This window comes from Paenibacillus sp. SC116, from assembly GCF_024733555.1.
Taxonomy (GTDB): domain Bacteria; phylum Bacillota; class Bacilli; order Paenibacillales; family Paenibacillaceae; genus Paenibacillus_B.
In genome coordinates this window covers 173,015-230,685 of sequence record NZ_JANIOF010000002.1, presented here as the reverse complement: position 1 = coordinate 230,685, position 57,671 = coordinate 173,015, and the positions used below count along the sequence as shown (strand labels likewise).

The following is a 57,671-nucleotide window of genomic DNA, read 5'->3' as shown; positions in this document are numbered from 1 at the left end:
CCATTCCTTGAGGCAGACGCGCCACAACTCGCTCAAGTCCAGCGGCTGCGATCGCTTGCTTCACATCTTCCTCCGAAGCGTCCGGTGTATAGAAGCGAACATTGTCAGCCAAGGAGCTATTGTATAAATACGGCTGCTGCGGAATATACGTCAGCTGTTGTCGCCAGCCTTCTTCCATCAAGCCTTCAATGGGCTCTCCATTAAGCTGTACATCACCAGATGATGGGGCAAGGAACCCTCCAAGTATATCGATAAGCGTCGATTTGCCCGCTCCACTTGTACCAATAACACCGATCTTTTTCATCCCTTGCACCGTCAGATGAATATCATCGAGCGATGCCGGACCTTCCGCTTCGTGCTTTAAGCCCACATCTTTCAGCGTTAACGTACTTTCCTCCGTCCACGTCCACTTTGCTTGCTCAGCCGCGTGTACAGAGGAAGCAAGTTTCACTGCTTCTGCTTCGCCCTTTTCAATAACGGCACGGATGGCTTTGCCTGCTTCTTTGCCCTTTAATGTCGCATGATAATCTGCACCTACCATACGAATCGGCAAGAAATATTCCGGTGCCAAAATCAATATTAATAGCGATGGGTACAACACCATATCGCCTTCAATAAGGCGCAACCCTAGATTTACCGCCACCATTGCGACTGATAGCGTCGTAAAGAAATCTAGTGCAAACGAGGACAAGAACGCCATGCGCAGCGTCTTAATCGTCGCTGAGCGATAAGAATCACTCACACGTTCAATCGTGTCGCTGTGCGCTTTACTCTGACCAAGCACTTTCAATGTTTCCAAACCGCGCAGCGAATCCACAAAATGATTAGACAGCAGTCGATAGGACTTCCACTGACGCCCCATATGCGTCTTCGTCGCAAGTCCAAGCAGAATCATAAATATAATCAAAATCGGCATCGTCACCGCCAAAATAATGGCGGCCACAGGGTCCAGCCAACATACATAACCCAGGACGATAATCGGTGTAATCGCAGTCCCTATCATACGTGGGATAATAAGTTCCACGTACGTACGGAACTGAGCGATTCCGTCCAGTACGAGCGTTACGACGTTGCCCGTCCCTTCGGATTGGACAAGACGCGGCCCGAACTGAAACAGCTTGCTAACCAGCTGCTTACGCAGCTCACGCCCTGCCGTCTCCGCATATCGATAAGCGATCTTCTGCATAAGAAACGCTGTCAATTGCCGGATAAAGAAAGCGAGCAGGAACTTGGCGATAGAGTCGACTTGTTCCTGCAGCGCTTGGCCTGCAAATAGGGAGGAGATCGTCTCTGCCAGCCCTATTGCAATATATAGGATGGACACACTGTGAATGAAGGTCAGCAGCACAATCACTGCTACAACCATCTTGCTACCTTTAAATCCAAGTGTGTGTTTATCCATTAGTATTCTAGATGCTCCTTCTCTGTAACGCGTTTATGAAAGACGAAATAGCTCCATGCTTGATAAGCCAAAATGAATGGCAGCAGCGTGGCCGCCACAATGGTCATAATGCGAAGTGAATAGTCACCAGATGCCGCAGCATAAACGCTCATATTGTACGCACTATCAATAGAACTGATTAAAACGTTCGGGAACATCGATACAAACACGGAGGAAACCGCTAGCGCAATAATTGCCCCTGTCATCCCGAATGCCCATCCATCACGCTTCTTGCTCATAAAGTAGCCAGCCAGTATATAAGCAACAACGCCTAAAACAGCGAGAACAGCCATAACCACAGCGCGTGATTCAAATGCAGTCGTCATCGTGTACGTCATAATCCCGAACACGACTAGCAGAGCCGCTAGTGGAAGCAGCAGCATTTTACCCATAGCACGCGCTCGCTCTTGCAAGCTTCCTACTGTCCGAAGCGTCGTAAACATTAAACCGTGTACGTAACATAGCATTGTAACAACAATACCGCCTAGCACCGTATACACGTTCACAACTTGGAAAATAGTTGCGTTCATCTCCATGTGCTGATCGATAGGTAGTCCTTGTAAGAAGCTTGCAAATACAACGCCGAACAAGAACGGCGGCAGGCTGCTGCCAAGGAAGATAACGATATCCCAATTCTTCTTCCAACGCTCTGTATCACCCTTGCCTCTGAATTCAAAGGCTACGCCGCGACCGATCAATGCCAGCAGCAAGAAAACAAACGGGATATAAAATCCACTGAACATAGTCGCATACCAATGCGGGAATGCCGCGAACATCGCTCCCCCAGCTGTCAGCAACCATACTTCATTTGCATCCCAGAACGGACCGATCGAGTTAATAAGGATACGGCGCTCCGTATCTGTACGGGCTAGGAACTTTGTTGCCATTCCTACGCCAAAATCAAATCCTTCTAAGAAGAAGAACCCGACAAACAACACCCCGACTAGAACAAACCATAGTTCACTATACGCCATGGTGCACCTCCCTATCGAACGGGTCATTCGTTTTAACTTCGACTTTATCGATAATAGATGGGCCTTTTTTAATCACTTTCAAGAACAGACGAACGAGTATATAAGCGAGAACACCATAGATAGCGGTAAACGCGATGAGCGAGAACAACACTTCATTCGCTGTAACATTAGGAGAAACACTATCCTCCGTTTTCATAAAGCCAAATACCGTCCACGGCTGTCGACCAATCTCTGTCATAATCCAACCCGCCGTATTCCCAATGAAAGGCATGGAAATAGCAGCTACCATAAAGCGATTAAACCATTTGTTCTTATGAGATAGCTTGTTGCGAGCAGACAAGTACAAGCCATACATGGCAAGTACGATCATAATACAGCCCGCCAATACCATGATGCGGAAGCTCCAGAAGGTCGTGCGCACAGGCGGAATATAATCCCCTGGGCCATACTTCTGCTCGTACTCGGCTTGCAGCTCATTCATCCCTTTTACATCGCCAGAGAACTTGCTGTAAGTTAAGTAACTAAGTAAATATGGAATTTTAATTTCCGTTCCATTCTCTTTCTTCTCTGGATCAATCGTAGCAAATAACGTCCATGGCGCAGGGTCTTCACTGCGATCCCATAACGCTTCACTCGCAGCCATCTTCATCGGCTGTGTATGCATCAAATACTGTGCTTGCTTATGCCCGTATACCGCGACCAAAATCGAGGAAATAAGAGCTACAATAATAGCTACATGGAACGATTTTTTGAAAAACTCTCCGTCCTGCTGCTTCAATATTTTATAAGCACTTATACCGGCTACTAAGAACGCACCTGTTCCAAACGCTGCGAGAATCGTATGCGGGTATTCTACCCACAATTGACCATTGGAGAGCAATGCGCCAAAGTCATTCATCTCAGCTCGCCCATTGACGATCTCAAACCCTACCGGTTGTTGCATGAACGAATTCGCTACCAATATCCAGAAGCCAGACATCATTGTACCGATCGAAACAATCCAAATACAGGCCAAATGCAGCTTCTTCGATAAACGATCCCAACCAAATATCCAAAGACCAATAAAGGTAGATTCCAAGAAAAACGCAAGCAGTGCTTCTACCGCTAACGCAGGACCGAACACATCACCGACAAATCGTGAATAATCCGACCAGTTCATACCGAACTGGAATTCTTGAATAATACCGGTAACAACGCCGACAGCAAAGTTAATCAGGAACAGCTTGCCCCAGAACTTCGTCATCCGCTTGTACTTCTCGTCTCCTTTGACGACATACATCGTCTCCATAATCGCAACGAGTAGTGCTAGACCAATTGACACCGGAACGAAGAAGTAATGAAAAATCGTCGTCGATGCAAACTGGATTCGCGATAACATAACCACATCCATGGCTATTGACTCCACCTTTCTATTCGAAATATCGATTTCAACTTAAACTTTTTTTGCTGTTTACCCCACTACAGTACATAGTTAAAAGATTAGCTTTCTATCTACCTCTACAAGAGAGGAACGTGACTTATTTCACATTTTGTCAGAAAAATAAAAGCATCAATGTGATATTTATCACAAAAACAAACGAATAGTTTGATCAAAATGTAAACATTGCTTACCTGTCACAATTTCGCTACAACACAACGTCTTAATTTTTGTGAAAACATTCACTTTAGAAAACCAACTTGTACGAATACTGTCACAAACCGCTCTAACTCCTTTTTATCTTGCCATCACAAAAACCGGTATTTCTTAACTCCCTGGACATCACTTACAGGAGAAATTGATGCAAAAATAAAAGCAGGCATGCTGCCTCACTCTCATGAAACAGCACTACCCCTATAATTGGACTCTGGTCATGATACTCTATGTTTCCAACACGAGATACAATCAATCCTTTTTCGTCTAACGTGTTCAGACGTACACGGCAACTTAATTTTGATTTACTTTGTGACCTTCCCATGGAAATCCGCCACCTGATGTATCAGCAGCCTCTGCGCTAACTGGAAATACAGATAATCCCGAACATACAACACAACCTAGTAGTACAAGTATGAATCCTCGTTTTCTCACAGTATAGTCCTCCACTCATTTATACAGAGCATATCCGCTCATAAAATTGTTCTATCTCTATAATGGTAGAAACATCTTTAAACTGATTGTCACGCCTCAGCAGCTTGAACAACGAACGCATACATTGCCGCTCACTTTGAACATCATTAATCTGTGCATAGGTCAAAGCACTTTGCATATAGCTGTTAGCCGCATCTTCCAACTGATTGGTTTTTACAAAATAGTCTCCTTTGAGTCTATAAAAAAAAGCGAGTTCATTAAATTCAAGCGGTGTCTTATACGTAATGGAACGTATTGCGTCTTCCATAGATAGAAGCTGCCCCGCGGCTGCTACTTCATCAATGCTCATATACAAGGAAATATACTCATTTACAACGTTAATCTTAAATTCTTCACTGCATGCATGCAGGCACTGATCGAATTGAGTAATTGCCAACTCCACATTTCCACGCTTAGCATGAAGCATTGCATCCAGCAATTTATCGTTATCCTCCACCTGCGAATGCTCATAGGCTTGATACTGCTCTTGATACTGCTCCGACAATTCATAGTCACTCAAATAAAAATAAGAAAATCTAAGAATGCCAATAGCATGCATATAAAATCTGTTCTCTCTATCGTCCTCTTGAATAAGGAGCTTGCAAAAATCCACACTATCCTGATATAAGCGCAGTGTATAGGCATGCACAGCCAATTTATAATACACTTCTGTCCGCTCTCGCTTCGATAGAAGATCAATATAGTTCAAAATATACTTACCAGATTGATACGTTTCCTGCAGGTTGCTGAAATCATTTCTTTCAATACAATATTGTTGGTATAGTCCTTTAGAGATGTAAACCATTATGCCATGACTTCGTGAGTATTTGATGATGAGTTTGTACAAGAGAAGCTTTAACGAGGTGTCCTGTAAAGAAGCGGTAGTTGTAAATAGTTGCTCAACCAAATCATAACTGTCTTCTTGTTCCGTTTCGAGAAACTTGGTTGCAATTTTACGAATGATCGTGTTAGATTGTGAACTTGCTATAGACTCTTCCAGCAGGCTCCACAATACAACAGCCCGCCGCTCTACTTCCATATAGCATTCCACATACTCGTCGAATGGGATGTTCAGTAGAGATGCAATCAAGGCTACGGTCTTGAAATCCGGCCTTTTCACTTCTCTATTCTCAATCTTTGATATGGTCCCTTTATTAATATTTGCTCTTCTGGCAAGCTCCGAAAGGGTTAGGTTAGACTTTAGCCTATATTGTTGAATCAAGTCAGCTAATGACAGTACGGCCATACTGGATCACTCTACCTCCCTTTAGCAAATTGCGCACATTGAGTAATCAATTATGCCTATGCCACGATTCTATAAGAAAGTAGGCAAACGATAAACGTTATACCATACCTAATACATCCTTTTTTTGCTAATTTTTAGAGTACCATGTTTTTGCAATTCCCGCAACTATAGCAGGCATTGTCGAAATTCCGCTATGTTTTCCTCCAAAAATAAAAAGACCAACTGTACGGAAATAACAATTCCGCCAATTGGTCGAGAGTTCAGACGTTGCAGCACATCTCCAGTCAAGCCCTAAGTAAGCGACTTCTGGAATACAGTACTATCGCAATACAATTGCCACTGTGAATACAAGAATACGAGCTGCATTTAATTGAATAAAGTTCTTCACCACTAAGCCAAATGTCCGCTCCTTCGAGCAATCCTGCATAAATACAGCAATGCGTTTGCGAAGCGGAATGATCGTCAGAAGGATTGGCAAGATAAGAAGTGGATGAATGCCAATTGCAATCAATACGATTAGATCAACATAGGACAAATAATAAGCATTGCGGAACAAGGCAAGCGCAGACTTCTTTCCTATATAGACAGGCAAGGTATAGCGTTTATTTACGATATCCTCGTCTTTATCGCATATGTTATTGGCAAGCATGATGTTTCCGATTGTTAAAATTGCTGGAATCGAGACAAGAAATACAAGCAGAATCTCCTTCACATTTACGTCTAGATAGACATGTCCATTTTCCCAGATGATGCCCGCCAATTGATCTGGCTCCACGTGTACATAAGCAGACATGAAGATGATAACGAAGCCCATGAACAGTCCTGAAAATAGCTCACCTAAAGGCATTCGAGAAATCGGAATCGGACCGAGTGAATACCAGAAGCCAACGAGGAAAGAAAGTCCTCCTAGCAGTAGAACTAACAAGTTTGTCTTTAGAAACAAAGTAAAGCCTGCCACCATAGCTATCGATAACAATAGGAAAATAAGCAAAAGGACACTTCGCTCGCTAAGCTTGTATTGAACGATTGCATTATGCACTTCATAACCGTAGCCGTTTCGTTTCACTGCTTTTTTATAGTCACCATAATTATTAATGGCTGTTGTCGCCATATCAAAGGCAAGCAGTGAAGCTAGCATAAGTAAAAAGTGGCCCACATCGAACTGGTCAAATCGGTACAAGGCATACAAGCTCCCAATAGCAAAAGGAATCATGCTCGCTGCCTTGGTCCTTATCTCAACAACTTGTAAAAAACTTTGAAGCGTCACATTACTACCCCTTTTTTATAGTCTTCATACGGATAAATACACCGATTGTATAAGAAAAGAAGAGGTATCGACTAGGATATTTATCACAAGTCGTAAAAATACTGTAACGTACAAAGAGACACTCGCTCCTATTTAGGGTCGAGTGTCTTTGTTTATATTCGTTCTATAGCATTTGCACCTTATTTGAACACTTTAAGACGGCTATCTAGCGGCTGAAATGCTTTCTCGCCTGCTGTAACTGTTGGCTTACCAAATGGCATTTGTCCTGTCAGCTTCCATGTGGATGGAATGTTCCATTCTTCTGCAATCCCAGCGTCTATAAGTGGGTTGTAATGCTGCAACGTTGCTCCGAAGCCTTCTGCATCTAACAGCGTCCATACAACCAACTGAAGCATACCGTTAGATTGCTGTGACCAGATTGGGAAGTTGTCACTATACAGAGCAAACTGTTCTTGCAACCCTTTAACAACCGTCTCATCCTCGAAGAAGAGCACCGTACCATAGCCGCTGCGGAAAGCGTCCATTTTTTCTTTTGTCGGTGTAAAGTTCTCAGCTGGAACGACTTTACGTAGAGCATCCTCTGTCAAGTTCCACAGCTTATCATGCTGCTCTCCAAGTAATACAACAACACGTGCGCTTTGAGAATTAAATGCGGAAGGTGTATGTTGTACCGCTTCAGCAACCAACTCTTCAATACGTGCATCCGATACAACATGGTCTTTGCTAATTCCATAAATACTGCGTCTTTCCTTCAATGCTTTCAATAGATCTTTGCTCATGTTAACATTCTCCTCTGCTTTTTAGTTTCTCTTCAAACAAAAATATCTTTTTTATATATACTCACTTTTATATAGCTTTATTTCACTTTCTTTATTATAACTCTATAATAAATAATGTAAATTACGCTCTTTGAAGATATATAGTATCTTTAAAGATACTTACTCATAGGAGGATAGGCATGGAGAAGAAAAATCCTGATCTATGCAAAGTCGAAAACACGCTTCATATTTTGATTGGAAAATGGAAACCCCTCATTATTATGCACTTGATGTTTGGTGGTACGAAGCGCTTCAGTGATCTCCAACGTACTCTTACAGGTATTACTACGAAAACATTGACTACGCAACTGAGAGAACTGGAAGAACAAGAAATTATCCAGCGCGTCGTATACCCAGTAGTCCCTCCACGCGTGGAATACTCGATTACGGAATATGGGATGACACTACAGCCTGTTCTTCATCTGATGCATGAATGGGGAAATTCCCATCTCGAACGACAGCTAGGCAAAGAACAATCTACATATGAGAACCAATAAATGCAAAACAGCCTTAGCTCGGTTACATCACGAATTAAGGCTGTTTTTTCTACTCTCCACAGGCATACGCCTATAACTGGATCCTATTATTGAGGGTTTGTCGTCCAAATACCTGCCGTTTTTATGAATACACGCGCAGGAAGCTTCAATGTAGCAAGTGCAAGCTCAGCCACATCTTCAGGCTGCATCATGCGATCTTCGTCACCAATTTTAAGTCCAGCATTTGTAGCTAGCTCTGTATTTACTGTGCTTGGTGTAAGAGCTGTCACGCGAATATTGAACTTGCGTACTTCTTGCATAAGCGCTTCTGTCATACCCATAACCGCGAACTTGGACGCATTGTAGGCAGAACCTGTAGCGAATCCACGCTCACCAGCCGTAGAAGCAACATTGATAATGTTACCGCTGTTTTGGCTGATCATATGAGGAAGTACCGCACGTGTTACATAGTACGTACCCATCAAGTTAACTTGGATAATACGCTCCCATTCTTTTGGATCCATATCAACAAGCGTACCGAACGTCGCGATACCTGCGTTGTTAATGAGAATATCCACTTGGCCTAGCTCACCTACGAGCGCAGCAACCGCCTGATCAACCGATTCTTGGTTCGCAACGTCAGCTGTTGCGATGTTTACACGGATACCATACTGTTCTTGAAGTTCAGCTTGAAGCTTCTCCAAGTCCGCGCTTGTACGCGCGATAAGTCCAAGGTTCGTGCCTTCCTTTGCAAGGGCGTGAGCAATTGCTTTCCCGATTCCTTTGCCTGCGCCTGTAATCAAAGCTACTTTATTTTTAAATTCCATGATTATTCTCTCCTTCTGACTCTGATGCTTATGCCCGATGATGCTGTGTTGTTCTATTAAGTACTTTTTACGAATGCTTCTATTTGAAGTGCGACCACAGTGCTATGCTTGACTGGAAACGATCATTTCATACTTATTCAATGAAGCTCCGAGCATGTACTGCTTCGATTCTCCACCGCCACGATGAGATTCACGGAAAGACTCACTCGATGTCCAGTTGCGGAAAGACTCTTCATTTTCCCACACGGTACAAATTTTGAGCTCTTCTTCCCCTTCCTTACCTTCGCCAAGCCATACTTCCAACCGAATAAAGCCAGGCATCTGCTGTACACTTCGCGCTGCAGCAAAGCGCTCTGCCACCTGCTTCCCATGTCCCGCCATGATTCGAATAGTATTCGTTACGACAAACATCGCTTCTCCTCCTATACAACCTAATACTTGCATGAACAAGTGCACGTTAGCTTACTTCATTTATTATAGTAGAAACATGCCCACAGTACCAAACGCTTCATAAAGATGGATACCACTGTAGAATGAATCCCTCCTATTGAAAATAAATAAAGGTCTGCTCGTATGCAAGTGAATCTCCTCTGCAGGATTCTCACCACATACGTACAGACCTCATTGTTAGTTGTTAAATCGCTTTATTGATTAATGATGTGCTGTTGCTTCATTGTTAGGGTCAACTTTCTCCTTCGACAAGAACCAGCCAGCTACAGCAATAGTAATCATCACACCCCAGAAGATAAGTTTCCATACTGGGTCTTTCGGGAATGTCTTCGCCAACACGCCGATATCAGGGTGCGAAAGCGTAGATACGGTCAACTTCACGCCTACCCAACCTACGATAAGGAAGGCAGCTGTTTCCAAGCCAGGGCGTTTCAGAAGCAATGTCGTGAAATAAGATGCCGCGAAACGCATGATGACGAGTCCGATAATACCACCTGCCAAAATAACGAGGAAGTGTCCGCCATCCATGCCGCCGATAGGAGGCAAGCTCGTCGTTGGCAATGTAATCGCAAGCGCTACTGCTGCCAAGATTGCATCAACCGCAAACGCAAGATCTGCCAGCTCTACTTTTAAAACGGTAACCCAGAAGTTCTCTTGCTTTTCCTTTACTTCCTTCTGATGACTGTCTTTCTTGAGCACGTACCTCTTCACCATGAAGCTTATCGATATAAAGAGAAGATACGCTGCACCTATCGCTTGCACCTGCCACACATTTGCCAAGTAGGAAATGACGAACAAGGAACCGAAGCGGAATACAAATGCTCCAGCCAAGCCGTAGAAGAGCGCCTTCTTTCTCTCTTTCTCAGGCAAGTGTTTAACCATAATTGAAATAACGAGTGCATTATCCGCTGCTAAAATACCTTCGAGCGCGATGAGCACGAGCAATACCCAGCCGTACTGTAACAACAAACCAACATCCATTGTAACTCCTCCTTTGTCAATCATACATGTATTAGATGTAACCAATGTGGAGGCATATAAAAACCTCCACCCCGTTCAAACGGCGGTGAAGGCAGCACACGTACGTATTCCAAGAGGAAACGCCTTCACCGATTGGCAAAGGTCTCGCAACAACGCCGAACGTTGTGAATAAAGCCGGAGACCCTAAGGTCACGTAATGACGACTTTATTACGGAGCTACTCCCCTTTACTATTACGAGTATTATATCATGTGTTTAAAAAATGGAAAACACTAAAAACGGCTGTATATCTATGAAAACATGATAAATCAATTGATTCCTAGATAAAATATAATGAATACTCTGTTTTTCTTTAAATTAAATCCATATACTTCAAATTACTTCAACTAACTGTGCTCACTTTAGGATTGTTACCTGTATCAAGCCATGCTACGATGGGTATAATCTTTTCCTAATGTCACCCAATGCGAGGACTGTTTATGATGACTACTATAAATAGTAACAATACTAAGCCTTTAGATAGATGGAATGAACTCGGCAGTGAATTCTCCAATATGTTGCTGCTTGATCGTACACATGAAATCGAAGAGCCTGATGCGCTCTACTCCTTTGCACTGGACGAGCTGCTATGCCGTCATACTGGGCAGGGTGGGCCGCCTATCTGCCATCTGTGGCGGCATCCGGCTGCCTTTATTATGGGCTTGCGCGACAGCCGTCTGCCGAAGGCAGCTGAGGCGGAGCGCTGGCTGCAAGCGCAAGGCATGTCTACGGCCGTACGCCATTCTGGCGGAGCAGCGGTTCCGCTCGATCTTGGCGTCGTGAATATATCGCTTATTCTGCCGAAGGCGGAACTGAGCGACCGGCATTTTCACGACGACTTTGAGCGGATGTACAAGCTAATCCAGCTTGCGCTGCAAGCACAGGGCGAGCGAGTCACTAAAGGCGAGATCGTAGGAGCTTTCTGCCCGGGCGATTACGACTTGAGTATCGACGGGCTGAAATTTTGCGGCATTGCGCAGCGGCGACAGACGAAGGCTTTTATCGTCCAAGCCTTCGTGATCGCCGCCGGCTCGGGGCAGTCGCGCGCCCAATTCGTGCGCGACTTCTACGACCGAGCCGCCTTCGGCGGTGCTGCGCCGTCCGACCACCCACTGGTGGTAGCGGACAGCACCGCGAGTTTGGCCGAGCTCACTGGACTCGGCCCGGATGCCGCGCAAGCGTTCACGGACGCGGTGAAACGCGTCATCCGTGAACGGCAATTGCCGCAGGCTATTGCCGATGCGGCATCCACGTTCCATCTCCCCGAACCTACGCAAGTTCGGGAGATGGCACTAACGCTGCGCAGCCGCTACGCGATACAATCGTAGCGGTTGCGGCTGCAGCCTGTTCAAGCAGCAACATGATGCTCGAACAATAAACCTCCTAAGAGGGTTAATTTCAAAAGGTCATTTTCCAATAAACGAAGTGATCTAACATGCAAGAAACAGAGTGATCAAGATCAGCAAAAAAAACATAAAAACAATATGTAAAAATGATCGGCTTTTATGTTGAAGATCGTCCAAGATCAAAGTAAACTAATGTCACGGCTCCAATTCATGATTTGAGCATGATGTTGAGGAAGACCGACCCTATTTTTGGTTTCGACCGGTACGAGCTTTTACAACATTATCGAAACATCAAATCTCGAGGAGGAACAAGCATAGAAAACAATCAAGTCATCGATATTCTGCTGCAAATCAAATCTGAGGTAAAAAGTCTGCATTCGACTGTAGAAGGTATCAAAACAGATATTGCTGGCATAAAAGAAAGCGTCAATCGAATCGAACATCAACAGCAAGAGGATGTACTTACGATCCTGAAAGTCATTGACTCCAAGGTGACTGAAATTAACGAGCGGCAGAATGAAACCGACCAAGTTATAGATGTGTTAAGCGCTAGAACAACTAGGCTCCAAGCCAAAACCGAGCATTTGTCCAGCCTTGATAATTAAGATACACACAACCTTGGAAGACACAGTATCATAATTTCACACACTCAACTACGACGAACTAATCAACTCACTGCTACGCCATTCAACCATTAGTACGTATGAAAATATAAAAATAGCCATTCGTCACGATATCCCGTACAAACTACGTGATACTCGCAAATCGGATGGCAATTTCCTTTGTCTAAATTTAAGAAGAATCTGCTAGACAGCTAAGAAGAGCTGCTTTCCGTACTCGACTGCCCCGTTTCCTTACCAAAGTGAGATACACGACGCAAGGGACTAAAGCGGCCGTACGTACCAGCACGCCACAGCCATTCCAAGGGACCCATGTTGTAGCGGCGTAGCCACCAGCGGCTAACTATCATTTGCAGCGACACCACAACAAGAGCGAATATCGCACCCATCCATAAAGGAGCCTCCCCTGCATCTTTCCAAATGAAGTGCAGCACTCCCATCGTAATGATAGTTTGCAGCAAGTAATTGGTGAACGCCATCCGGCCCAAGGCAGATAACCCTTGGAAAGGTTTCGCCCCATAACGAGCCACAAGCCGTAACATTGCACACACATAAACAACAGCTAAAGCTTTTCCTGTTAGCTGCGTATATAGCGTTACATCTGATGGTTGATAAGCAGTTGGATTAGCAATAAAAGCTTGCACCATAGGAATAAACAACAGTCCTGTTAGGATGAGCGCACTCCACTGTACACGTTGTATATTCTTTCTCTGTTCCACACTAGGCTGGAGCCAGCCATTTCGTGCAGCAAAAATCCCTATTAATGCGCAGCTTACGATATCAAGTAACATCAATAAACTATTTGGCAAGCCCAGTGTAAGGAAGAAATCAATTCGCTCACTCATATTGGGCACATGCGGCAGGAGTATGCTCACATCTATAGATGGATCACTAGGCATGAACGCGGTCAACACTAGTAAACCGTTGAACATGCTCAACATAACCAAGCTCCATACGATGAGTGTCTTTGACGATCGATTATAGAATAGGAGAAGCAGCAAACCTGCCATGGCATACGTGTTTAGGATATCTCCAATCCAAAACAGCACAACGTGAGCTACTCCCACTACGAATAGAAGAAATAGGCGTCTGCTCATTAGTTTCTTCGCAGATAAACCCCGTTTTTCCGCACTTTTCATAAAGAGATGGAAACCCGCTCCGAATAAAAAGGCAAAGATCGTATAAAATTTCGTTTGAATAAATAAGTCATACAACCATCTTACAATGGCGTCTGAGCCAAAGGCAGTATCATAAAATAACACACCGCTGCCAACCATCTCAGGAAAGTTAACGATAAAAATACCGATAATCGCAAATCCGCGAATAATATCCATCGTATCGATCCGCTGACTCTGCTGTATTTGTACGGACAAAATTTTTCCTCCTCGCTCGTTATGCGTACCTTACTGCTACTATATTTCATCAAAAAGACAAAAACAAAGCTATCTATTATTAAATTTCACTTAAGCTATTGCGAACAAGAAGAAAAAGATGGAATATGGAAGATGTAAGGTGACCAACTTAATAGGAAGGGTGATTATATGAGAAAAGGTTCGTTGTTCGGTCCACTCATGCTGTCCATCGCTTTACTAGGAAGTGCATTATGGCCTCATGGCCCAATCACAGCTGCTCCTAGTATTCCACAGGCTACCTTGAATGCCACTTCACCTGAGCAACATGCTGTACCGGATCATCTTCAGCAGGACAAACTTCAACTGCACCACGCTCAACAAGCATCATCTGCACACACGATTCCATCCACACTGACGACGGATTCTCCACTTGCCGCTGCTGAGCCAACTCCTTCTGCGATACACAATAATCCCAACAATGCGATTCCTGTTGTTACTTCCGTTGTCTATCAAGATACGATTGCTGAGGCGAACGGACAACGCTGGTATACCTTCCAAACTACCAATCCTGGAAAACTAACCGTCTATTTGCAAACGGTACAAAATGCAGCTGTCGACTACAACCTGCACTTATTCCGCTTAGATACAACTACTTACAATTTAGTTGAACAAGAAATCTCCTCTTATGGTCCAAATACGAACGAGTTATTAAGCCGTATTGCTCCAGCTGGCATCTATTATGTAGCTGTCAATGCGCAAGCAGGCTTCGATGCAGTCAATCCTTATTTGTTTACGATTCAAGAGTCTCCTGTCTATGACAGCGCTGAACCTGATGATAACGTCTGGAAGGCCAAACCGCTTACAAATGGTATCAACGTAAATCAGACGATTGATAACTTATTTGACGAGGACTGGATCAAACTTACTGTCACTGCCCAAAAGTCATTCCGCCTCAAGTTTAACAACACGGCCCCGAATACGAATTACCAAGCACAAATATTCAATCAGAACCTTCAATCCATAGGAACGGTTAATCAAAATACAAACCAAGAGCTCATTGCCAATTTCGCTGCTGGAACTTACTATGTTCGCGTCCAATCCTTATCTGGCTTTGACGCCACAAAGTCATACAATTTAGCTATCACCGAATTCAAAGCACCTACGAGCGTAAATATTTCTTACGTTAGCACGATTTCCGACATCAATGCTGGCCAACGTATTAACTATGGATATGGGCTAATGTGGAGATTTAAAAATACGATTACGATTTCAGGCACCGCTTACGATGCTTCTGGCGCACCTGCCTTTAATGCCCCTATCACAGTTGCCTTCAAGACCGTCATCAATAATAAAGTCTATCAAGCAAGCACGACCACTGGCCCCTCTGGTGGCTTTACGGTTACGATTAACGGCGTACAGCCAGCCGCTGGACAATTCAGCTCACATGTGACGGTATCTACACACTACTTTGATGTTATCCCACTTGGCATTTACTATAACGGGAATGAATTAAACTCAAATGATACTTCTCTCTACCACTGGGCTTATTCCATTTGGACGGGCTGATTCCATTGGCTCCATCTTATTTACTACCGAATACTAAATAATACGAAATAAGGTCTTGGCTATTCCTTACGAACAAGGGATAATCAAGACCTTTCTTTTCTCAAAATGACGTCTATCCCCATCATTCTATGCATACGATGACTTGTACACTTTGTACCACTTATTCGTAAGAGATGGGAAGTGATCGTTGTGAATACATTTTTAACCTATATCTTTCTCGGCATTTCACTATCAGCCCCGATTGGCCCCGTAAATGCTGCCCAGCTTGAGCGAGGCGCAAAATACGGCTTCTTGCACGCTTGGCTTGTCGGCCTAGGTGCTATGGTAGCGGATTTGATATTCATGCTGCTTATTTATTTTGGTGTTGCCCATTTCCTCACTACACCGTTTATGCAAACTTTTCTGTGGTCCTTTGGCTTCTTCGTCCTTATGTATACCGGTATTGAGACACTCATTAAGTTAAAACAACAGCAGCATGCGCTGCAATACCGCAGCGTAGAGCCAGCCTCCAAGTCGTTTCTATCCGGATTTCTAATGGCGATCTCCAGCCCGCTCAGCATTTTGTTCTGGCTCGGCATTTATGGTGCTGTACTAGCTAAAACGGTTGAATCACAAGGTGTTGGACACATTTTATGGTATAGCTTCGGCATTTTCATCGGTATTCTTTTATGGGATTTCATTATGGCTAGTTTCGCCAGCACGTTATATCGATATGGGAACACACTTGTATTACAAATCATTTCCCTACTGTCCGGACTATCACTCATCGGCTTTGGACTTTATTTCGGTGTAGAAGCAATTATGTCCCTATTCGGATAAACATCAAACGCAACTCCTTTTTGTTAACTATTCCTCGGGACAGTCACCCAGTTCCTCTCCACTCCATAAGATGTAGCAAAAAAGTGGAGGTGGAGCGATGTCTGTTCCAACACTACTCACAAAGAGCTGGATCGAGGCTCATCTATTGGAACTGCCCCAATGGCAGCAGCATGCCTATCGCAACTTCGTGGATATGGTCGCTGACAAGGAGAACACATATCCGTGTGTACCTGCGAGACTAGGGTTTCTAGCAGACAGCTTGCGACTCGGCTTCATTGATGATGCAAGAACCGAGCATGCGTCTGCCCAATTGGCCGCTTTATTGCAGCAGTACGGAGAATGCTCACGCGAAACAGGTCCATACGCCTCCTTAGTCGTTCTGTTCGATACCCCTGAAGATTGGGTCGGGCGTTCCACGATTGAACAATATGAAGAACTATTCTGGTCGTTGTTAAGCCGTGTCAGCAGTCATGATCCAAAAGATTGGCCCGAACATATTGCAAAAGACCCTGCTCAACCAAGTTGGGAGTTTTGTTTTGATGGAGAGCCCTATTTCGCATTCTGCGCCACACCCGCTCATGTTTTGCGCCGCAGCCGCTGGTCCTCCCACCTCATTCTCGCCTTTCAACCCCGCTGGGTGTTTGAGAGCATTAACGCCTCTACGCCACTTGGTAATAGCTTAAAAAAAGCCATACGCAAGCGATTGGCTGATTATGATGAGATCCCTACTCACTCTTCGTTGCAATGGTACGGACAAGAGGGCAATTTGGAGTGGAAGCAATACTTTTTACGAGACCAAGATGAGCTGCCTTCCAAATGCCCATTTTCCTATATGAAGAACGTATTTAAAAAAATCCGCTCTTAAACGTGCAAGAACGGATTGAACCATTTGAATGACATAGTGCTCTACGATGAGTTCGCATCTCATCTCTAGAGCATTATGTTGTTAATGTGCTTCATCCCTTTTCCATCGCTGCTGCATAATAATCGTAACCCCTCCAATAACCGCAACGAATAACAGACTGACGAATAGCCCCGGCCTACTCGACTTGTCCCACACCGTGCCAACGACTGCTAGTCCAATGAGCAACAGAGCAATAATGGCCTGCGTTTTTCCCCACCAAGTAAGGGTGATAAGCTTCAAATAAGAAAGAACTACGCTTGCCCATGTGTACATTAAAACAAGACCACCTGCCGTCGTAATATGCTCGAAAATGCGCTTGGGAATGAAGTAAGCCAGTACAATGGAAACGATGGTACCCGCACAAGTTACACATAACGCGGAAAGTGGGAAATCACGTTTCCCTTCTTGATCGGACAACCTTCGTGGAGCATCACCGTCTTCTGCCAAAGTTACTAACACAATGGTTACCGCATAAAGCGATGCGGCAACGGACGAGAAGCCTGCAATAATAAGCACTCCATTAAAAACATTTACGATAATGGGCATTCCACCGTGTCTCAAGGCGCTAATAAACGGACTCTCCGATGCAGGAAGCTGCTCCAAAGGTACCCACAATAAGACAAAAGCAATCGCTGCCAGATAAAGCACAATAGTCGTAGTTAACATCACGCCTCCTGCTTTTGACGCCTCCTTCGGGTGCTCTAACTCAGCTGCCATTAAGCCCATTACCTCGATGCCTGCAAAAGCATAGAAAGCATAAATAAATGCCTTCCACATACCCATCACGCCGGATGAAAAAAAGCGTTGTGTGAGCTGTTCATAAGAAATAGCAGAGCTTGCTCCTTTGAACAAGCCAAATACGACGGCTGCTCCAATCATAATGAACATAATGAGCGCCGCTAGCTTGATAATAGCTAAGACGCTTTGGGTTGCCTCCAACACTTTTATCCCAAAGAAAATGACGATCATTCCCAGCACTGCATAGCCAGCAGCAAACATCCATAGTGGTATGCTGGGGAACCACAGCTGTGAAAATAGTCCAAGAGCCATCAAAGAGCTGCCCAAAATGAGCATTTCTGAACACCAATACAGCCAGCCGCTGCCAAAGCCAGCCCAGCGCCCGAATGCAAGCTTGGCATAAGTACGGAAAGAGCCTTTGGCAGGCTCCATAGCAGTTAACTTTGCTAGTGCCTGAAAAACAAAGTAAGTGCCAATTGAGGCAAGAAGCAGCAATAACAAGATGGCATAACCGCTTTTTTGAATCGCTATGCTCGTACCTAAAAAGAAGCCAGTTCCTAATGTACAACCGATACCGAACAGGGACAGTCGCCACCAAGGCATTTTAGCGCTCGATGATTGGTGTTGAGACTTATCAGATTGAGAATGCTGCCTATGTTGTGAATGATTAGATGCTTGCGATGGAGATGAGCGTTGTCGTTGATTGTTATGATGCTTTTTATTTGCCATTCTGCTTATCCCTTCCATAACCGATAGATCTTACTATGGTCTTGAGGAAGGAGCTTTATGTAAGTGGGAGAATGAGAAAAAGCCAGATACAGCCTTCGCACTTGCATGCGATTGGCTCATCCAGCTTAATAACGCGCTCTTGCTTGATATTTCGTTATAATTTGATTGACGACCTCAGAGAAGACTAAGCCAATGGCGATCGAACCTGACAGCATAAAAGCTTTAATCGTCAATTCAATGGCTAGCGTATAGTTGTTTTCCACCATTTTTCGCATCGCATCGTAGGCCATCCCTCCAGGCACGAGCGGAATGATACCAGCTACGCTGTAAACAATGATGGGCACCTTGTACATTCTAGCAAACAGCTGACTAACGACAGCAACTAAGAACGACGCCGCTAATGTAGCTGGAATCACATCAATGCCCATGAAGAGACTCAGTGTAATATATACGCACCAGCCAGCCATACCGACAAAGCCACATTGCAGCAGCGTTTTTCGGGGTACGTTGAAAATGATGCCAAAGCCAGCTGAAGAGATAAAGCTTGTAATTAAATGCTCGATGAGCATGGGAATCCTACCCCATTTCTTTCGTTAATAAATCGACATGACAAAAGCAATGCCCGCTCCAATCGCGAAAGCAGTCAGGAACGCTTCTGCCCCCTTAGACAAACCTGACACAAGATGGCCCGCCATCAAATCCCGTACGGCGTTCGTAATGACTAGACCAGGCACTAGCGGCATCACGGCACTAATGATAATCTTATCCAACTCATTCCCCAGCCCCGTCTGATAACAGAAATAAGACGTTAAGCCGATGATCGTCGCAGCCATAAATTCAGCGAAGAACTTGATTGGAATAAGTCTGTGTACATAAATAAAAGACACAAACCCGATCCCTCCTGCGATTAGCGCTGGCAAGAAGTCAGGCCATGTTCCGCGGAACATGATGGCGAAGCAACCGCTCGAAATCGCCGCAGCGACAATTTGGAGCCACACAGGATAAGCCAAATTGGTATTATCCACTCGTTTTAACTTCTTGTATGCCTCTTCTGGCGATAATTCGCCTCTCGTGATCGCTCTTGAGATATCGTTAACCAAAGTTACCTTCTGCAAGTCTGTTGAGCGGGTCGCGATTCGGAATAACCGTGTCGTAGATACGGCTCCATCAATTGCAAAAATGATGCCCGTTGGCGTTACATAGCTGTGGGAGTTCTCATACCCATAAGCTGCTGCAATCCGCATCATTGTATCTTCTACGCGATACGTTTCCGCACCGCTCGCCAGCATGATTTTCCCAGCTAATAAGCATATTTGGGTAATTTCTATATTTCCATTCGCTTGATCGTGCATCAATGATTCTCTCCTACGAAGTAGCAATTATCAGGATTATATCCTTTTCCGATCGTTTTTGAAAGAATTGTCTGCTTCATTTTCATGAAAAAAGAGTGCCTTCCTGTCTAAGATGACAGTTAAGCACTCCATTTATCCTCTACCATTGCACTTATTATTCGATTAGCGGCTCGCTTTTACAGCTGGTTCAATCTGATTAGCATTCATGACAGCCTTGTACGAGATCGACTCTAAATAGTTATATTGACTCTCAACGTATTTTTTATCGCGCTTCACAATCTGGTCGTTCTTAATGTAGTACGGATCGAACGCCATGCTCACCTGACCGTTATCTAGTGTTAGATGCAGCAGCCCAGTATCCGCGTTGCGTCCCTTAACATAGTCGGGGAATAGGAAATTCCCGATGGAATAGGCAATCGGCTTGCCTTTGTAAAATTCAAAGCCTTGCAATACGTGCACATGGCTTCCGACGATAGCATCTGCTCCTGCATCAATAATCTCTTTGGCATACGTGCGCTGCCACGGGGCAGGACGATTCTCCTTCTCTACACCCCAGTGCATGTACACGAGCAAGTAGTCGCAGTCTTTGCGCTCACGCTTGATGATTGGCAGAACGCTTGATTTATTATAGGCTTCTGCAATACCTGGTTCATCGCCATTAGCAAACCAATACGTTTGAGGGATGAAGCGTGAAAAGGCTAGAAATTTCACTTTCTTGCCATTCAACTCTACGGTATGAGCTTTGTATGCCTCTTCCTCCGTTCTCCCACCGCCTACGTATGCAAGATCTGCTTTCTCTAAATGATTGAGTGTATCAAGGAACCCTTTATCCATAAAATCTAGGGTATGGTTGTTGGCAATAGAAACGAGATCAAAACCCGCATTTTTCAATCCTTTTAACGCGATAGGGTCGGACTTGAAATTATATAGCTGGTTCGTATCTTTCACATGATGCTTTGTAATGGCTGTCTCTAAGTTAACGAAGGCATAATCCGCCTTTTCAATTTCTGACTTCACATGAACATAGGGATAATCAGTACCCTTATTACGAATAGTCTCTTTCACCGACCAATCCATCATCGCATCACCAGCGAACACAAGTTGAATTGGTTCATGAGGGGAGACCGATTGTTGTTTATCGTTATCCCGTTCGCTTGCTGCATTCCCTACTGCTTGGTTATCATTCGGTGCCGGCGGGGCCTGGCTTGGCTGCTTAGCTGTATCACTCATTACATGTTTCTTCTGTTCCTGTACTTGCTCCGAACTATTATTTTGTGCAATTGGAGGGGATTGATTTAGATGTAGGTGCAAACCTTCTTGCTGAATCCATACTACTACGCCGCCAATTGCAATAAGCAACAGTGTCCATGTCATCCAAAATAGAGGGTGAAAATGATATTTATGCTTTTTCTTTCTAGACATACGCATGCCGTAGAACTCCTTCACTTCGTTGATCCTTTAGCTATGTAAGCCTAAATTTATGATCCATCATATACTAGCAAACAGGGGAAAAGGTCTCAATTTCTTTAAGATTGGCCTGTTTACAGAAATATACAATCATTATTTATGCAAAAGGCAACTTATTTATTCCAAATAAAGCTTCTCCAACCGATGGTATGACTATGTAATAAGCCGCTGCATACGAGAATAGGGTTCCCCAACAGCGGCTGCTCATCACTTTTTCAATTTGAAAACGATTGAGACGATTAGTCTATTCTTACAGCGCGCTGAGGCTCTTCTCCTTCATACAGGATGAAAGCACGCGCCTCATCATCAGCTATCTCTACAAATTCTACTTCAATTGGTGTCTGGTGAATAAAATAACGTGTCTCTGTTGCAGGGTGAAGAGCCATAATTTGACCATCGATAGTCAGGAGCAAGCGATCATCTTCTGTATCAACTTCTGCTTGCACTATATTATCTTGATTCTCAAATTGATAGCAGCCCGTGTACGTATCATAGATGTCAGAAGATATTTGAATAGCTTTTCTAGGAGGTATAAAGGCAGGTATCTCATATGGCTCGTTAAATAAAATATGCTCACAAGCTGTTTCGATAGCCTGAAGATACGTATAGTCATGAATCACATTATTAAGAATAATGAAGGTCTTCTCTTGATCTATATATCGTTTATAATTCGTTGCATAACCAGGCCACCCACCACTATGGCTAACTAACATTCCTCGGTTATCCTCATTTGATACAAGCCATCCATACCCATACGGGAACGTTTCCCCGTTATTCAGCAGCGTAGGTGTAAAAGCCTCCTTCAATGATTCCTTAGTAATCCATTCGCCTGTGTATAAGGCTTGATCCAATTTTAACAAATCACCTAACGTAGAATTGACAGTACCATCACCTTGGATGCCATCCAAATAGACAACCATATCTGTCTCAGGAAGTGTATCTGGGAGCACGAAACGCTCCTCTTTTACGTCCCACACATATCCATATGCGTAGTTATCAATCGTTTGGTTGGAATATCTACGGTTATAGATACGGGTATTGCTCATACCCAGAGGCTCGAACAAATGCTCTATCATAAAGTCTGGGAAGCTCTTGCCGCTCACTCGCTCTATTATAATAGCGAGCAGCACATATCCCGTATTGCTATATTCCCATTTATCGTTCGGGGCAAAACGAACATCCGGTTGGTGCTCGATGAGCAGTTCCAACATATCTTGATTATTCGCGATATCATCTTTATCCCAGTGCTGCACAAACAAAGTCATATAGTCAGGCAGCCCCGAAGTGTGCTGCAGCAGGTGCTTAACCGTAATCTGTTTATAAGGTAGCTCAGGAATCCACTTCTCTACCAAATCATCAACATGCAGCTTTCCCTCTTGAGCTAACCGTATAATGCCTAAGGCAGTAATCGGCTTTGAAACGGAAGCCAGTTCAAAAATAGAGTCCTTGTTTAGCGGCTGTTCTTGTTCCAAATTGGCATACCCAAACGAACCCTCATAAATAACTTGCCCTTGTTCTGCAACTAGAACTGCTCCATTGAACTGTCCACTCTCCGCAAGCGTATTAAATAGTGTCTCTAGCTGTCGTTGTTTATCCGCAACTAAATTACTCATAACTAACTCCTCCTATCCCATAATAGATTGTGTATGTGTATGATAGTTTCGTGGTGCTAGTGTCTGTTCTGCATCAGTCTTGGCCAGCCAACTCTTGCTCAACAATACTCTTCAGCTTTAGCGTAATATGCTTGAGCTGCATCACCTCTTCCATCGTTAACTTTGTATAATAGCGCTCAATGATGTCTAGTTCGACCTGCTGCATTTGCGCGAAGTAATCCTCGCCCTTTTCACCCAAACTCACTAATATTTCTCGCCTATTATTCGGGTTGATTTCCCTCTTCACATACTTGGCTTTATCCAGCTTACTAATAATTTGACTGACAGCGCTTGAAGATACCTTCATTTGTTCCGCAATTTCTTTAACCGTTGCTTGCTTCTGTTTGTACACGACCTCTAAAATCAAGCTCTGCTTCACTGATAACTCGTACTCCATAATCTGCTGATAGTAGGGCAGCAGCATCGTATTGATTTCATAATCTGCCTCATTAATTTCTTTTACAATAGGAACAAGTGCATCATTTTGTTTATCCATCTTAATTGTTAAGTTCTCCTTATTGTTAAGTTATCTAAACAATAATATAGCATCATTTTCCACAATCTTCAACTTACACACTCACTTTCTACAAAATTGATGCTGATGCCCATCTCCTTTCTTATCATCACCTATTCCAAGTTGTATAGAAAAAGAATAAAGAGTCCACATCTTTGCCTACAAAAATAAAAACGACCGTTCCCAGTACAGAAAGTACTAGAGAACAGCCGTTATTTAACGATAACCTATTCCTATTTCCACTTGCTAACTTTCTTATTTCCAATCTGTTAGTTGGGCAGCAGCAATACGGGACGAAGGGCGTCCTTCTTGCTTTTCTTTACCGATCGTAATCAACATGATCGGCACGTAACGCTCATCAACTTCGAACTCCTTCATGAAAGTAGGAGCGTGGAAGCCGCCGATTGCATTCGTTCTCCAACCGCGCTCTTGTGCTGCATACATAAATGTCATCGCTGCCAAGGAGCCGTTAATCAAGGCTGCATTATGCGCAACTTGTTTATCTCCATAAGCTCGGTTAATCTGCCCGTGCAAAGATGTTGCAACCTCTTCTGCCAAGAAGCCAGCTTTGACTGCAGGCAAGAATACATCATCAAAGTGACGGAAGGCTTCTGTATCACCCAAGATCGCTACCGTTGCAGATGCATCTACTACTTGCTGTTGATTGTAGGCAATCGGAAGAAGCTTTTGCTTCGCTTCTGCACTCTCAATCACAACAAATCTCCAATGCTGCAAGTTCCAAGCAGAAGGCGCCTTCGCCGTCAGATCCAAAATCTCTGTTAGTTCTTCACGGGAAATCTCTGCATTCGTATCATATACTTTTACGGAGCGGCGCTCATTTGCCACTTCTGAAAATGATTTCGTCATTAACGTTATGTCTCCTCGTCAGAAAGTAATTTACTTATGTTTTGTTAGTAAATATAGTGTATAGGAAAATTGATTTTGCTGTCAATAACTAGCTTTTATCACTGCTTATAAGGAGATTGCCCATTACCCTCGCCCGCCTGCCTGCATAAAATGGCTCAGAATCTAAACGAAGTGAGGGACGTACATGGCTAATTTCTACGCAGCTTACAAAGCTAAAATCAAACACGCCGCTCAATTGCTCCAAAAGAAAGGAATTGTCGGTGTAGGTGTCGGATATAAAAATCCTAAGCAACCAAAGCAAGGAGCCTGTGTCGTCATCTACGCAGAAACCGCTTCTGCTGTAAGTACAAGCTCTGTTCCAAAATCCGTATCCACAACGGTACAAGGTAAAGTCGTTCAAGTCCCTGTACGTACCATTGTGTCTGGGAAAATTAAAGTCTTTCGTGATGCCAAAGCCAAAGTCGCCCCTTATACCAATCGCATTCGCCCAGTTCCAGGAGGCTACAGTGTAGGGTATCCCTCGCTGCCCGGTTCTCCAGGTGTTTCTGGAACGGGTGGCTTGATTGCCATTAACTATCCTGCTCGAACCCAATATTACGTATGCAGCAACAACCACGTCCTCAACCGCAACAATTCAACGGATTATACCGAGACAATTCAACCTGGAGCCGCAGACGGTGGACAGGGAACTACTGATGAAATCGGGAGATTAGATAGATTTATACCTTTGCAGAAAACAGGGGACAACTTTCTCGATGCAGCCACATGTATCCCATTAGACAACAGTCTATTAGACCCCACATATGCGACAGTCGGCGTAGTGCCAGGCCATCTATTCACGTACCGTGTCGGTGAAGTATTCAAAAAAGTAGGGCGTACAACAGGTGCCGTTACAGGTACAGTAGAGTCCGTGCATACCGATTTCACTGTTAACTATGGCGATTACGCTGGGCTTGGTACCATTCAGTTCCGTGACCAATCTGTCATTTTAGGTACGACCCCTACCTCATTGCCCGGTGATTCTGGCTCTATCTGGCTGCGCAGCAGCGATAATTACGCAGCCGCTGTAAACTACGCAGGCTTCGAAGACGGACTGCGATCCATATCCTATCCATTCAGCTGGTTTTCTCAGTTATTCGATATACGGGTTGCTCAACCTAACCTAGGAGCAGGAGATATTAAGGGGGCCCGAAAGAAGAGCTATTCTTACACACGTCCATTAACGACGAAGCAGATCAAGGCTATGAAGTTAGCTCAAGGCCGAAAAGCAACCCAAATCATCCACCCTTAACTTTTTCAAGGCTTATATTTAAGCTGCACAAAAAATAAAGAACCCTGTTACAGGGTTCTTTATTCTGCTACCTTACCTATAGTTCAGTTCACTTTTAGCAAATACACGTCTTTCGCTTCTGTCCTACACGATTCATGGACTCCACTTTATCAATATAAGCCGTTGCTAGCGGAACTTTACACGCTGTGTTGCCTACATCTACATGCACTTTGCCGATATGGGCTGCTGCGGCCTTCGCCTCATCGTGAAGAGCTTCCACATAGGTGCCCACACTAATAACGAAGCCATTCATGGTATAACGTACACGATTGCGCTCCTGATGGATCGTACGCTCCACTTCACCTAACAAACTTCGTATTTCCTCGATATCCAAATCTTCATCTGGCGCGATTGATAAAAAGTTGGAGTACGTGCTCCACCCACAGGTAGCTGTCGTTTCCACATCGGATCGTATCCATTCACGGGCTAGCTCTAGCGCATAATTGCTCTCTGCCGCCACACTTGCCACCGTATATTCCGCAGGAGCATGCCATGTGGCCTGACTCACCCAACGCTGCAGCTGATCTTTTGTCATTAACTTGGGACGAACAGACAACCCCGCCAAATACATGGCATCATAGTTCCCTGTCTCGTATAGCGCCAGAGCCAGCTCTTGATCTTTCTTAACATACTTGACCAGCTTCTTCATATCACCGACTTTAACCCCGAACAACGGCTCCTCAGCTCCATGGCGCAAAAACGTCATCTTCGTTTGCTCTGTACCGAGCTCTTCCAGCTTACTCATAATCTCTTCTATGCTCAAAGGAATGATCCCACCTTTACACGTTTCAAATCCAGACTATCTATAGACATAACATACCATGAACCAACTTGTTCACCAACTAAAGGACATGTAAGGAGAAAGATAACCATTCAGTTTGAAAAAGATTTCCTATGATACAACAAAGGCCATCCCTCTTCAACACAAATGATGTGCTGCAAGAGAATGGCCCTGCCTAGTTGCTCTATTCTATTTGACTTGGTTTCAATACTTCCAGCTTGCCATAGCGCTCTGCCTCATCTGTCGAATCAGACTCTACATAATGTTTAAGCATAGAAAGCTTATTATCCCAGAATCGTTCATAATAGGATAACCAACGCTTCAATTCTTGCAACGGCTCAGACTCTAGACGGTAGCGTGTCTCCCGGCCTACCTTGCGATCTTTGACAAGCCCCGCTTCTGCCAATATACGCAAATGCTTAGACACTGCTGTTCGACTCATTGGAAAATGGCCGCTAATAACGGTAACGGGCATCTCCTGTTCGCTTAACAGACTTAGCAATTGGCGACGGGTAGGATCTGCAATCGCTTGAAACACATCGTACTTCGGTTGAGGAGCAGCCATCTTAACCCTCGATCGTCTTGCGCAGCTTTTCCATAATGCCTACCCAGCCTTGACTCATACGTTCACGCACTTCAGTATGGCTTTGACCGAACTCCGTAACTTTATCCACATCCCAGCCTCCATGAATAAGCGTAAACTCGGTCACGTCCCCTTGCTCTTCTAACAAGAACGTAAGCGTCCAATCTTTGCCCCACGTAAACGATAGCTTATTGGGTGGATCAATCTCTGTCACCTCACAAGGTGACTTGCCGAATGGCCCTGCCTCCAAGTGGAATTTGTGTCCAACAACAGGCTCGAAGTTACTCGGCATAAACCATACTGCGATCCCTTCTGCTGTGGAAACCGCATCCCACACTTTTTGAATTGGCGCATTCAATTGTACGGTTTTACGAACTTCTGCAAATGTAGATACGTCGTTATGATTCAATGTAATTCCTCCTCGATGTAGCAAGCTATATGTGCAATATATTGCTCGTTTGCATACTCAATATCCAACATGACGTTATTTAGGTAACTTAGATATATCACAATTACGAAACCATTTGGTTTCACTTTCAACGCTATTATAGGTCCCCATTTGGTTTCGCGTCAAGGCCTGACCCCTTCTCTTCGTCTTCCTTATCTCCACGTTCTATAACAAATACAAAGGAACTTATAAATTTCGGGACATTTTTGTAATGAAAAGGAAACGTTGAGGAAATAGTAATGCTTGTTGGAAATTAAGATTAAGGAAAGATGGTGGAGATGGTATGCAGCAGTGGCAGTGGAATGTAGGCTCCCACGAATATACAAAGAAATCCGGGTGGACGATTACGAAATGTGTCGCCACTCTAATGTTGGCTGTTGCGTTGATAGTCAGTATGCCGAATACGACTTCAGCACTCGGCAAAGGGTCAAAAGGACCCGATGTTTACGTCATTCAAGGCATGCTGAAAGTGTTGGGCAGCTACTATGGCAACATAAATGGCTATTTCGATGAAGCTACCGTACGAGCAGTCAAACATTTTCAAAAGAAGCATGGCTTGCCGGTAACTGGCTATGTAGATAACCGGACACTAGAAGCCATTCTATATGCTTATGATAGTGTGAAAATTCCAAGGCACCATCGCGGGCGAGGCCATAGCGGTGGTCAAGGCCACGGCGGCGGTCAAGGTCAAGGCGGCGGTCAAGGTCAAGGCGGCGGTCAAGGTCAAGGCGGCGGTCAAGGTCAAGGCGGCGGTCAAGGTCAGGGCGGCGGTCAAGGTCAAGGCGGTGGCCAAGGTCAAGGCGGCGGCCAAGGTCAAGGCGGCGGTCAAGGTCAAGGCGGCGGTCAAGGTCAAGGCGGCGGCCAAGGTCAAGGCGGTGGTCAAGGTCAAGGCGGCGGTCAAGGTCAAGGCGGCGGCCAAGGTCAAGGCGGTGGTCAAGGCCAAGGTCAAGGTCAAGGTCAAGGTCAAGGCGGTGGTCAAGGTCAAGGTCAAGGTCAAGGTCAAGGTCAAGGCCAAGAGCCATCTGAGAGTGAGAGCCCAACTCCTCCTCCTAGCAAAGACAACGGTACTGCTCCTGAAGGTAAAAAGGGAAAAGGCAGCTCCCCTTCTGTCGACTAATACATTTGTTAATGTAAAGTAAACATACGAAAACAGCACTCATCTAATCACTTACAGCATAAACGCAGCGTTTATCCTGATGATTGGAGGGTGCTGTTTTATTTAATTGATATCTATGAACAATCTCATGTGTTCAACATCTCTATAATAGTCGCCTTCTGTTGAGCATACTCCTTGTCCGATAAAACGGGCTGGAACCCGCTCTGTGAAAGCTCTGGCAGCAAATGATGCCATGACTTGCATCCCTTATAAGTCTCATCAACGGGAATCGATATCGGCTGCTCAAGTCGGTACGTACGGATAAATAAAATATGTAATGGCAGCTTTCGCTTCCATCGCAAGCGTACATCCGCAAAGGAGTCCGTCCATATATGATACGCCGATAGTGCTCTCAGCTTTTCCTCATCCATAAGTTCGATATCATCCGTCACTTCAGCGAAGTATTCAATTGTTACGGTCGATTGATTCGCAGACCACCCTTTTAAGGTAGCTTGCAGCAAGTGCTGATATTCTGGCTTCACTAACTCTGCCTTCTGGTGTTCATAGGTCGGATACAAATAGAATCTGTTATTTTCCAACTTAAATTCTCGTGTTTCCTCATACAGCCCACCCTTGCGAACCGTAATAATCTGCTCTCCTGTACCTAGCGCCTTTACTGCGACAGCCCATTCTTTTAATGATAATGTGGACGTTGGCTGCTCGATCCGATGGGACATAATGGCCCGCTCCTCTCCATACTCTCAGTCTCTTATACGATGGAACGTGAATCAATCCGATGTGCTATCAGTTTATCAGCCAAATGTTCCGTCCCGCAATCATTCCTAATTCAAATACCCATTATTCGCATTTGTATAGATGAATTAGAAATGCTTATTTTCTGATCATATACTAGATAGATGTTAAAATGTGGTTTTCAGTATATCGGAAGGCGAGGTTAGAACCATGATTGTTGAGTTAGGCAAAAGTGACTACCATCTTATACAGCCATTATTGAAGAAAGATACAGAGCTAGATAGCCTGCTTATCCAAGCCGTTATCAACGGTACGAACCGCGGACATATTTATGTAGATGACCCTGCTCAGCCGCGAACAGCGCTCGTATATGTGGTCGGCGTCATAGACTTTTTCATAGGAGATCCCCATAATGATGCATTTACAAGCCACCTGAATACATTCATCGATAACGTCTACAAACAGGTCAACCTGGATACATGCGGTGGAACTTGGATGATATCAGCTGTATTTGATGAAAAGTGGGAACATGTATTGGAACAAGCATATTCGCAGCGAAATTACGATACGGACAATGATCTTTATTTCCAGCTAAATGTAGACAAGTTCCGTGCTTTGAATGAGCATACTCCATCCCTATCTAATGAATACGCGTTAACTCCGCTCACGAAAGAAATCATTGAACAAGAGCAAAATGAAGAGCTCTTTGAAGACTTCCATGACTTTTGGAATTCTGTAGATGACTTCATCGCTCAAGGCTCTGGTATCGCCATCCTAAAGGACGGACAAGCTGTAAGCACTTGCTACACCTGCTTTGTAAACGGGTCTCAACATGAGATAAATGTCATTACAACCGAAGAGGAAGAGAATCAAGGATTCGCTACCATGGTCAGCAGAGCGTACATACAACACTGTCTGAATAACGGAATAATTCCTCGCTGGAGTACCAACGAAACAAACAAGTCGTCCTGCAAAGTTGCGGAGAAATGTGGATTCGAATATGTCTACAAGTTGAAAACATACGAGTTTGAATTTTGAAAATGATTGCCTTTAATCCCAATCGAAACGCCAAAATCCTTCCTAACGTACGGCTAGGAAGGATTTTATTTGTTTTATTTGCACACCTAATGACATCGAGCTATTGAAAAAGAATACCTATTTAGAAAAAGTCGTACCTACGCTTCCGCAACACCTAACGCAGCTCGCGCCATATTCATAACTTCTTTATCGCCGGATGTTAAAGCGAACAAACCGAGCAGTACGGGATAGGTCGTTAATTGTTCCACAATATGATCCTTCATTCTCGGCCATACACGCCCCCCCGCTTCCTCGTATCGAGTCAGAAACTCCGCTAAGCGTTCTTCACCAAATACAGCACAGTAGAGAACAAAGTCTGTCCCAGGATTGGTCACCTCTGCTTCTGTCCAATCGAGCAAACCTGTTACCCGCTGCTGCTCATCAATAATAATGTGCGGTGGATGCAGATCGCCATGAACAAGCACCGAATGTGTCGGCCAATACGAATCGTCTGCTATCCACTTTTGCCAGCGTTCCCATAGTTCCTCGGAAACACCTATCTCCTTCTTGACCTTCTCCATATTATGGGCTAGCGTCTCACGCGCTTCTGCAGGGCTTTTCACACGCAATCCAGCCTCTCTGGCAGCATCATGATCAATACTGTGCAGGGCAACTAGAGCTTGGGCCAACGAGTCGACAAACTGGGGCGGAGGGTTCTCATGATCCATATTAAACTCGTAGTTCCGAACCTCCACATTGATACCTGCCGCGGGAATCCCATTTAATAAAGGATACGCAATGAGTTCCGGAGTATATACTCGCCAATCAGGCACAGCAACAGGCAGCTGTTGCTGGAGCAGCTTCAATACGCGATGCTCATTGTCTGCTCGCTCGAGCACATCCGATCTTCTCGGCTTACGGAGCACCCATTTGACACCATCTGTATCTACAGCAAACGCCACGAGAAAATCCATTCCTGATTCATTAATCTCCACTTCTTCTGATTGCAAACGAATGCCATGCTTCTCAGCCAATGCCACCATTTCTTCAACTCTGTTATCTTGATTCTCGTTTTTTCCTTTATCGGACATCTTTTAGTTCCTCCCTTATTATGCGGTTCATATAAAATAACAAAAAAACACAGGCCAGCTGCTGCCTGTGTCATCTGTAATCGGTAGGAAGAATGATTCTCCTCAACATGGTATGCGGTGCATCATAAGAAACATGCAGAAAAACAAACTATCGGAGAATTACACGACCCCAATAGCTGCACGCTCATCTGTTTCTTACGATATCAACATTTTCATAAAGGTATACAAAAAAGAGGGCGCAAAAGGCCCTCTCGTTAGCTTATAGCTATCTGGGGTTACCTTTGAAAAATGGCAGACCTATCCCGATTACTCTGTACACATGACAGAGCCTTTGAGCAACATTTCATTAGCGCAAAGTTCTTAATCGGAAATAATTTGCCACACGTAACCCCTCCGTTCCATTAAAGTAAGTTCAGTTTATCATAAATAACAATTCCATTTCAATCCATAAGTTAGCATACAACATGTACGGCTAATCTCGTTAATCTCATTTATACTGTCCAATCGAAATGTTGATTCTATAGTGACCATAGACCAAAATCTCATCTAGCAGCTGTGACAACGTATGATGATCAGGCACCTGAACCTTCAAAATAAAGCAAGGATCTCCACTCACGCGGTGAGCTTCCTTAATGACGTCCCGCTGCTGAATAAACTCTTGAAAGCTCGTATGCCTGTAATCCTTCATCATCACAATGATAAACACACAGTAGGCACTGCCCATCAATTTTTCATTTACTCGAATCGTAAATCCTTCTATAACGCCCATTTCCTCTAAACGCTGAATTCGATTCGCCACGGCCACTCCTGACATGTGAACGACTTCCCCAATTTGCTTCCACTGCATTCTTGAATTTGTCTGCAAGCACCGGATGATCTCCATATCAATGTGATCCAACATGCGTACGCATCCTTTCACCAACAAAGTAATAAGAGCAAAATGCTTTCACCAATGCATGTAAAGACCACAGATGTGTGCGCTAGAATGAGCAATAGAGGATCCTCACCCTTTAATAATGAACGATATAAGGAGGTTTTTCCATTGTTAAAAAAGGTGTTCGGCATGTTGATACTTACGCTAGCTATAACGGTGCTTGCAGGCTTTAGTCATGAAACCGCGGGCTTATGTGGTCAGGCCAACAAGGGAACTCTTACAGCTTTACACGGAACACAAACTGCATCTGTCACCAGTGCTTCAGCAATGAAATCCACTCCTGTAGAAGATGATGACAACGACGGAAATGATGAAGATAAAACTAAGAAAAAGCCATATTGGCTGGATGCTTCCGTGGAAGATGATGATGATCAGTATACTTTGCGCATTCGTACCAACTTAAAACTTTCGATCAAAAACTATAATGGTCCACCTGTAGAAGGAGAAGGGCATATTCACTTCTACTTGAACGGCAATTTAATCGGACCCATCGTAGATAAGAAACCATTTCTACTGTCCAATCTTGTGGAAGGGAAAAATACAATCAAGCTCGTGTTGGCTCAAAATAACCATTGGGAAACCTATGGCGTTGTGGAAGAACTGACTTTAGAAAAGGAATCTGATTAATCTAACTTTCAAGAAAACAGGACAAAGGGGCTGTCTCCGTCATCGACCATGACTTAGAAACAGCCCCTTCCCTTCACTATTAACTTGTTCTATTGCGTGCACGAATTCTGATTACCACTGCTTCCTATATAGCGCTTGCTATGTTAGGCCTCAATCCTATCAACTATAGCTCCCTAGCAGCTTGAACGAGTTGTTCTTTCGTTATGTCAGGAGAATCACTCATTATTTTGTACACGAATGTTTTATTCCCATGCACTTCCATCCACATCACTTCTTGATAAGTAAGACTTGCACTAAACAGACTGCTATCGTCTCTTGTATAGTGAGCTTGGTTCCCTTTAACATCTAACTTTTCATAAACAGAGGAAGACGGAATAATGCCTTCGATGCGAATCTTCTCAGAAGTAGCCTCAACTGCAACATATACCGACTCATGCTTTGAGTAACGATATATGGAAGTAAAAATATTTATTGGCCCCTCAGATGTCAGGGTTTCTTTGCGCCAGACAACCTTTTTACCCGTATCTTCGCTTTCTTGTTTAAGTTCATCCATCATTTCTGTAAATGAATCAAAGAAAAATGAACCAAACGGCGTTCCATTCATCCATCCTTCAAATGAAAAATCGCCAAGGACATTGCTAGGAAAGGAATCTGCTATCAGCGTATGAGCTTCCAATCCTCCAAATCTCCGTTCACTGCTGGATCAGAAACAGGAAATAGTGGTTTACCTCGTAATACCTCTTCCCCTTCCAAATCCGCAAAGTACAGAATAGCACTCTCGCCTGTCTGTAATTGCTGTTTTACTTCAGCAAGTGAACGGCTAATAGATGTAAGCTGCTCTTTGTTTAAAGTTAATTTATCAGATGCAGCACTCATCTTAACCGAAATGTTCCCTTTGCTTTCTTGAAACAGAAAGCTCACCCCTGCATAAGTAAACCCTAGTAAAACAGCAGCTAGTACGGAAACGACAGCTAGTTTGGACAAGTTCCATTTTCTTACCATAGGATCTCCCCCCCTCTTTTGCACATTATGACTTCGATACAGCGCCATCATACGGGAATCTATAGAGGAAGGACATGAAACGGTTTGTTTATATTGGCCAAACTCTCTTTTCAACTTCTCTTCAATAGACATATTCATTTGCCCCCTTCCCCGATTCCCCATCTTGAAACTGATGACGCAATCGTTTCAAGGCACGTTGGTGTCTCGATTTTACGCTACCTATCGGAATCTGAAGCAGCTGTGCAATCTCTTCTAACGCATGATCCCGTGTCATCTCATACACGATCTGAAATGCTTCTTCATCGCCCTGACTCATCCGGATAAGCCAAGGCTGTATATCTACATCCTTCATAGGGCCAGCCTCCATTCAGGTCTTACATACGATATTGGCTCTATGAACGCAGAAGGTTCCCATTGTTTTATTATTTTTTGTCATTGATGATAATGGGAGAACAATTAGGAAGTACAAAAAACTGAAATTCCTATAGCCACACTAAAATAACCGAACCTGGAACAAGCACATACAATAGTTTAGTTGCAAAGCCATTCTTGGGGTAAGGGATTGCTGATACCATGAATATAGCAGTCAGAAGGAAAAATAAGCAGAGGATTATGAGTTTAATGTCCAAATTCAACTTACTTATATGCAACAAGGCAAATGTAATCAAGAACCAGCTGGCGCATACCGTCGTAGGTATACCTTTAAAATAAACGTTCTGATCGACTTGCTGCATGCCTGATATATTGAAATACGCAAGACGCCATATACCTGCCATCAAAAAAAGCAATAAAAAGGGCAGCATCCATAAAGTTGTAAAACCATAGAATAACCCTACATATAACGGTGGGTACAAACAAAAGTTAATGACATCCGCCAAACTATCCAATTGCTGGCCGAATGTTGACGATTGTTCAAAACGACGCGCCACAACTCCATCTAGACGATCGAGCAAGATCGTAATGGCGTAACTTGTAAATGCCCCAGTCAACTTATCGTTGAACAAGAGTACAATGCTAATAAATCCGGTCATAACAGATAGTGTTGTTAGTAGATTAGGAACATTCCAAAATTGCATAGCAGGGAAATACGTGCGTATTTTCATAAAGTTCTCCTTCCGTGAAACTAATGATTGGTATGTAAATGGAAAGCGACTATAATAAATCCATGATACGCCACAATTCTTCTGATGGAGTTGATAGAATGACTAAGCAACCCCCTCAACGAGATCAGCAACCTTGGATGGTCCTGCATTTATCAGGAGAAAAAGGAGATATCGCTGCCACTGGAGGCAAGGCAGCACGCTTAATCGAACTGCATCAACGTCATTATCCTGTGCCTCATGGATTCGTAGTTACAGTAGCTGCCTTTCAACGATATTGCGAATATAATCAAATAGACGCTAATTACGATGGAGATGACAGAAGGCTGCAAGTAGATAAGATCTTAAACGGCAGCTATCCTCCTGAACTCAAGCATGAGATCAAACAAGCCCTTTTATTTTATTCCTTCACCACCTATGCGATTCGCTCCTCCTCCATCATAGAAGATGGAACGACCAATTCCTTGGCAGGACAATATCATACCTATTTAAATGTAACAGTCAATGAGGTATTTACACGCATTAAAGCCTGTTGGACGAGTATGTACAGCACCGCAGCAGCAGCTTATAACGAACGGAGTCTAACGGTTAATGCCTTTCAGATGGGTGTCATTGTTCAAGAACAGAAAAATCCCCAGTACGCAGGAGTACTTTTCACCATGAACCCCGTGAGTAAAGATACCGACCATCTCATTATTGAATGGGTAGAAGGCTTGGGGGATAAGCTCGTATCCGGTGAAGTAACGCCAAGTCGAATCGTTGTATCCCGCCTGACTCGACAAGTGACTTTTCACGTTGGCTCTGCTCTACCGCCCGATTTCATCCTTCGGCTCGTTCAACTCTCACTCGATATCGAGCAAGACTATCAATTCCCAATCGACTTGGAATGGTGTATCGAACAAGATGAAGTCATTATACTGCAAGTTCGCCCGATTACAGCCTTGCAAGGGAAACAGAACATAATTTGGACAAACGTCAATATGGTGGAGAACTTCCCTACTGTAGTAACTCCTTTCACATGGTCAATCGTTGATTCATTCTATCAGCATTACACTAGGCAGATGATGAAGTTGTTCGGTTGGAAGGTCGAAGAATTGGAGTCACTCCGAACCGTCGTTGATTGCACAACAGGCATTCATGCAGGGCGAATCTATTACAACCTGAGCAATTGGTATGAAAGTGCTTATTTGCTGCCTATTGGCCCAATGCTGAAAACACTTCTTGATAATTTTATTGGCCAGCAAGTCCCTTTTCCGTTCACACCAAGAACCGACATACCCTCCAAGTTCAACAAACAAAATAAAATCAGGCGCTACCTTTCCTTTTCCTACCGTTTCACGAAGTTGTGGATGTCAGCCTCATCCCGAGTGGAACAATATGAGACTGCCTTCTACGAAAGAAGGTCCAAGTGGCGCGCTGACGGATATCAACAGATGTCGCTTCATCAATTACTCCAAGTACTAGATGATGTAATGAATGGACTGGTAAAACACTACTATGATCGGCCTGCAATCGTCGACTTACTGGCGGCAGTGTTCCCTGGAGGATTGAAACTTCTCGTCAAGCGCTGGCTAAAGCATACCGCGATCAATACGGATTTAGCTGTTGTCCATCTTATGCAAACAGAAGATATACGCAGCTTGGAGCCTTCACACCTTATCGAAGAACAAGCTATTCTCATTCGTTCACATGCTTCATGGCAGCGTCTATTGGAAGAGAACAAATGGGAAGAGCTTGAACTACAACTTCATGGCGAGGCACGGAAGAAGTTCGAACTATTTATGGAGCAGTTCGGGGGAAGATGCTATCACGATTGCACGATCGTCTCTCCTACTTTTGAGGAGAGACATGATTTGTATTGGGAATTAGTAAGGAAATATCAAACAGCTTCTCAGCAGCGCGCTTCCTCATCATCGAATCAATCGCTAACACAGGAAACTTACTCTTCTGTTATGGATTGGACAGCACATATCCAGCAATCCTTAACACGTTCGCAGCGATTCGCCTTCCGCTTCCTGCTGCATCATACCCATCAATCGATTCGCTTACGAGAAAGAAGCCGTATTATCCGCAGTTTGTTGTTCGGCGAAATTCGCCAGATCGCACAACAGCTGGGGCAACGTCTCGTTGAGAAAAAACATTTGACACAAGCTGATCAAATCTTCTACTTGCAATGGAACGAGATTCAAGATCTCGCTTATGGAAAATATCAGTTCCCTGAGACAATCCCAAAGCTAATTGCCTTACGTCAAGATGCACATCGAAATAACGAGGATACAGAGCCTCCAAGCCTTTTTGTACGTGAGCAAGGTATTTACTATCAAGACCAGCCTATACGGAGCACCTATCAGGATGAACAGTATACACGACTTGTAGGTATTGCCGTATCAGGAGGAACCGTTACTGGACGAGCACGAATCATCTTCGATCCCGTAAATGATTCAGGCTTGGAGCCCGGTGATATTCTCGTTACGAGGAGTACCGATCCAGGTTGGACACCCTTATTCAAAATCGCAGCCGGCTTAGTTGTCGAGAAGGGCGGCATGTTATCCCACTGTGCAATTGTGGCACGGGAATTCGGCATTCCTGCTATTGCCGCTGTAGAGCGAGCAACTTCACGCATTGCCGATGGAGATATTCTTATCCTCCATGGTGATACTGGTGAAATTGAGCGGGTTGAGCTAGCTGATAGTGAACGTGAAATAATATGATGCATCTATGGCGCTTTATCCAAGAGCGGTACCCACTATTCATAACGATCCCTCTCTGCATCATCATCACGGTAAGCCTAATACCGACTACCGATACTGGTAAGTACCACAACCACTTGTTACTAACTTTGCTTGCGGTACTTACGACATGGCTCGGACTATTATTGCTGCGCGCAGCGGACGATTTACATTCCATCCAGGCTGATCGAGATAAGAGTCCTCAGCGCGGCTTAGTGACAGGCTATATTCAATCCGCCGCACTACGTCGCAACTGTATATTTATACTAGTGCTCCTCCTCTTTCTGCATGCCCAGAACTGGATTGGAGTTGTGATAATATGTTTGCTCGTGGGTTACTATTGGTTGTGGTTCAAGTTAAGTTCACGCTCCCCAATCATGCTTCGTCCTTTTGGTTCCAATCTCATTTTTGCGATCATACCTTTTTATATAGGGGCTGTACATGAGGTGCCATGGCAGATTGAGTCTTTATACTTTGCAGGCTTCCTTTACTTTGCTGTCATTGCCCATGAATATGCCCATAATGTACAGCCTTCTAACGGTAATGAGCATGAGAGAGGAAGGACATCCCCACCACTTAACTATACACAGTTCATGGGTGCAAAAGGTACAGCTCTTCTAGCCGGTTTGCTATTTGCGAGTTCATTCATATGCGGAGCTATAATGGCGATTATTTTGAATGAGATGTCTTTCTTAATTGCGCTTATCACTCATATGCTTGTGAACACCTATTTAATTGGCATGCTAATCTATCACCCCACCTCGAGGCTTGCCCGAAAGTTCTACGTACTCGGCTTCACCTTCTTTATCATCCCTTTAGCTGTCCGTATCATAGTAAAGGCGCTAAATAAAGTGAACATCCATTGGTAAATAAGCCATAACAGTAGGGTTCTTTTCTTAAAGAGAAACAGCCATTATAAGCAGAAAGGTTCGAATGCCTATGCTATTATCATTGCAAATACTGTTATTTATGATGCCAGTCATTTTGGGTGGCGTCACGAATATGATCTTTGTTAAATTGCCTTTTGTTCGTGAGCATCGACGTCCAATGGATGGTGGGAGATATTGGAGAGATGGAAAGCGGATTTTCGGCGACAATAAGACATGGCATGGATTTATGGGCATGATCCTATTTACGGCATGCTGGTTCGTAGCGATGGGATGGCTCGTTGACAAATGGGCTTGGTTGAAATCCAACTCCCTCCTGCCATGGGATACATATATAATGCCTTATACAGAATGGATGTATGGCATGCTATGGGGATTCAGTTACGTTCTGTTCGAACTGCCAAATAGCTTTATTAAGCGCCGCTTGGATATTCCACCAGGTCAAAATCGAAAAGGTTGGCTCGGTATTTGCTTCACGTTCATTGACCAGGCTGACTCGGTTATCGGTTGCATGTTAGCCACATATTTCTTCTATCAGCCTACAGCGCTTGAAGCAGCGTTATTCCTCCTAATCGGGACTACTGCTCATTACATTATCAACATACTCCTCTATTTCATCGGATTGAAACAACAAGCGGGATAGTTTGCTATATAGGCAGCTTGTCCCGCTTGTCACTTTGTTTATATTCTTAATTAGACAGTTGCAGCTCGATAAGACTTGGATTGTCCTTTATCTTATCTACAATATATTGAGACAGGCTTTGATAAATCGTCTCCATATACGAAAAATGCAGCAGATTATGAGCCAACAAGTAGAGGTTATAGCGAACCGCCACTAGTTCCAACGCATTCAGTAATGTAATCTGTTCAAAATTTTTCCTGTCCAGTGACACCCCGCTCTCCTGCTCCAAATAAACGCGATATTGTTCGATATAGGCATCCCATTGTTGGGTCGATGCATTCGCTGCAACTGTGTACGACAAGAACTCCACACAGTCATGCTGAGGATTCTGGTAACGTACAAGTTCCCAATCATACACAACCAAATGCTTAGCACCAGCGCTAGGACGTAATCCTAAATTACGCGGATTAAAGTCATTGTGTGTAATCGTCTGGTGGTATTGCTTCATCTGTTCATTATGAAAAGGAAGTTGGAGAATAAATTGACGCAGCAAATGATAGAAATGTGAAGAGATCATTGTAGGAAAGCGTGCATAATTGTAGTCCGTCAAAGCAAGCAGCAGCTCAGTTGCATCCTCATAGCTAGATTCCTCTAGCCGATCAAACTGAAGAGCAGCAGGCAGCTTATCTGCTTTATTTAAAAATAGCGCATGCATCTTTGCTGCATCCGCAAGCACATAATCAATATGTTCTTCATCCCAGACAGCAAGCGATTCAATCGTCCCGAGATGACTGCAAGGTGATAAGTCTTCCATAAGGATAGCGTAGACTTCCTTGTCTTCATCACAAGTTACACCATACACATGTGGACAATACCGTAATAATGTCATCGGCGCATGTTGATAAAATGCTATTTCCCTAACGTGGGATCCCTCAAATCCGAAAATATGCATTTGTGACTCAAATAAACCAGATAATCGGTCATCTCCCGACAACTTTGCGATTCCGATACCTAAATCCATAACTTCTCGATCATTGGATTTCACTTTCAGGACAACAGGAAGGGAAGTAGTAGATGCATGCCTTAGGTTATCTTCTTTCGAGGTATGAGTTTGCAAATGCAGCAGATAACGATGAAGGCCTTGAAACGAACTGTTATTTGCCTTAAGCATGTTGGTAATGACGCTTGATTCCGTGTTTAACGGTGTAAGTTCAAAAGACGCTACTTTACCGTATGCCTCTCCAAGAAGTGCTTGAAAAAATCGAGGCTTAATATCATTTCGACGGATACCTACCCCCTCTGCCTTTCTTCCTAAACGCTCATGCGCCTTGACAAATTCGTTGGAGATGATGGCGGACGAAGTGGATAGATCCAACGCAAGGCAGGCAGATGCAATAATTTCAGCGAGCTTGTACACTTTACCACGTCCGTAACAGCCCATCATCTCTAGGCATTCACGCTGAGTGGGTAAGCCTGTCCCTCCTCCCACTGTACCAATAACTAATGAAGGAAGTTGCACATGGAATGAAATACCTCCTCCTTCTGGGCGCGCCTTGAAAATACCACAGCTTGCTTCATGAATGGAGGCCATATCTTGTCCTGTAGCACTAAATACACCCGCAATTACGTTTGCGAAGTTAACATTATGCCCGATCATTCCTGTTTGCAAGGCACCAACTTCTGCTGCATACCAGCATTTCATATACTGATCGACGGAAATTCTCATCGTCTGCTTAAGTATAGCTTCTGGTATATGAATCGAGGCATTTACCTGAATTCCTCTTCCTCCGATAAAACTTCGGTATGCTACCTTCTTGTCCCCCGCCTGATTGCCTTCAATCATATAGCGGACATATTTTAGATCTGCAAGATACTTTACCTTCGACGCAATCCATTCGCAAGCGACGTAGGTACAGGAAGTAGTCATATTTTGTCCAGCGGCATCTCCTGTTTCGTAACCGAACTGCACATGTACGAAATCTGCGAATGGATGGGCATGTAGACTGATTAGCTTGGAAACAGAGGTTACTCGTTCTGCCTCAGCCTTAATCGACGCTTTATGTTTATCTATCCATTGAGCAAGTTGAATCGCACCAGACATATCCTCGCAGAAAAATACAGGAGCTCGAACCATCGTCTGCTTAAGGACATGGACCTCAATCCCTCCGGCAGCGTTACAAGCCTTAGCCCCTCTGGATATGGAGCTAATAAGTGCTCCTTCAGTCGTCGCAATCGGGATCGGTATATGCCCATTTGCGTAGGTCCCCCGAATTCGCAATGGACCTGCTATTCCTAAAGGAACCTGAATGGAACCTATATAATTTTCAATATTACCTGCAAGAGTAGATGGCTGTTCGTGAAAGAGGGATCGGGTTACATGCGTGAGCGTATTACCTGTAAATTGTTCAAGCCATTTTTGGCGCGCTGCTGTTGCATCCTTAGTGTAGTGTTTGCGCCCAATAAAGGAAGGAAATGGAGTGAATTCCGACGATGAAAAACGACGTAGAGGTGAGTTACCTAAGATGACTGCGTATATATGCTGATGTAGGAAGTCGATAGACTCAGCACCCTGTAACTTTACAGTTATGGTTAGGGATCGCTCATCTACATGAAGCGATACGTCAGTGACTGTGAGCTTATAGACCGCCTTATCCATTTCATATTCATACAGACCAATGCGAGACAATTCATCACCCGGTTGTATGTACAAGTCATGTTGATAGGTTATTAATCGAAAGCCATCGTTCCAGTAATGAGACATATGCCCTTCATAATACTGTCTTTTATACTCAAAATATAACCGCGGCATTCGCTGGTCATGAAAGCAGCCCACTTGCTGCCTATCATCAAAATGATTCATCAAACTCCCCCCTTTTTGGTGCCTGTACTCATTGACATTAACATTCAATGCGAATCAAAAAGAACGATCGCGAGATTCCATTCACAGGATTAAAAAGCGGCTGAGCTTTATGCAAAAGTCTCAGCCGCTTTGTTCAATGTCCGCTAAAAAGGATTCATGACATGGAAGAATACATTCGGCGATGCCATCCGATAATAGAAGCTGCACCAGCCGGCACCTTTATTGTTAAAACGATTCGTTGTGCTGTATACAAGGCGTTCTTGTTCTAGCTCTTCAATCTGTCCAATGCGCCCTTCTACATAATCAATCAGACGCATGGAAGCTGTATCTAGACGACTGATAACGCCTCCGTAGCGAATATCGATAACTTCCCAACCGAACGGCTTGAACATACGCAACCATTGACTGCGGTGCGCAGCGCGCAAATCCTTCACACCTGCCGCGATTGCTGGCAGCACCTCCACCGCAATACGCTGCAGCGTTTCTTTATCACCCGCATCATACGCACGCTTCAGCTCGATGCCGATTTCACTTTTCAGCTTCAACACGCCGCACAGCTTCTCTGGCACATCGAAGATGTAATCCAACTCCGCTTCAGGCACGCGGCTGCTGCGAATGTCTTGCTCCACTTTCGCATAATGAGCCGACATTTCCAATCCTTCAATCTGCTTGTCGAACAAACCGAGCAGCACATCCTGATACAATAAGAACTTACATGGATTGCTCTGCTTCTCATTGTTAGGCTCCGCACCAGGCGTCTCGTCCAAGTCCTTCATCAGCATATAAGCGTCCAGCTCGATACCTGTACAGAACTTTACGCGTTCAGCCAGCTTCTTCTGATCTAGCTCGCCATCTGCATAGGCATGCTCCGCATAGAACTGCAAACCAAGCAAAGCGATATATGGATTGCTTTCCATACCATCATCGCCCCATAGCGTTGCGTATACTTCGCCAACACCTGCTCGTTTGCAAGCCTTCAGTGCACTGTCCGTAGCGTTTAACGACAAACCATAATTAACGCCAAACGTATTGAATACCCATACTCCGCCAGCAAATACAAGATTACAGTTCAATGGGCGATGCTTCGCAATAAGCTTATCGTAATGCTCTTCTTCCATATGGTTATAATCCCAGTACACCATATCGACGTCTTCCGGAATGCGCTTAGCCATTTCTTCAGAAAATTGACTCTCTGTATCGAAATGCTCTGTACCGTCAGCAGAAGTGAATTTCAAGAACATATCGCTCCACATCATCGGCTTTAAGCTCCGACGACGTACGATTTCCAACACCTTATCCAGGTGAGACATCATAATTTCAAAACGCTCTACATATCCGTTCTTGTCTAAATATTTACCTCGACCAAGCTCTTCTGCCTCATCCATACCAATGTGAATTTTACGACTGCGGAATGGAGCACTAACAGCTTCAATCATGTCCTCCATCAGCTGATTCGTCTTCTCTGTGCCAACTAACAAAGCACCCTTCGTATCTTTATAATCCTTTACTGGCTCCCACTTGAGGAACTCCTCTAGATGAGCAAGTGTCTGGATGCTTGGGAAAGCCTCAATACCGAATTGATCCGCGTAATCATCGATCTCGCGAAGCTCAGCCTCTGAATATCGACCACGCATATATCCAAAGTAAGGCTCATCTTTGATCTCATACGTATCTTCCATATAGAGCATGACCGAATTCATGCCCATGAGTGCCATTTTGCGCAATAAATACTTAAAGCTATCCAGCGTCAATACCGCATTGCGAGATAGATCGAACATCGGTCCAACGGTTTCAATAGACTGCTTCTCTTCAATATGAAAGGATTGCCCGTTGCTGCCGTGCTGCACGAGAAGCCCGAGCCCTCTATAAAATTGATGTTTATGCTCATAGCGAATATAGGCTTGTCCTTGCTCTAAGCCTACTTCCAACTTGCCCGTTGAACGCTCCACGCGGACATGTACACCATCTTCTGCCTCATTAAACAAATTTTCCTGTGACAACGCGCGAATCCCCGCTAGTAATTCCGTTAAATCTCCCTCAAATCGCAATTTCATCGGTACATCCTCCTAACCAAGTATTCATAGTATGATTTCTTATTTCTATTTGGCACTCCCACCCTTAAAGGAGCAAGCTGACTAAAGCCAGTGGGATTCTTAGCTAGTTTCCGTCCTCAATCCATTTCTGCTTTGGACAACTACTAAGATTAGGGTGTGCCATCGCCCCTCCGAAGACGGTGCATATAGCATCTTAGGCTGATTGACTGTTACCGCCAACCACAGGTGCATATCGAATATTCATTGCACCCACTAAATCACGATGTTTCTCGAATCCACACGGGCACACATATCTTCTATCTTTCACTTTGTTCCTTACGGAACATTGCGGACATGTTTGAGAGGTATAGGCAGGGTTCACGTACTCTACTTTGACTCCAGCTACGTTCGCCTTGTATTCAATGAAAGTAGACAAGCGGTGGAAAGACCATGTATGTAGACTCTTTTCGTTTTTACGACTTGTTCTTGTCGTCTGTCGAATGTTTGTTAACTGTTCCAAACGAATGACAGAAATCTTATTTTCAATTGCAAAGTTCACGATTTGACGACTCACCTTATGATCCTTATCCTTCATCCACCGTTGCTCTTTATCATCTAGTCTACGAATCGCATTTACTTTCTTTTGTTTGCCTAATTTTTTGCGAACACTACGAAACTTTCTCTTCCTATACTTGTTTTCTCGTCCATTTCCAAAGAAGCGAACCTTACCATCATCCGTGATAGCCACAGCTGGAACTTTCAATCCTAGATCAACACCTAAAATCTTCGTGCCTTTTTTTTCAGTCGTTGGAATCGTCACAGATATTTGGGCAACCCACTTACCAGACTTTTCGGTGATGCGTAGTGTACCAAGTTTATGCTTAAGCAAAGAGAAGTTGCGTCCACTCTTATCTACCAGCAATGCACGTATTTTCATGCGTGTAGACTTCCCCTCGACCATGAGTGGAATGGAGATGTGAGTGAAATCAAACGAATAATTCTGATTATTCCATACACAAACGGGCTTCTTTAAAATAGGAATAATCGTATATTTACTTTTTTTCACTTTTGTAGTGAATACACTTTTTGCATCTTTAATTGCTTGATTTTTTACTGCACTGGGAATATTGGCATCAATATCCTTTGTACTTTTTTTCGTAATTTGCTTCGCTTCAACCATTTCATATACAAGTGTATTCATGACTTTGATATACTCAAGGCTGCTTTGTTTTAATAATTGTGCTTGTTCTCGTATTGGAAGCAATTTGACCTTAACTGTTATTGTTTGCGACATACGGTTCCCTCCTTGTCCTTTGCTGTTCGACGTACCGTTTGATTGTTTCACTTGATACATCACCAGCCGTACTTACAAAATAGGATCGCGTCCACAAACTGCAACAAAGAAACACTTTTCGGATACTTGAAGCTCCACAAACCTTCGGTTTTATTGGCACTCCGTATCCCTTTCTCCCTCACTTTCATCCCACATCTAAAAAAAGTAGGCTTTCTCGTTCGTAAAAGGCCGTAATGATAAGTGCATTGGAAAAATATAGTTTGATCTCATTGTAGTACAAACGAATAACTTTGAGGAGGTAGTCTCAGCAACGATTCGTTACAGTATTAATCGTAAATTCACGAAACAATAGTATCTTAAAGAGCTTCATATAGAGAATTATGATGCTTGATTTAGAAGGGACGTTTATCAAAAGATGAATCGAAAAAAATACATGGAATAAAGTTCTTTGACATGAAACTATATCCTTTTATGTGCGTATGTAAATATGTACCTTATTTAATAACGCTATTTAAGATATCGTTAGCTCACAAATCTTTACTTACTATGTAAGACTCACGCAGCAAGGACTGCAAGGGGAACCTTGATATACGAAATGGATCGTGCAAGACATACATAGTTTTGGCCGCTAGTATTCATTGAACAACGTTAGCGCTAAATCATACTTATCCTCTCGTATTCGGATATTCATCAAGGCTGTGAGAATGATTCTACCCCATTGGAATAACTATCATTTATTTTAGAGGAGATGTTCACATGTTTGGATCAAACGGATTTGGATTTGGCAACAAAAGCGCTCGCGTAGGCGATCAAATCGATGCTGAAGTAAAAGGCCTTAAAAACATGGTAAACAGCGTAAACATGGTAGCTCAACAATTCGATTTCGTTGAATCTCAGCTTCAACAGTTCGCTCAAATTATCGGTAATTCTGATCCAATGGCAGCTATGCAGTTCCAAAACCTTCAAGCACAAATAAACAACATTCAAGGTCAAATCGTAGCTAGCCTCGGTCAAATCAACCAAGGTCTTACGAACATCGATGCACTTACAGATAAAATTCAAAACTAATTAACTTCATTATTGTATAAGTAAAGGGCGTCCCCGAGGTATTCCGTTACCTTGAAGGGGACGCCCTTCTCTCTGCTAGAACAACCCTAATGAGTCAGTTACGGTGACTGGAGTTCTAGACTTATCTCAAACAAAGAGCGCATCCACAGCATTGGACACGCTCTTTGGTATACCTTGATCGAGACTTACTTACGAAATGCACCGTCTACTCAAGGCTATTAATTCGCTTCAGCCTTCTTCATCTGCTTGCTGCGCAGCTGGCCGCATGCCGCATCGATATCACTGCCGTGCTCTACACGCACACTCGCATTAATCTGATGCTTCTTCAATACATCATAGAAATCCGATACCGAGTCGCGTGTCGTACGTTGGTATTGGCTGTGCTCGTCGACCGGATTATATGGAATCAAGTTCACTTTTAAGAACTGACGCTTATCCTGAATCAGCTGAGCCAACTCCAGCGCATGCTCTTTGCGGTCGTTCACATCTCTTAACAGAATATATTCCAACGTTACTTTCTGGTTCGTCTTCGCAAAGTAATAGTCCAACGCTTCCATCAACTGCTCAATCGGAATCGCACGGTTAATCTTCATAATTTGCGTACGCAGCTCATTGTTAGGCGCGTGCAAAGACAAGGCCAGGTTTACTCGCAAGTCCGCATCCGCGAATTCCTTAATCTTCTTAGCCAGTCCGCTCGTCGATACGGTAATCCGTCGTGATCCAATCGCCAAACCTTTACGATCCGTAACGACCTTCAGGAAATCAAGTAAGTTCTCATAATTATCGAACGGCTCACCGATTCCCATGACAACGATGTGGCTGACAAGCTCACCATTGCCGACTGCATCAAGATGATGCTGAACTTTCATAATTTGCTCCGCAATTTCACCGCTTGATAGATCACGGCTCTTCGCAATTAATCCACTCGCACAGAAGCTGCACCCGATATTACAGCCAACTTGCGTCGTTACACAAACGGATAGACCGAATTTGTGTCGCATCAATACGGTCTCAATAAGATTGCCGTCTTGCAGCTTAAACAGGAATTTAATCGTACCGTCCGAAGATTCCTGTTTCACATGCTCCGTTAACGTTTGAATGACAAAATGCTCAGATAGCAGTTGTAAACAATCTTTGTTCACATCGTCCATTTGAGCGAAATCCGTAACCCGCTTGCGATACAGCCAATCCCACACTTTTGCTGCGCGAGATTTCTTATGTCCATATTCGGAAAGCCATGCTGTCAATTGATCTAGTGTTAATCCATAAATGGATTGCTTATTCATTCGTTGTCCTCTTTTCAAAACACTGAATTTCTAAGTTCTATTTTACGCAGCCTCTTGAACGTTCCAGCAAGCCGCGCCTATGTTCACAATCTGTTTCTTATTGTCCCAAATTTTATAGGTGAAAACAAGTGAATTTGATGAAGTGACTCCACTCACGATGTAACACAACATGAATTGGAATCGAAGGAGGAATTTGTTTGTGACTGTCGAATAATATCGTTTATTATCACCCTATCTTGCCCATGTTTGAACGATTTTCCTCCAACTACTCGCATCCATGAACTACTCACATATATTCACTTTTTCCTTTATCAAGTCAGTAAGTTATCCATTCTAGTTACCCACCAAAAAATGAATAGGCAAAAGGAGTGTTTCGATTGAATCGTAAACGTTGGTTTATTTCCGTAACCCTAGCATGCGTATTGTCTACTGCTTCGCTGTTCTCTACAGCTTTTGCAAGTAATGACCATGATCAGCATTCATCCCCAACATCAGGGGAACACAACCACAAACATAATGAAACCAAGGCACAACATAAAAGCAGCTTTCAGCTCGCAGCCACTTACGCTATGCCGAGTAAAGCAGCAGAAATCATCTCCTCCACCCCAGACGGCAACACACTTCTCGTAACCGAAGCAAACTTAGGCTCTATCAGTGTCGTATCTATTAAAGATCTGAAGAACATCCAAACGGTTAAGCAAATCAGTTTAAAGTCCATCTCCGCTGAAGCAGAAGTAACAAGTGTAGTTGTTACGCCAAATGGAAAATATGCACTAGCAGCAGTACGTACAGGAGACAACGTGAACAACGCCAATAAAGGCGTCATCGCTGTTGTCGATATCGCAGCTGGCACGATTGCCAAAACATACGAAGTCGGAATCGGCCCTGACGCCATCGCCCTCTCCAAGGATGGCCGTACGGCAGTTGTCGCTATTGAAGATGAAGAACTCGATCCTGTTCTCGATGAAATTGATTTCAGTAAAGTGAAACGCCCTGGATCTGTAGCCATTTTGTCCTTCCCGAAGGCAGATGTGCTGAACGGAACGGTAACCGATGTTGCGATTGATTTGACCAATGTAGGCCCTAATGTCACTTATCCAAATGATCCGCAGCCTGAATACGCGGCTATCAGTCCTGACGGTAAGACCGCAGCTGTAACCTTGCAAGAGAACAATGCCATTGCTCTCATTGACCTGAAAGACAAGAAAGTAAGCAAAGTATTTGGCCTTGGCACAACGAAGCACAAAGCAGACTTGAAAACGGATGGCGTCGTTTCCATTACCGAGGACCTCACTGCTCGTCCTGAGCCAGACGGAATCGTATGGAGCGCTGACGGCAAATACTTGTACACTGCGAATGAAGGCGACCTTGGCTCCAATGAGTTCAAGGATGGTGTATACTCCGGCGGACGCAATATTATGGCATGGGATCGCAACGGTAATGTCGTTTATGACAGCATGGATTTGATCGATCGTGCCAATGCCGAAGCTGGTGTATACCCAGACGACCGCAGTACGAAGCGCGGCAGTGAGGTGGAGAACTTAACAATCGGCAAATTCAACGGCAAGCAGATCCTTGCTGTCTGTTCCGAGCGCGGCAACACAATCTTGTTCTTTAATGTAACGAATCCGCTGAAGCCAAAATACATGGGCTTGGTTCCATCCGGCGGCAAAGCTCCAGAAGGCATCCATAAATTGAATAAACGCGATCTGTTCGTGAGTGCCGATGAAAAGACAGGTACGCTGAGCTTTTATGAGTATATAGACTAATTGCATTTGTGGAAAGCAGTTTAAAAAAGGCGAGGAAGCCAACCCCGTAGGGAAACTTCTTCGCCTTTTTCGTTACTTTGATATTCCGTTATTTCGATATATCTACAAACCCTTCGCCGAACACGTCGCGCACATCATGAATCGTAATAAATGCGTCCTTATCTTGCGAACGTACAATTTTTTTCAATGCGCTCACTTCTTGCTTGCTAATCACAACGTACAGGATTTCCTTCGGCGTATTCGTATAGTGACCTCTTCCATAGAAGACGGTAACGCCCCGATCCATCGACAAATTGACCTGCTCTGCAATTTCCTTATGTGCATCGGATATAATCATGCAAGCCTTCTGTGTATTAAGACCTTCGATAATAAAGTCCATCACCTTCGTGCCTACATAAAGCATTACAATCGTAAACATTAAGGCTTCCGCACCAATAATGAAGTAGGAGGAGAACGCCACAATGAGATCAAAGAACAACAAGCCATAGCTAATGTTCCAGTCTAGATATTTGTTCGTGATACGCGCAAGGATCGTCGTACCCGCCGTTGTCCCGCCTACGCGAATAATTAAGCCAAGCCCGACCCCGGTAAACACGCCACCAAAGATCGCATTGATAATCAACTCGTTGGACGCAATCGTCCAATCTTCTGTAAGGTACAAAAAGAGGGAGTTAAATAAGACCGCAATAATCGTATATATCGTTGTCATCTTGTCGAGGAACCTGTAACCGACAATTAACAAGAATGCATTAATGACCAAGTTCACAAGTCCCGGAGACCACTGGAACAAATAATAAAGGATAATTGTAATCCCTGTAACTCCGCCTTCACCGAACTCATTCGGAATAACAAAGACGTTGATAGCTACTGCAAAAATAAACGCACCAAGCATAATCATAAAAATGTCTATAAATCGTTTCTTCATCTTTTATTCCTTTCTGGATGACTCCCCATAGGATGCTGTTGATATCTAGTTGTCGTCATAAAATAAAAACCATCCTCTGCAAAGAGAATGCCTGTTGTAAAATAATTCAAGTAAAAGCATCTATGTATGCCAATTGGTGGACCATAATCATGACCGTCCGCTGTGTATGTATAACGTGCTGCATTGACTCCATAACTATACGTCAGGCCAGCTTAATTAAGTATAAGGACAGCTGTCATATCGGTCAGCACTAACAAGATACCATATACTAGCATTTCCGTCTATTGGTCAATTAATTTGAAAATCATCGCAAATAAAAAGCCAAATGACAAATGATATCGTAAAGACATTTATGTATTGACAGCATTTTAGTTTAGTTACTATACTAAATGTATAGAAAATAATAAATTTGCATAATTTGACCCTAACTTAAACGGAATTCACAGTTCCTAACGATTAATTATGCATCTGCAATTTTTACAACCAATTTTGAGTTTTGTCACCTATTAATAGAAAAAGGAATCACTATTTTCGAAAAATATTTTCAAAAAAATGAAACGTTTCGCTGTGTAGATATTTTTTTGATCATTTAGTTTAGTTACTAAACAAATGAGGAGTACCATAATTCCCACGAAACTATAGCTCGAACAACTAGACCGAGGACATCCATCAACCAAATAAGGAGAGATCGTGATGAAAGATCGTATTATTGTAATTGGCGGATATGGGCATGTAGGACAAGTAATCTGCAAGCAGCTAGCTGATTATTTTCCTAACAAAGTTTATGCGGCTGGCAGAAGCTTGGAGCGCGCGGAACAATTTTGCCACTTAACGAATGGGAAAGTGAAACCTCTCCACATGGACATCAGCTCAAAGGTAACCCCCTCTCTGTTACATAACGTAAAGCTGGTTGTCATGTGCTTAGATCAGACGGATACTACATTCGTGCGGACTTGCCTGCAGCGTGGCATTCATTATGTAGACGTATCAGCCACCCCTTCCTTCCTTACACAAGTTGAACAAATGCACCAGGTGGCTGCGTCACACGGATCAACTGCTATCTTAAGTGTTGGGCTCGCTCCAGGGATGACCAATCTGCTTGCTAGTCATGCCAAAGGGCTAATGGATCAGACCGATACGGTAGACATCTCCATTATGCTCGGTTTGGGGGACAGGCATGGAAAGGCTGCGATCGAATGGACAATCGATAATTTGAGTACACAGTATGAAGTGAGGCAAAATGGCCAGCTTAAGAGGGTTTCAAGCTTTATAGATGGCAAGGAAATTGGTTTCGGAACCGCGCTAGGGCGTAAACAAGCCTATCGATTTAATTTTTCCGATCAACATGCCATCCCGCATACTCTTGGCGTTCCTACCGTCTCTACACGTCTCTGTTTTGACTCGAATGGGATAACACGAATGCTTGCTTGGTTAAGAGCCTCTGGATTGTTCCGCTTATTAAAAGTAAAGTTGATTCGCCAAGTTGCCGTGCTGGCCTTCAGTAAGATACGTTTAGGAAGTGACCAATTTGCAGTCAAAATAGATGCTCTAGGTAAGCTAAATAACGAAGAGATAGCTGTGGAATGCCTTGTACAAGGAAGGCACGAAGCCAATATGACAGCGGCTGTGGCTGCTGCTATTGCAGCTAAGGTTTATCGATCACCCTTGCCGCAGGGTGTGTATCATATTGAACAGTTATTTCAATTGGACGATCTCTTACCTGCAATTGATCAAATAGCCGATCTAGAGGTTCGAGTAAATGGAAATGTGGTCGCAAGTAATCAGAACAGTTCCATGAACGTTCCTACGATTGCCGGTTGATGTTAGCGATAAACAAAAGGGAGAGGCTGCGCAATTGCTATATTGTACGGTCTCTCCCTATCGTTATCACCTATTTATTCCATGGCCATGAGGATAACAATCCTAATCCGCCATTATTCCTTAACAAATGCTTTCGTGCTGCGAACCGTATCGATCGGACGAACCATTTTCTCGATTTGCTCACGCTTCTGCTCTAGGAACGGTGGCAAGGACAACTTCTCGCCCAGTGTTTCATACGGCTCATCCCCCATAAATCCAGGGCCGTCTGTCGCGAACTCGAACAAGATTTGCGGTGCTACTCGCGCATACAATGATTCGAAGAAGTAGCGATTCACATAGCCAGATGTGTTGAAGCGATAGCTTTCCAAACGCTCCATCCATGCATCCAACTCTTCACGGTTGTCTACTCGGAACGCCACGTGGTGCACGGTACCAAAACCTTGCTGTGCTCGTGGCAGCGATTCGTTATGCTCAACAACAACTTGCGCACCGTTGCCGCCTTCTCCCATCTCAAACAAGTGGAAGTCGCCTTCATGTGCAATCTCTTTGAAGAAGAACACTTTCTCCAATACTTCTTTGAAATAATCGAATGGAGCAATGCGTATGAAGACAGGACCTAGACCCGTAATCGCATATTCCAATGGAATTGGACCATCTTGCCACGGGGTACCAGATGCGATGCCCTCATTGTGTTCATCCGAGATGAATTGGTACTGCTGATCATCGAAATCAACGAACGAAAGCGTCTGTTTCCCGAAGAACGTTTGAATACTCGTATGCTGTACGCCTAAACGGTCGAATCGCTTCGCCCAGTAGTCCAAAGCTGCATCTGTCGGCACACGGAATGATGTTTTCGCAATCTCATCTGTACCGTGAATACCCTTTTGAATACCAGGGAAATCAAAGAATGTCATATCCGTACCTGCACTGCCTTTATCATCGGCGAAGAACAAATGGTACGTTTGAATATCATCTTGGTTGACCGTTTTCTTCACAAGGCGCATCCCGAGCACATTTGTGAAAAACTCATAGTTCTTCTCTGCACTGCTAGTAATTGCTGTAACGTGGTGGATACCTTTCAATGGATTCATTATAATTACCTCCGTATTGTTGTCATATTTGAGTCTGCTCTGTTTTAAAAATACTAACCATATACTGCTGGCGATTAACCCATTTATCTGATGAAATTGACTAGTACGTTGTTTGATTAATATAACTGTATATTTATCTTTAATTAAATTATCTTTAATTCGAGATAAATATATCACGTGGATTAGTTGCTGTCAATAAGTAAGTACCTTATCTTGCGAAGCACAGCTATATCTGTTTAGGTCCGTACCCTAAAAAAAGCCGTTTATGCTAACATTCAGGCTCAATTATAATGAATCCATTCACGAGCAACATATATCCTTATATAAAGGGGAACCGCTCTATACAGACCGGCTCCCCATACACCTACACTTATTACCAAGATAGACAGAGCCTTAACTGGTTGACCCAGTTGAAGGATGACGTACTATTACTTCGAGTCCTTTGCCGCTTGACCCTCGCTAAATGCGCGATTAAAGCTTTCGATAAGCAAACCGTAAGTTGGTATAAGCTCTGCCAATACTTCCGCAAATTCCGCAGCATCTGGACGGTTCCAAGTGCCTTGAATTTCAGAAATAACCGCCAATGTATCGATCGGAATCGCACCAGCTTGCACGACGCGTGCAAGTGTAATATCTGTCGCCATTTTGCTCCAGTTACCGGATGCATCAACTACCGCGTATACTTTGTAACCCGCAGCAAGTGCAGACAAGGTAGGGAACGCCATGCACACGCTAGTCAACGTACCAGCGATAATCAATGTTTTCTTGCCTGTTGCTTCAACCGCTTTTACAAAGTTCGGATTGTCCCAAGCATTAATCTCACCGTTACGTGGTACATATACGACATCCGGCAAAATTTCACTAATTTCAGGAATCAATGGACCGTTTGGACCCATTGGCACGGAATCCGTTGTAATCGTAGGAATTTTCGTCAATTTAGCCAACTTAGCAAGCGCGATTGCGTTGCGGCGAAGCGTTGGCACGTCCATATCTTGCACCGTTTGGAATAGACCGCTTTGGTGGTCGATTAGCAATAATGCTGTATCGTTCGGATCGATAAATACGTTTTTGTTTTGAGTTGTCATTATAAATTCCTCCTATAGTTAAGTTTTGATTGTGTCAAAACATCGTTGATAAAATCTTGAATATTATTATCTTTAATTCGAGATATTAGAGTAAAAAATACCGAGATGTTGTCCTAGGTTACAACTATCTCGTTACTCTGTGAAGAGTTTACCTATGAAAAGATAATTAACCGTTTCTGTTACGTGTGACTTGTTTGTTGCTTGCTTTCGTTTAATTATCTTGAATTAAAGATATATGTTTTCAAGATAAGTGTCAACCCCTTTTGTCACACTTCATTATTCAGATGATAGCCAGTTACCGTAAATAACGAGAAACAGAAGAAAACAAGCCTTTACGATTGCTCATAAAGACTCGTGCGTTCCACTTATTTCCCTCTAAATCCACCCTCGGACTTAATCACTTGGCCTGTAATCCACTGCGACTCATCACTGGCCAAAAAGCGAATCGCTCGCGCCGCATCTTCTGGCACGCCAATCCGTCCCATTGGAAACATCGGCTGAAGGAAGCTTTTGATCGTTTCATCCATCCAGCCTGAATCGGTCGGACCTGGGTCAATGCCGTTAACCGTAATATGTAGCGGCGCTAATCCAACCGATAACGGCTCAATAAGGCCTAGTAGCGCGCCCTTCGTTGCAATATAAGCCAAGTTATCAGGATCGTCCCCCTTGGACACCATATATACGATCCTTCCCGGCGTCCCTGACGGATAATGCGACTCGAATCTTCGTGCAAACGCCAAGCTCAATATAATCGTCCCCTGATTGTTGATGGTGTAATGCTGATCAAGCGAGCGTAAATCAAGCGTACGGTAGTTCGAAGGAGCACAGTAAGTAGCATTGTTAATTAAAATGGTCGGGACCCCTAACTTTTTCTCGACCTGCTCCATAATCATTTGCGGCATATCCGTATTCGCGTAATCAGCTTCCATATGGCCAGCCCGTACACCTAAGCTCTCCAGCTCACAGCATAATTGTTCTGGCCAGCCTAGTTCTCCACCATTACCTTCCGATTTATCAAACGCATGCCAATGTGTAAAGAAAATATCCGCTCCTGCACGCGCCAATTCGCGGCAAATGGCAGTTCCAATTCCAGTTGAGCGGCTTGCCCCTGTAACGATCGCGATTTTATTTTTCAATGAATACATAGTTGATTCCTCCGTTTTTGTGAATGGGAGGATAGCAGGCGTTGCATAGTAGAGATGCAGATTGGTCGTTACTAATTCCTGATTGCTGTACATATACACGTACACATAAAAAAGCGGACACCCAAAAGGTATCCGCATCATGAATGTATATATACATCGCTCATCCTGCGTATCCTGTAAGGTTGACGATAGGGATACCAAAGAACGTGTGACAGAAGCAGCGCAAACAAGCATTTACTTCATGACTCACCAACATTGGTATACTATCAAGTTCATCAGCTTTACAGGTTAATTGGACACATACTAAGCGATTGGCTCCTTCCACTTGCATCTCTGTCTTCATCATAACAACGTCCACAGTCGGAGGCAAGGTAAGATTTGGAGCTCATTTAACTCTTATTTATAAAACACTTTATCCACGTTGTACTTCGCCATAAATTCATTGATGATGTACGTTTCGTAGATTTCACGATCAACTGCATCTTCAATCACACACACTTCAATTTTGCTTACTTCATTTCTGTGGTTTTTGATTGGCGATACCGTATCTTCGAAGTGCTTCTTAATTCTTGGTCTAAGCTTTCTTGCCTTACCTACGAACAACAATTCATCTTTGCTGTTGTAGAACATAAAGATGCCACCCTTTTCTCGCGTGATTAGGTGGAAATCGGTAAAGCCATAAATATTGCTCAACTCAGGAGCAATCTCTTTGTAAATTGTAACGTCCGGTGTTGGGACCGTAATGTTTATCATTATCGTTCACTTCCTCATCTCATATAGGAGTACATACTATCACAATCTTTATATAAAACCAATCTGTATGTAGGTTAGGCTACCAACAGCAAAAGCCGCTCCTAGGGTTTAGGAACGGCTTTTGCTTGAAAGTGCATCTAGTTTAGTCAAAGAGCAAACACGGCTCGGTGCTTACCCTGTTTCAACAATCTATCTATTCCATTAGCCCATCATTTGCTTCACAAGCTCGCGGTTACGTTCTTTGAACACTTCATTATGGGAGGAGACCATGCCCCACTTGCTCGCTTCCGGTTCAATAAACTGCTTTGCTTGGTTGACTGCATTCGCCGCGTCCTGGAACGCACCTGCGATGAGATGCAGCTTGCCCTCATGATTCAAAATGTCCCCTGCTGCATATAGTCCTGGCACAGATGATTCACCTTTTGGATTGCATGCGATGTAGAAATCATCGACCTGCTCGATAGGTAAATCGCTATTGCCAATCAGCGCGGAATCACGTTCATAGCCATGATTGATAATGACTTCGTCAATCTCCAACTGCGTAACTTCACCTGTCTGATGATTCGTCAGCTCAACACGCTCGATAACCTCGTGGCTCTCATCTGCGATGAGCTTCGTAATCGTCGTATGGAATAGACATTCTACAGAGCTGTTCATCAACTGTGAAACTTGCGCTTCGTGTCCTGACAAAGCATCTTTGCGATAAGTTAAATACACTTTGCCTGCAATCGGCTCCAGCTCATTGGCCCAATCGACCGCTGAATTGCCGCCGCCAGAAATAACGACCGTCTTCCCTTTAAAATACGCCAACGATTTAACCGTGTAGTTTAGATTCGATACTTCATAACGCTCAGCACCTTCAATCTCCAGCTTCTGCGGATTCAAGATACCTCCGCCAATCGCCGCGATTACCGTCTTCGAATAATGCTTTGTGCCTGACGCTGTATGTAGAACGAACAGCCCGTCTTCATTTTTCACGATCGACTCTACTTT

Annotated in this window: 54 protein-coding genes and 1 pseudogene (2 of these 55 running past the window's edge); 16 read left to right on the top strand and 39 right to left on the bottom strand. The window is 43.9% G+C overall.

What is annotated here, in order from left to right:
• The 7 genes from cydD to NQ117_RS12805 all read right to left on the bottom strand — a co-directional run.
• Positions 1-1,402 carry the 5' portion of a thiol reductant ABC exporter subunit CydD gene (gene cydD, locus NQ117_RS12835; RefSeq protein ID WP_258278426.1) on the bottom strand. It extends 350 nt beyond the left edge of the window, so only the first 1,402 of its 1,752 coding nucleotides appear in the window; it begins with the start codon at positions 1,400-1,402; its stop codon lies beyond the left edge, outside the window.
• Positions 1,402-2,415 (bottom strand): cytochrome d ubiquinol oxidase subunit II, encoded by a 1,014-nt coding sequence (cydB, locus tag NQ117_RS12830; protein ID WP_258278425.1) that lies wholly within the window; start codon positions 2,413-2,415, stop codon positions 1,402-1,404. Before cydB ends, cydD begins: the two co-directional genes overlap by 1 nt.
• Positions 2,405-3,805, bottom strand: a complete 1,401-nt coding sequence (locus NQ117_RS12825; protein ID WP_258278424.1) for a cytochrome ubiquinol oxidase subunit I — start codon at positions 3,803-3,805, stop codon at positions 2,405-2,407. The genes cydB and NQ117_RS12825 overlap by 11 nt, the downstream gene beginning before the upstream one ends.
• 534 nt (positions 3,806-4,339) lie before the next feature.
• On the bottom strand, positions 4,340-4,480 hold the full coding sequence (locus tag NQ117_RS12820) for a hypothetical protein (protein WP_258278423.1): 141 nt from the start codon (positions 4,478-4,480) through the stop codon (positions 4,340-4,342).
• A 19-nt stretch (positions 4,481-4,499) separates the two neighbouring features.
• Positions 4,500-5,765 carry a helix-turn-helix domain-containing protein gene (locus NQ117_RS12815; protein ID WP_258278422.1) on the bottom strand — a complete coding sequence of 422 codons (1,266 nt, stop codon included), beginning with the start codon at positions 5,763-5,765 and terminating at the stop codon, positions 4,500-4,502.
• A 319-nt stretch (positions 5,766-6,084) separates the two neighbouring features.
• On the bottom strand, positions 6,085-7,032 hold the full coding sequence (locus NQ117_RS12810) for a 1,4-dihydroxy-2-naphthoate polyprenyltransferase (RefSeq protein ID WP_258278421.1): 948 nt from the start codon (positions 7,030-7,032) through the stop codon (positions 6,085-6,087).
• A 179-nt stretch (positions 7,033-7,211) separates the two neighbouring features.
• Positions 7,212-7,811, bottom strand: a complete 600-nt coding sequence (locus tag NQ117_RS12805) for a nitroreductase family protein (protein WP_258278420.1) — start codon at positions 7,809-7,811, stop codon at positions 7,212-7,214.
• Positions 7,812-7,990: 179 nt separating this feature from the next.
• On the opposite strand from NQ117_RS12805, the gene NQ117_RS12800 reads away from it, so the two are divergent.
• The gene (locus tag NQ117_RS12800) at positions 7,991-8,347 is read left to right on the top strand and encodes a winged helix-turn-helix transcriptional regulator (protein ID WP_258278419.1); all 357 of its coding nucleotides are present in this window, start codon (positions 7,991-7,993) and stop codon (positions 8,345-8,347) included.
• A gap of 86 nt (positions 8,348-8,433) precedes the next feature.
• Here NQ117_RS12800 and NQ117_RS12795 read toward each other — a convergent pair whose 3' ends face one another.
• The 3 genes from NQ117_RS12795 to NQ117_RS12785 form a co-directional block, all read right to left on the bottom strand.
• The gene (locus NQ117_RS12795; protein ID WP_258278418.1) at positions 8,434-9,153 is read right to left on the bottom strand and encodes a 3-ketoacyl-ACP reductase; all 720 of its coding nucleotides are present in this window, start codon (positions 9,151-9,153) and stop codon (positions 8,434-8,436) included.
• Between the two features lie 102 nt (positions 9,154-9,255).
• Positions 9,256-9,564 carry an antibiotic biosynthesis monooxygenase gene (locus NQ117_RS12790; protein WP_258278417.1) on the bottom strand — a complete coding sequence of 103 codons (309 nt, stop codon included), beginning with the start codon at positions 9,562-9,564 and terminating at the stop codon, positions 9,256-9,258.
• Between the two features lie 240 nt (positions 9,565-9,804).
• On the bottom strand, positions 9,805-10,584 hold the full coding sequence (locus NQ117_RS12785) for a TerC family protein (RefSeq protein WP_258278416.1): 780 nt from the start codon (positions 10,582-10,584) through the stop codon (positions 9,805-9,807).
• A gap of 478 nt (positions 10,585-11,062) precedes the next feature.
• On the opposite strand from NQ117_RS12785, the gene NQ117_RS12780 reads away from it, so the two are divergent.
• Together NQ117_RS12780 and NQ117_RS12775 are read left to right on the top strand one after the other, a co-directional pair.
• Positions 11,063-11,950 (top strand): lipoate--protein ligase family protein, encoded by an 888-nt coding sequence (locus NQ117_RS12780; RefSeq protein ID WP_375163067.1) that lies wholly within the window; start codon positions 11,063-11,065, stop codon positions 11,948-11,950.
• A 239-nt stretch (positions 11,951-12,189) separates the two neighbouring features.
• Positions 12,190-12,573, top strand: coding sequence for a hypothetical protein (locus NQ117_RS12775; protein ID WP_258278415.1), 384 nt, complete (start codon positions 12,190-12,192; stop codon positions 12,571-12,573).
• 209 nt (positions 12,574-12,782) lie between these two features.
• Here the strand turns inward: NQ117_RS12775 and NQ117_RS12770 are convergent, their stop codons facing one another.
• On the bottom strand, positions 12,783-13,961 hold the full coding sequence (locus NQ117_RS12770) for a DUF418 domain-containing protein (RefSeq protein WP_258278414.1): 1,179 nt from the start codon (positions 13,959-13,961) through the stop codon (positions 12,783-12,785).
• A 168-nt stretch (positions 13,962-14,129) separates the two neighbouring features.
• Here NQ117_RS12770 and NQ117_RS12765 point away from each other — a divergent pair, with 168 nt between their 5' ends.
• The 3 genes from NQ117_RS12765 to NQ117_RS12755 all read left to right on the top strand — a co-directional run bounded on the left by NQ117_RS12765 (position 14,130) and on the right by NQ117_RS12755 (position 17,190).
• Positions 14,130-15,506 carry a carboxypeptidase-like regulatory domain-containing protein gene (locus NQ117_RS12765; protein ID WP_258278413.1) on the top strand — a complete coding sequence of 459 codons (1,377 nt, stop codon included), beginning with the start codon at positions 14,130-14,132 and terminating at the stop codon, positions 15,504-15,506.
• A 189-nt stretch (positions 15,507-15,695) separates the two neighbouring features.
• Entirely contained in the window at positions 15,696-16,325 is a 630-nt protein-coding gene (locus NQ117_RS12760; protein WP_258278412.1) for a LysE family translocator, read from the top strand.
• A 97-nt stretch (positions 16,326-16,422) separates the two neighbouring features.
• Positions 16,423-17,190: a YqcI/YcgG family protein gene (locus NQ117_RS12755; protein WP_258278411.1), complete on the top strand. Its 768-nt coding sequence runs from the start codon at positions 16,423-16,425 to the stop codon at positions 17,188-17,190.
• Positions 17,191-17,271: 81 nt separating this feature from the next.
• On the opposite strand, the gene NQ117_RS12750 is transcribed toward NQ117_RS12755, so the two are convergent.
• The 7 genes from NQ117_RS12750 to NQ117_RS12720 all read right to left on the bottom strand — a co-directional run bounded on the left by NQ117_RS12750 (position 17,272) and on the right by NQ117_RS12720 (position 24,548).
• Entirely contained in the window at positions 17,272-18,570 is a 1,299-nt protein-coding gene (locus NQ117_RS12750; RefSeq protein WP_258278701.1) for an amino acid permease, read from the bottom strand.
• Positions 18,571-18,821: 251 nt separating this feature from the next.
• Positions 18,822-19,265, bottom strand: coding sequence for a threonine/serine exporter family protein (locus NQ117_RS12745; protein ID WP_258278410.1), 444 nt, complete (start codon positions 19,263-19,265; stop codon positions 18,822-18,824).
• 24 nt (positions 19,266-19,289) lie between these two features.
• Positions 19,290-20,048: a threonine/serine exporter family protein gene (locus NQ117_RS12740; protein WP_258278409.1), complete on the bottom strand. Its 759-nt coding sequence runs from the start codon at positions 20,046-20,048 to the stop codon at positions 19,290-19,292.
• Positions 20,049-20,210: 162 nt separating this feature from the next.
• Positions 20,211-21,476: a CapA family protein gene (locus NQ117_RS12735; protein WP_258278408.1), complete on the bottom strand. Its 1,266-nt coding sequence runs from the start codon at positions 21,474-21,476 to the stop codon at positions 20,211-20,213.
• 278 nt (positions 21,477-21,754) lie between these two features.
• Positions 21,755-23,128, bottom strand: a complete 1,374-nt coding sequence (locus tag NQ117_RS12730) for a serine hydrolase domain-containing protein (protein ID WP_258278407.1) — start codon at positions 23,126-23,128, stop codon at positions 21,755-21,757.
• Between the two features lie 73 nt (positions 23,129-23,201).
• Positions 23,202-23,663 carry a MarR family winged helix-turn-helix transcriptional regulator gene (locus tag NQ117_RS12725; RefSeq protein ID WP_258278406.1) on the bottom strand — a complete coding sequence of 154 codons (462 nt, stop codon included), beginning with the start codon at positions 23,661-23,663 and terminating at the stop codon, positions 23,202-23,204.
• A 273-nt stretch (positions 23,664-23,936) separates the two neighbouring features.
• The gene (locus NQ117_RS12720; RefSeq protein WP_258278405.1) at positions 23,937-24,548 is read right to left on the bottom strand and encodes a nitroreductase family protein; all 612 of its coding nucleotides are present in this window, start codon (positions 24,546-24,548) and stop codon (positions 23,937-23,939) included.
• Positions 24,549-24,732: 184 nt separating this feature from the next.
• Here NQ117_RS12720 and NQ117_RS12715 point away from each other — a divergent pair, with 184 nt between their 5' ends.
• On the top strand, positions 24,733-25,839 hold the full coding sequence (locus NQ117_RS12715; protein WP_258278404.1) for a S1 family peptidase: 1,107 nt from the start codon (positions 24,733-24,735) through the stop codon (positions 25,837-25,839).
• A gap of 94 nt (positions 25,840-25,933) precedes the next feature.
• On the opposite strand, the gene NQ117_RS12710 is transcribed toward NQ117_RS12715, so the two are convergent.
• The 3 genes from NQ117_RS12710 to NQ117_RS12700 all read right to left on the bottom strand — a co-directional run bounded on the left by NQ117_RS12710 (position 25,934) and on the right by NQ117_RS12700 (position 27,651).
• Positions 25,934-26,641: a DNA alkylation repair protein gene (locus NQ117_RS12710; protein WP_258278403.1), complete on the bottom strand. Its 708-nt coding sequence runs from the start codon at positions 26,639-26,641 to the stop codon at positions 25,934-25,936.
• Between the two features lie 202 nt (positions 26,642-26,843).
• Positions 26,844-27,224, bottom strand: a complete 381-nt coding sequence (locus NQ117_RS12705) for an ArsR/SmtB family transcription factor (protein WP_258278402.1) — start codon at positions 27,222-27,224, stop codon at positions 26,844-26,846.
• 1 nt (position 27,225) lies between these two features.
• Positions 27,226-27,651 carry an SRPBCC family protein gene (locus NQ117_RS12700; RefSeq protein WP_258278401.1) on the bottom strand — a complete coding sequence of 142 codons (426 nt, stop codon included), beginning with the start codon at positions 27,649-27,651 and terminating at the stop codon, positions 27,226-27,228.
• 322 nt (positions 27,652-27,973) lie between these two features.
• Between NQ117_RS12700 and NQ117_RS12695 the strand changes: the two genes are divergently transcribed.
• Positions 27,974-28,807 (top strand): peptidoglycan-binding domain-containing protein, encoded by an 834-nt coding sequence (locus NQ117_RS12695; RefSeq protein WP_258278400.1) that lies wholly within the window; start codon positions 27,974-27,976, stop codon positions 28,805-28,807.
• A gap of 125 nt (positions 28,808-28,932) precedes the next feature.
• Here NQ117_RS12695 and NQ117_RS12690 read toward each other — a convergent pair whose 3' ends face one another.
• Positions 28,933-29,523 carry a DUF1802 family protein gene (locus tag NQ117_RS12690; protein ID WP_258278399.1) on the bottom strand — a complete coding sequence of 197 codons (591 nt, stop codon included), beginning with the start codon at positions 29,521-29,523 and terminating at the stop codon, positions 28,933-28,935.
• Positions 29,524-29,749: 226 nt separating this feature from the next.
• On the opposite strand from NQ117_RS12690, the gene NQ117_RS12685 reads away from it, so the two are divergent.
• Entirely contained in the window at positions 29,750-30,577 is an 828-nt protein-coding gene (locus tag NQ117_RS12685; RefSeq protein ID WP_258278398.1) for a GNAT family N-acetyltransferase, read from the top strand.
• 137 nt (positions 30,578-30,714) lie between these two features.
• Here the strand turns inward: NQ117_RS12685 and NQ117_RS12680 are convergent, their stop codons facing one another.
• Complete coding sequence (locus tag NQ117_RS12680) at positions 30,715-31,647, bottom strand: macrolide 2'-phosphotransferase (protein ID WP_258278397.1); 933 nt, start codon at positions 31,645-31,647, stop codon at positions 30,715-30,717.
• Positions 31,648-32,134: 487 nt separating this feature from the next.
• A complete protein-coding gene (locus NQ117_RS12675) occupies positions 32,135-32,548 on the bottom strand; it encodes an Lrp/AsnC family transcriptional regulator (protein ID WP_192024416.1) in 414 nt (137 codons plus the stop codon).
• A 141-nt stretch (positions 32,549-32,689) separates the two neighbouring features.
• Between NQ117_RS12675 and NQ117_RS12670 the strand changes: the two genes are divergently transcribed.
• Positions 32,690-33,208 (top strand): hypothetical protein, encoded by a 519-nt coding sequence (locus NQ117_RS12670; protein ID WP_258278396.1) that lies wholly within the window; start codon positions 32,690-32,692, stop codon positions 33,206-33,208.
• A 163-nt stretch (positions 33,209-33,371) separates the two neighbouring features.
• On the opposite strand, the gene NQ117_RS12665 is transcribed toward NQ117_RS12670, so the two are convergent.
• The 4 genes from NQ117_RS12665 to NQ117_RS12650 all read right to left on the bottom strand — a co-directional run bounded on the left by NQ117_RS12665 (position 33,372) and on the right by NQ117_RS12650 (position 35,313).
• Positions 33,372-33,884, bottom strand: a complete 513-nt coding sequence (locus NQ117_RS12665) for a hypothetical protein (RefSeq protein ID WP_258278395.1) — start codon at positions 33,882-33,884, stop codon at positions 33,372-33,374.
• Positions 33,866-34,342, bottom strand: coding sequence for a hypothetical protein (locus NQ117_RS12660; RefSeq protein WP_258278394.1), 477 nt, complete (start codon positions 34,340-34,342; stop codon positions 33,866-33,868). The genes NQ117_RS12665 and NQ117_RS12660 overlap by 19 nt, the downstream gene beginning before the upstream one ends.
• Entirely contained in the window at positions 34,332-34,562 is a 231-nt protein-coding gene (locus NQ117_RS12655) for a sigma factor-like helix-turn-helix DNA-binding protein (RefSeq protein WP_375163066.1), read from the bottom strand. The genes NQ117_RS12660 and NQ117_RS12655 overlap by 11 nt, the downstream gene beginning before the upstream one ends.
• A 130-nt stretch (positions 34,563-34,692) precedes the next feature.
• The gene (locus tag NQ117_RS12650) at positions 34,693-35,313 is read right to left on the bottom strand and encodes a CDP-alcohol phosphatidyltransferase family protein (protein WP_258278393.1); all 621 of its coding nucleotides are present in this window, start codon (positions 35,311-35,313) and stop codon (positions 34,693-34,695) included.
• A 98-nt stretch (positions 35,314-35,411) separates the two neighbouring features.
• On the opposite strand from NQ117_RS12650, the gene NQ117_RS12645 reads away from it, so the two are divergent.
• From NQ117_RS12645 to NQ117_RS12635, 3 genes are all read left to right on the top strand, one after another.
• On the top strand, positions 35,412-38,021 hold the full coding sequence (locus NQ117_RS12645) for a PEP/pyruvate-binding domain-containing protein (protein ID WP_258278392.1): 2,610 nt from the start codon (positions 35,412-35,414) through the stop codon (positions 38,019-38,021).
• Complete coding sequence (locus NQ117_RS12640; protein WP_258278391.1) at positions 38,018-38,908, top strand: hypothetical protein; 891 nt, start codon at positions 38,018-38,020, stop codon at positions 38,906-38,908. Before NQ117_RS12645 ends, NQ117_RS12640 begins: the two co-directional genes overlap by 4 nt.
• Positions 38,909-38,972: 64 nt before the next feature.
• Positions 38,973-39,569 carry a CDP-archaeol synthase gene (locus tag NQ117_RS12635; RefSeq protein WP_258278390.1) on the top strand — a complete coding sequence of 199 codons (597 nt, stop codon included), beginning with the start codon at positions 38,973-38,975 and terminating at the stop codon, positions 39,567-39,569.
• Between the two features lie 46 nt (positions 39,570-39,615).
• Here the strand turns inward: NQ117_RS12635 and NQ117_RS12630 are convergent, their stop codons facing one another.
• The 4 genes and pseudogenes from NQ117_RS12630 to NQ117_RS12615 form a co-directional block, all read right to left on the bottom strand.
• Positions 39,616-42,408, bottom strand: coding sequence for a phosphotransferase (locus NQ117_RS12630; protein WP_258278389.1), 2,793 nt, complete (start codon positions 42,406-42,408; stop codon positions 39,616-39,618).
• 143 nt (positions 42,409-42,551) lie between these two features.
• Positions 42,552-44,462 (bottom strand): beta-N-acetylhexosaminidase, encoded by a 1,911-nt coding sequence (locus NQ117_RS12625; protein ID WP_258278388.1) that lies wholly within the window; start codon positions 44,460-44,462, stop codon positions 42,552-42,554.
• Positions 44,463-44,655: 193 nt separating this feature from the next.
• Positions 44,656-45,735 carry an RNA-guided endonuclease InsQ/TnpB family protein gene (locus NQ117_RS12620; protein ID WP_258278387.1) on the bottom strand — a complete coding sequence of 360 codons (1,080 nt, stop codon included), beginning with the start codon at positions 45,733-45,735 and terminating at the stop codon, positions 44,656-44,658.
• Positions 45,713-45,835 (bottom strand): annotated as a pseudogene (locus NQ117_RS12615) (transposase); the annotation flags it as partial. The pseudogene NQ117_RS12615 and the gene NQ117_RS12620, both read right to left, overlap by 23 nt.
• 656 nt (positions 45,836-46,491) lie before the next feature.
• Here NQ117_RS12615 and NQ117_RS12610 point away from each other — a divergent pair.
• A complete protein-coding gene (locus tag NQ117_RS12610; RefSeq protein WP_028594663.1) occupies positions 46,492-46,803 on the top strand; it encodes a hypothetical protein in 312 nt (103 codons plus the stop codon).
• 218 nt (positions 46,804-47,021) lie between these two features.
• On the opposite strand, the gene rlmN is transcribed toward NQ117_RS12610, so the two are convergent.
• Complete coding sequence (gene rlmN / locus NQ117_RS12605; RefSeq protein ID WP_258278386.1) at positions 47,022-48,089, bottom strand: dual-specificity RNA methyltransferase RlmN; 1,068 nt, start codon at positions 48,087-48,089, stop codon at positions 47,022-47,024.
• Between the two features lie 377 nt (positions 48,090-48,466).
• Between rlmN and NQ117_RS12600 the strand changes: the two genes are divergently transcribed.
• Complete coding sequence (locus NQ117_RS12600) at positions 48,467-49,858, top strand: choice-of-anchor I domain-containing protein (RefSeq protein ID WP_258278385.1); 1,392 nt, start codon at positions 48,467-48,469, stop codon at positions 49,856-49,858.
• Between the two features lie 88 nt (positions 49,859-49,946).
• Here the strand turns inward: NQ117_RS12600 and NQ117_RS12595 are convergent, their stop codons facing one another.
• Positions 49,947-50,783, bottom strand: a complete 837-nt coding sequence (locus NQ117_RS12595; protein WP_258278384.1) for a YitT family protein — start codon at positions 50,781-50,783, stop codon at positions 49,947-49,949.
• 693 nt (positions 50,784-51,476) lie between these two features.
• Here NQ117_RS12595 and NQ117_RS12590 point away from each other — a divergent pair.
• Positions 51,477-52,604, top strand: a complete 1,128-nt coding sequence (locus NQ117_RS12590) for a saccharopine dehydrogenase family protein (protein WP_258278383.1) — start codon at positions 51,477-51,479, stop codon at positions 52,602-52,604.
• A gap of 113 nt (positions 52,605-52,717) precedes the next feature.
• On the opposite strand, the gene NQ117_RS12585 is transcribed toward NQ117_RS12590, so the two are convergent.
• The 5 genes from NQ117_RS12585 to NQ117_RS12565 form a co-directional block, all read right to left on the bottom strand.
• Entirely contained in the window at positions 52,718-53,695 is a 978-nt protein-coding gene (locus NQ117_RS12585) for a ring-cleaving dioxygenase (RefSeq protein WP_258278382.1), read from the bottom strand.
• 428 nt (positions 53,696-54,123) lie between these two features.
• A complete protein-coding gene (locus NQ117_RS12580; RefSeq protein WP_258278381.1) occupies positions 54,124-54,780 on the bottom strand; it encodes a hydrolase in 657 nt (218 codons plus the stop codon).
• A 365-nt stretch (positions 54,781-55,145) separates the two neighbouring features.
• On the bottom strand, positions 55,146-55,925 hold the full coding sequence (locus NQ117_RS12575) for an SDR family oxidoreductase (protein WP_258278380.1): 780 nt from the start codon (positions 55,923-55,925) through the stop codon (positions 55,146-55,148).
• A gap of 396 nt (positions 55,926-56,321) precedes the next feature.
• Positions 56,322-56,678: a nucleotide excision repair endonuclease gene (locus NQ117_RS12570; RefSeq protein WP_258278379.1), complete on the bottom strand. Its 357-nt coding sequence runs from the start codon at positions 56,676-56,678 to the stop codon at positions 56,322-56,324.
• A gap of 201 nt (positions 56,679-56,879) precedes the next feature.
• Positions 56,880-57,671 carry the 3' portion of an NAD(P)/FAD-dependent oxidoreductase gene (locus tag NQ117_RS12565; RefSeq protein ID WP_258278378.1) on the bottom strand. Its footprint extends 258 nt past the window's final position, so only the last 792 of its 1,050 coding nucleotides appear in the window; its start codon lies off the right edge, out of view; its stop codon occupies positions 56,880-56,882.

Bases quoted from the DNA above. Each gene is read 5' to 3' on its own strand.
- cydB (WP_258278425.1), bottom strand. From the start codon at position 2,415: ATGGCGTATAGTGAACTATGGTTTGTTCTAGTCGGGGTGTTGTTTGTC.
- NQ117_RS12825 (WP_258278424.1), bottom strand. From the start codon at position 3,805: ATGGATGTGGTTATGTTATCGCGAATCCAGTTTGCATCGACGACGATT.
- NQ117_RS12815 (WP_258278422.1), bottom strand. From the start codon at position 5,765: ATGGCCGTACTGTCATTAGCTGACTTGATTCAACAATATAGGCTAAAG.
- NQ117_RS12805 (WP_258278420.1), bottom strand. From the start codon at position 7,811: ATGAGCAAAGATCTATTGAAAGCATTGAAGGAAAGACGCAGTATTTAT.
- NQ117_RS12800 (WP_258278419.1), top strand. From the start codon at position 7,991: ATGGAGAAGAAAAATCCTGATCTATGCAAAGTCGAAAACACGCTTCAT.
- NQ117_RS12795 (WP_258278418.1), bottom strand. From the start codon at position 9,153: ATGGAATTTAAAAATAAAGTAGCTTTGATTACAGGCGCAGGCAAAGGA.
- NQ117_RS12790 (WP_258278417.1), bottom strand. From the start codon at position 9,564: ATGTTTGTCGTAACGAATACTATTCGAATCATGGCGGGACATGGGAAG.
- NQ117_RS12785 (WP_258278416.1), bottom strand. From the start codon at position 10,584: ATGGATGTTGGTTTGTTGTTACAGTACGGCTGGGTATTGCTCGTGCTC.
- NQ117_RS12780 (WP_375163067.1), top strand. From the start codon at position 11,063: ATGATGACTACTATAAATAGTAACAATACTAAGCCTTTAGATAGATGG.
- NQ117_RS12775 (WP_258278415.1), top strand. From the start codon at position 12,190: ATGATGTTGAGGAAGACCGACCCTATTTTTGGTTTCGACCGGTACGAG.
- NQ117_RS12765 (WP_258278413.1), top strand. From the start codon at position 14,130: ATGAGAAAAGGTTCGTTGTTCGGTCCACTCATGCTGTCCATCGCTTTA.
- NQ117_RS12755 (WP_258278411.1), top strand. From the start codon at position 16,423: ATGTCTGTTCCAACACTACTCACAAAGAGCTGGATCGAGGCTCATCTA.
- NQ117_RS12750 (WP_258278701.1), bottom strand. From the start codon at position 18,570: ATGCCTTGGTGGCGACTGTCCCTGTTCGGTATCGGTTGTACATTAGGA.
- NQ117_RS12745 (WP_258278410.1), bottom strand. From the start codon at position 19,265: ATGCTCATCGAGCATTTAATTACAAGCTTTATCTCTTCAGCTGGCTTT.
- NQ117_RS12740 (WP_258278409.1), bottom strand. From the start codon at position 20,048: ATGCACGATCAAGCGAATGGAAATATAGAAATTACCCAAATATGCTTA.
- NQ117_RS12735 (WP_258278408.1), bottom strand. From the start codon at position 21,476: ATGCGTATGTCTAGAAAGAAAAAGCATAAATATCATTTTCACCCTCTA.
- NQ117_RS12730 (WP_258278407.1), bottom strand. From the start codon at position 23,128: ATGAGTAATTTAGTTGCGGATAAACAACGACAGCTAGAGACACTATTT.
- NQ117_RS12725 (WP_258278406.1), bottom strand. From the start codon at position 23,663: ATGGATAAACAAAATGATGCACTTGTTCCTATTGTAAAAGAAATTAAT.
- NQ117_RS12720 (WP_258278405.1), bottom strand. From the start codon at position 24,548: ATGACGAAATCATTTTCAGAAGTGGCAAATGAGCGCCGCTCCGTAAAA.
- NQ117_RS12715 (WP_258278404.1), top strand. From the start codon at position 24,733: ATGGCTAATTTCTACGCAGCTTACAAAGCTAAAATCAAACACGCCGCT.
- NQ117_RS12705 (WP_258278402.1), bottom strand. From the start codon at position 27,224: ATGGCTGCTCCTCAACCGAAGTACGATGTGTTTCAAGCGATTGCAGAT.
- NQ117_RS12695 (WP_258278400.1), top strand. From the start codon at position 27,974: ATGCAGCAGTGGCAGTGGAATGTAGGCTCCCACGAATATACAAAGAAA.
- NQ117_RS12690 (WP_258278399.1), bottom strand. From the start codon at position 29,523: ATGTCCCATCGGATCGAGCAGCCAACGTCCACATTATCATTAAAAGAA.
- NQ117_RS12685 (WP_258278398.1), top strand. From the start codon at position 29,750: ATGATTGTTGAGTTAGGCAAAAGTGACTACCATCTTATACAGCCATTA.
- NQ117_RS12680 (WP_258278397.1), bottom strand. From the start codon at position 31,647: ATGTCCGATAAAGGAAAAAACGAGAATCAAGATAACAGAGTTGAAGAA.
- NQ117_RS12675 (WP_192024416.1), bottom strand. From the start codon at position 32,548: ATGTTGGATCACATTGATATGGAGATCATCCGGTGCTTGCAGACAAAT.
- NQ117_RS12660 (WP_258278394.1), bottom strand. From the start codon at position 34,342: ATGTCTATTGAAGAGAAGTTGAAAAGAGAGTTTGGCCAATATAAACAA.
- NQ117_RS12655 (WP_375163066.1), bottom strand. From the start codon at position 34,562: ATGAAGGATGTAGATATACAGCCTTGGCTTATCCGGATGAGTCAGGGC.
- NQ117_RS12650 (WP_258278393.1), bottom strand. From the start codon at position 35,313: ATGAAAATACGCACGTATTTCCCTGCTATGCAATTTTGGAATGTTCCT.
- NQ117_RS12645 (WP_258278392.1), top strand. From the start codon at position 35,412: ATGACTAAGCAACCCCCTCAACGAGATCAGCAACCTTGGATGGTCCTG.
- NQ117_RS12640 (WP_258278391.1), top strand. From the start codon at position 38,018: ATGATGCATCTATGGCGCTTTATCCAAGAGCGGTACCCACTATTCATA.
- NQ117_RS12635 (WP_258278390.1), top strand. From the start codon at position 38,973: ATGCCTATGCTATTATCATTGCAAATACTGTTATTTATGATGCCAGTC.
- NQ117_RS12630 (WP_258278389.1), bottom strand. From the start codon at position 42,408: ATGAATCATTTTGATGATAGGCAGCAAGTGGGCTGCTTTCATGACCAG.
- NQ117_RS12625 (WP_258278388.1), bottom strand. From the start codon at position 44,462: ATGAAATTGCGATTTGAGGGAGATTTAACGGAATTACTAGCGGGGATT.
- NQ117_RS12620 (WP_258278387.1), bottom strand. From the start codon at position 45,735: ATGTCGCAAACAATAACAGTTAAGGTCAAATTGCTTCCAATACGAGAA.
- NQ117_RS12610 (WP_028594663.1), top strand. From the start codon at position 46,492: ATGTTTGGATCAAACGGATTTGGATTTGGCAACAAAAGCGCTCGCGTA.
- rlmN (WP_258278386.1), bottom strand. From the start codon at position 48,089: ATGAATAAGCAATCCATTTATGGATTAACACTAGATCAATTGACAGCA.
- NQ117_RS12595 (WP_258278384.1), bottom strand. From the start codon at position 50,783: ATGAAGAAACGATTTATAGACATTTTTATGATTATGCTTGGTGCGTTT.
- NQ117_RS12590 (WP_258278383.1), top strand. From the start codon at position 51,477: ATGAAAGATCGTATTATTGTAATTGGCGGATATGGGCATGTAGGACAA.
- NQ117_RS12585 (WP_258278382.1), bottom strand. From the start codon at position 53,695: ATGAATCCATTGAAAGGTATCCACCACGTTACAGCAATTACTAGCAGT.
- NQ117_RS12580 (WP_258278381.1), bottom strand. From the start codon at position 54,780: ATGACAACTCAAAACAAAAACGTATTTATCGATCCGAACGATACAGCA.
- NQ117_RS12575 (WP_258278380.1), bottom strand. From the start codon at position 55,925: ATGTATTCATTGAAAAATAAAATCGCGATCGTTACAGGGGCAAGCCGC.
- NQ117_RS12570 (WP_258278379.1), bottom strand. From the start codon at position 56,678: ATGATAAACATTACGGTCCCAACACCGGACGTTACAATTTACAAAGAG.